This window comes from Nitrospinaceae bacterium (genome assembly GCA_018669005.1).
In the GTDB taxonomy this organism is placed as follows: Bacteria; UBA8248; UBA8248; order UBA8248; family UBA8248; genus UBA8248.
Genome location: JABJAL010000007.1, coordinates 1 through 57,209, shown reverse-complemented (window position 1 = coordinate 57,209; position 57,209 = coordinate 1). Strand labels below are relative to the sequence as shown.

Annotated in this window: 48 protein-coding genes, 2 tRNA genes and 1 other RNA gene; 6 read left to right on the top strand and 45 right to left on the bottom strand. The window is 52.0% G+C overall.

Annotated features, from left to right (window positions below; all coding sequences use genetic code 11):
- Positions 1-184 precede the first annotated feature (184 nt).
- On the top strand, positions 185-799 hold the full coding sequence (locus HOJ95_00660) for an ABC transporter substrate-binding protein (protein MBT6393190.1): 615 nt from the start codon (positions 185-187) through the stop codon (positions 797-799).
- Here HOJ95_00660 and HOJ95_00655 read toward each other — a convergent pair.
- The 4 genes from HOJ95_00655 to HOJ95_00640 all read right to left on the bottom strand — a co-directional run bounded on the left by HOJ95_00655 (position 735) and on the right by HOJ95_00640 (position 6,792).
- Positions 735-1,124, bottom strand: coding sequence for a hypothetical protein (locus HOJ95_00655; protein ID MBT6393189.1), 390 nt, complete (start codon positions 1,122-1,124; stop codon positions 735-737). The genes HOJ95_00660 and HOJ95_00655 overlap by 65 nt on opposite strands.
- Before the next feature lie 38 nt (positions 1,125-1,162).
- The gene (locus tag HOJ95_00650) at positions 1,163-2,347 is read right to left on the bottom strand and encodes an MFS transporter (protein MBT6393188.1); all 1,185 of its coding nucleotides are present in this window, start codon (positions 2,345-2,347) and stop codon (positions 1,163-1,165) included.
- A gap of 78 nt (positions 2,348-2,425) precedes the next feature.
- The gene (gene alaS, locus HOJ95_00645) at positions 2,426-5,083 is read right to left on the bottom strand and encodes an alanine--tRNA ligase (protein ID MBT6393187.1); all 2,658 of its coding nucleotides are present in this window, start codon (positions 5,081-5,083) and stop codon (positions 2,426-2,428) included.
- Positions 5,084-5,208: 125 nt separating this feature from the next.
- Positions 5,209-6,792 carry a methylmalonyl-CoA mutase gene (locus HOJ95_00640; GenBank protein ID MBT6393186.1) on the bottom strand — a complete coding sequence of 528 codons (1,584 nt, stop codon included), beginning with the start codon at positions 6,790-6,792 and terminating at the stop codon, positions 5,209-5,211.
- 149 nt (positions 6,793-6,941) lie between these two features.
- On the opposite strand from HOJ95_00640, the gene HOJ95_00635 reads away from it, so the two are divergent.
- Complete coding sequence (locus tag HOJ95_00635) at positions 6,942-7,574, top strand: LON peptidase substrate-binding domain-containing protein (GenBank protein MBT6393185.1); 633 nt, start codon at positions 6,942-6,944, stop codon at positions 7,572-7,574.
- Positions 7,575-7,580: 6 nt separating this feature from the next.
- On the opposite strand, the gene HOJ95_00630 is transcribed toward HOJ95_00635, so the two are convergent.
- From HOJ95_00630 to HOJ95_00535, 20 genes are all read right to left on the bottom strand, one after another.
- Positions 7,581-8,366: a TIGR00282 family metallophosphoesterase gene (locus HOJ95_00630; protein MBT6393184.1), complete on the bottom strand. Its 786-nt coding sequence runs from the start codon at positions 8,364-8,366 to the stop codon at positions 7,581-7,583.
- 7 nt (positions 8,367-8,373) lie between these two features.
- Positions 8,374-9,948 (bottom strand): ribonuclease Y, encoded by a 1,575-nt coding sequence (gene rny / locus HOJ95_00625; GenBank protein MBT6393183.1) that lies wholly within the window; start codon positions 9,946-9,948, stop codon positions 8,374-8,376.
- Positions 9,948-10,574, bottom strand: coding sequence for a 5-formyltetrahydrofolate cyclo-ligase (locus HOJ95_00620; GenBank protein MBT6393182.1), 627 nt, complete (start codon positions 10,572-10,574; stop codon positions 9,948-9,950). Before HOJ95_00620 ends, rny begins: the two co-directional genes overlap by 1 nt.
- A 90-nt stretch (positions 10,575-10,664) precedes the next feature.
- A non-coding RNA gene (gene ssrS, locus HOJ95_00615) (6S RNA) lies at positions 10,665-10,848 on the bottom strand.
- Between the two features lie 73 nt (positions 10,849-10,921).
- Positions 10,922-11,194, bottom strand: a complete 273-nt coding sequence (locus HOJ95_00610; GenBank protein MBT6393181.1) for a cell division protein ZapA — start codon at positions 11,192-11,194, stop codon at positions 10,922-10,924.
- Between the two features lie 42 nt (positions 11,195-11,236).
- Complete coding sequence (locus HOJ95_00605) at positions 11,237-11,497, bottom strand: hypothetical protein (GenBank protein ID MBT6393180.1); 261 nt, start codon at positions 11,495-11,497, stop codon at positions 11,237-11,239.
- 86 nt (positions 11,498-11,583) lie between these two features.
- Positions 11,584-14,025, bottom strand: a complete 2,442-nt coding sequence (locus HOJ95_00600) for a phenylalanine--tRNA ligase subunit beta (GenBank protein MBT6393179.1) — start codon at positions 14,023-14,025, stop codon at positions 11,584-11,586.
- Between the two features lie 57 nt (positions 14,026-14,082).
- A complete protein-coding gene (pheS, locus tag HOJ95_00595) occupies positions 14,083-15,177 on the bottom strand; it encodes a phenylalanine--tRNA ligase subunit alpha (GenBank protein MBT6393178.1) in 1,095 nt (364 codons plus the stop codon).
- A 90-nt stretch (positions 15,178-15,267) separates the two neighbouring features.
- On the bottom strand, positions 15,268-15,621 hold the full coding sequence (rplT, locus tag HOJ95_00590; GenBank protein ID MBT6393177.1) for a 50S ribosomal protein L20: 354 nt from the start codon (positions 15,619-15,621) through the stop codon (positions 15,268-15,270).
- Between the two features lie 207 nt (positions 15,622-15,828).
- Entirely contained in the window at positions 15,829-16,026 is a 198-nt protein-coding gene (rpmI, locus tag HOJ95_00585) for a 50S ribosomal protein L35 (GenBank protein ID MBT6393176.1), read from the bottom strand.
- The gene (locus tag HOJ95_00580; GenBank protein MBT6393175.1) at positions 16,013-16,765 is read right to left on the bottom strand and encodes a translation initiation factor IF-3; all 753 of its coding nucleotides are present in this window, start codon (positions 16,763-16,765) and stop codon (positions 16,013-16,015) included. Before HOJ95_00580 ends, rpmI begins: the two co-directional genes overlap by 14 nt.
- 1 nt (position 16,766) lies before the next feature.
- A complete protein-coding gene (thrS, locus tag HOJ95_00575) occupies positions 16,767-18,644 on the bottom strand; it encodes a threonine--tRNA ligase (GenBank protein ID MBT6393174.1) in 1,878 nt (625 codons plus the stop codon).
- Between the two features lie 81 nt (positions 18,645-18,725).
- Positions 18,726-18,800: transfer RNA gene (locus HOJ95_00570), tRNA-Val, on the bottom strand.
- A 112-nt stretch (positions 18,801-18,912) separates the two neighbouring features.
- Positions 18,913-21,450, bottom strand: coding sequence for an endopeptidase La (lon, locus tag HOJ95_00565; GenBank protein MBT6393173.1), 2,538 nt, complete (start codon positions 21,448-21,450; stop codon positions 18,913-18,915).
- A gap of 56 nt (positions 21,451-21,506) precedes the next feature.
- The gene (gene clpX, locus HOJ95_00560) at positions 21,507-22,748 is read right to left on the bottom strand and encodes an ATP-dependent Clp protease ATP-binding subunit ClpX (protein MBT6393172.1); all 1,242 of its coding nucleotides are present in this window, start codon (positions 22,746-22,748) and stop codon (positions 21,507-21,509) included.
- A gap of 109 nt (positions 22,749-22,857) precedes the next feature.
- Positions 22,858-23,481 carry an ATP-dependent Clp endopeptidase proteolytic subunit ClpP gene (gene clpP, locus HOJ95_00555; GenBank protein MBT6393171.1) on the bottom strand — a complete coding sequence of 208 codons (624 nt, stop codon included), beginning with the start codon at positions 23,479-23,481 and terminating at the stop codon, positions 22,858-22,860.
- Between the two features lie 33 nt (positions 23,482-23,514).
- A complete protein-coding gene (gene tig, locus HOJ95_00550) occupies positions 23,515-24,849 on the bottom strand; it encodes a trigger factor (GenBank protein ID MBT6393170.1) in 1,335 nt (444 codons plus the stop codon).
- A 97-nt stretch (positions 24,850-24,946) separates the two neighbouring features.
- Positions 24,947-25,031, bottom strand: a tRNA-Leu gene (locus HOJ95_00545).
- A gap of 188 nt (positions 25,032-25,219) precedes the next feature.
- Complete coding sequence (locus tag HOJ95_00540) at positions 25,220-25,990, bottom strand: GTP cyclohydrolase I FolE2 (GenBank protein ID MBT6393169.1); 771 nt, start codon at positions 25,988-25,990, stop codon at positions 25,220-25,222.
- 57 nt (positions 25,991-26,047) lie between these two features.
- Positions 26,048-26,383, bottom strand: a complete 336-nt coding sequence (locus tag HOJ95_00535) for a hypothetical protein (protein ID MBT6393168.1) — start codon at positions 26,381-26,383, stop codon at positions 26,048-26,050.
- A gap of 235 nt (positions 26,384-26,618) precedes the next feature.
- On the opposite strand from HOJ95_00535, the gene HOJ95_00530 reads away from it, so the two are divergent.
- The gene (locus HOJ95_00530; GenBank protein MBT6393167.1) at positions 26,619-27,614 is read left to right on the top strand and encodes an amidohydrolase family protein; all 996 of its coding nucleotides are present in this window, start codon (positions 26,619-26,621) and stop codon (positions 27,612-27,614) included.
- 719 nt (positions 27,615-28,333) lie between these two features.
- Here the strand turns inward: HOJ95_00530 and HOJ95_00525 are convergent.
- The 18 genes from HOJ95_00525 to HOJ95_00440 all read right to left on the bottom strand — a co-directional run bounded on the left by HOJ95_00525 (position 28,334) and on the right by HOJ95_00440 (position 51,551).
- Entirely contained in the window at positions 28,334-29,509 is a 1,176-nt protein-coding gene (locus HOJ95_00525) for a glycosyltransferase (GenBank protein ID MBT6393166.1), read from the bottom strand.
- 23 nt (positions 29,510-29,532) lie between these two features.
- Positions 29,533-31,389 (bottom strand): ATP-dependent zinc metalloprotease FtsH, encoded by a 1,857-nt coding sequence (hflB, locus tag HOJ95_00520; protein ID MBT6393165.1) that lies wholly within the window; start codon positions 31,387-31,389, stop codon positions 29,533-29,535.
- Between the two features lie 286 nt (positions 31,390-31,675).
- Positions 31,676-32,365, bottom strand: a complete 690-nt coding sequence (locus HOJ95_00515; GenBank protein ID MBT6393164.1) for a response regulator transcription factor — start codon at positions 32,363-32,365, stop codon at positions 31,676-31,678.
- 66 nt (positions 32,366-32,431) lie between these two features.
- Positions 32,432-36,844 carry a GAF domain-containing protein gene (locus HOJ95_00510; GenBank protein MBT6393163.1) on the bottom strand — a complete coding sequence of 1,471 codons (4,413 nt, stop codon included), beginning with the start codon at positions 36,842-36,844 and terminating at the stop codon, positions 32,432-32,434.
- Between the two features lie 285 nt (positions 36,845-37,129).
- Positions 37,130-37,408: a hypothetical protein gene (locus tag HOJ95_00505; GenBank protein MBT6393162.1), complete on the bottom strand. Its 279-nt coding sequence runs from the start codon at positions 37,406-37,408 to the stop codon at positions 37,130-37,132.
- Positions 37,409-37,438: 30 nt separating this feature from the next.
- Entirely contained in the window at positions 37,439-37,690 is a 252-nt protein-coding gene (locus HOJ95_00500; protein MBT6393161.1) for a hypothetical protein, read from the bottom strand.
- A gap of 138 nt (positions 37,691-37,828) precedes the next feature.
- On the bottom strand, positions 37,829-38,851 hold the full coding sequence (locus HOJ95_00495) for an alcohol dehydrogenase catalytic domain-containing protein (protein MBT6393160.1): 1,023 nt from the start codon (positions 38,849-38,851) through the stop codon (positions 37,829-37,831).
- 251 nt (positions 38,852-39,102) lie between these two features.
- Entirely contained in the window at positions 39,103-40,242 is a 1,140-nt protein-coding gene (locus HOJ95_00490) for a Gfo/Idh/MocA family oxidoreductase (protein MBT6393159.1), read from the bottom strand.
- A 328-nt stretch (positions 40,243-40,570) separates the two neighbouring features.
- A complete protein-coding gene (locus tag HOJ95_00485) occupies positions 40,571-41,794 on the bottom strand; it encodes an aminopeptidase P family protein (GenBank protein MBT6393158.1) in 1,224 nt (407 codons plus the stop codon).
- Between the two features lie 100 nt (positions 41,795-41,894).
- Positions 41,895-42,284 (bottom strand): VOC family protein, encoded by a 390-nt coding sequence (locus tag HOJ95_00480; protein ID MBT6393157.1) that lies wholly within the window; start codon positions 42,282-42,284, stop codon positions 41,895-41,897.
- A 17-nt stretch (positions 42,285-42,301) separates the two neighbouring features.
- Entirely contained in the window at positions 42,302-43,516 is a 1,215-nt protein-coding gene (locus HOJ95_00475; GenBank protein MBT6393156.1) for an acyl-CoA/acyl-ACP dehydrogenase, read from the bottom strand.
- Between the two features lie 167 nt (positions 43,517-43,683).
- Entirely contained in the window at positions 43,684-44,961 is a 1,278-nt protein-coding gene (locus tag HOJ95_00470) for an acyl-CoA/acyl-ACP dehydrogenase (GenBank protein MBT6393155.1), read from the bottom strand.
- Positions 44,962-45,020: 59 nt separating this feature from the next.
- On the bottom strand, positions 45,021-46,049 hold the full coding sequence (locus tag HOJ95_00465; protein ID MBT6393154.1) for a Gfo/Idh/MocA family oxidoreductase: 1,029 nt from the start codon (positions 46,047-46,049) through the stop codon (positions 45,021-45,023).
- A gap of 36 nt (positions 46,050-46,085) precedes the next feature.
- A complete protein-coding gene (locus HOJ95_00460) occupies positions 46,086-47,009 on the bottom strand; it encodes an ABC transporter permease (protein ID MBT6393153.1) in 924 nt (307 codons plus the stop codon).
- Positions 47,006-47,923 (bottom strand): ABC transporter permease, encoded by a 918-nt coding sequence (locus tag HOJ95_00455; GenBank protein ID MBT6393152.1) that lies wholly within the window; start codon positions 47,921-47,923, stop codon positions 47,006-47,008. The genes HOJ95_00460 and HOJ95_00455 overlap by 4 nt, the downstream gene beginning before the upstream one ends.
- Before the next feature lie 91 nt (positions 47,924-48,014).
- Complete coding sequence (locus HOJ95_00450) at positions 48,015-49,547, bottom strand: hypothetical protein (GenBank protein ID MBT6393151.1); 1,533 nt, start codon at positions 49,545-49,547, stop codon at positions 48,015-48,017.
- Between the two features lie 35 nt (positions 49,548-49,582).
- Entirely contained in the window at positions 49,583-50,725 is a 1,143-nt protein-coding gene (locus HOJ95_00445) for an aminopeptidase P family protein (GenBank protein MBT6393150.1), read from the bottom strand.
- 73 nt (positions 50,726-50,798) lie between these two features.
- Positions 50,799-51,551 (bottom strand): SDR family oxidoreductase, encoded by a 753-nt coding sequence (locus HOJ95_00440; GenBank protein ID MBT6393149.1) that lies wholly within the window; start codon positions 51,549-51,551, stop codon positions 50,799-50,801.
- Positions 51,552-52,010: 459 nt separating this feature from the next.
- Between HOJ95_00440 and HOJ95_00435 the strand changes: the two genes are divergently transcribed.
- Both HOJ95_00435 and HOJ95_00430 read left to right on the top strand, forming a co-directional pair.
- A complete protein-coding gene (locus tag HOJ95_00435; GenBank protein ID MBT6393148.1) occupies positions 52,011-52,763 on the top strand; it encodes a GntR family transcriptional regulator in 753 nt (250 codons plus the stop codon).
- A gap of 127 nt (positions 52,764-52,890) precedes the next feature.
- Complete coding sequence (locus HOJ95_00430) at positions 52,891-53,829, top strand: NAD(P)-dependent oxidoreductase (protein MBT6393147.1); 939 nt, start codon at positions 52,891-52,893, stop codon at positions 53,827-53,829.
- On the opposite strand, the gene HOJ95_00425 is transcribed toward HOJ95_00430, so the two are convergent.
- Complete coding sequence (locus tag HOJ95_00425) at positions 53,819-54,739, bottom strand: aldo/keto reductase (GenBank protein ID MBT6393146.1); 921 nt, start codon at positions 54,737-54,739, stop codon at positions 53,819-53,821. The two genes, HOJ95_00430 and HOJ95_00425, sit on opposite strands and share 11 nt — an antisense overlap.
- A 49-nt stretch (positions 54,740-54,788) precedes the next feature.
- Positions 54,789-55,667, bottom strand: a complete 879-nt coding sequence (locus tag HOJ95_00420; GenBank protein ID MBT6393145.1) for an NAD(P)-dependent oxidoreductase — start codon at positions 55,665-55,667, stop codon at positions 54,789-54,791.
- A gap of 140 nt (positions 55,668-55,807) precedes the next feature.
- On the opposite strand from HOJ95_00420, the gene HOJ95_00415 reads away from it, so the two are divergent.
- Positions 55,808-56,731 carry a TRAP transporter substrate-binding protein gene (locus tag HOJ95_00415; GenBank protein ID MBT6393144.1) on the top strand — a complete coding sequence of 308 codons (924 nt, stop codon included), beginning with the start codon at positions 55,808-55,810 and terminating at the stop codon, positions 56,729-56,731.
- Positions 56,732-56,780: 49 nt separating this feature from the next.
- Here HOJ95_00415 and HOJ95_00410 read toward each other — a convergent pair.
- Positions 56,781-57,209: SDR family oxidoreductase (locus tag HOJ95_00410; protein ID MBT6393143.1), on the bottom strand; the 429-nt coding region annotated here is incomplete at its 5' end.

Sequence of the window (57,209 nt, the reverse complement as noted above, 5' to 3'; positions counted from 1 at the left end):
TTTTCAAATACGGCCCACCGGCCAGATATCCCCGCTAGTGAAGGGAATTAACCCAAAACGGCTATATTCAATTTGCCACAAGAATAATGTTTCACTCCGTTCAACCGTAATGATAAAATAGTCCTGTTGTGGCCGCACAGAGCTTACCCAAGGCTATAGAATCTATTCAGGAGATGTTAAATCGATGAGCCATGCTTATTTTCGTAGATCAGTATTCCTCGTTGCCGTTATCACCATTTTCCTGACCATTAGTACCAGGGCCATGGGCGCTGGCGAGGCAACCAAGCAAGTGAAAATTGGAATTGAAGCCGTCCTCGATATCCTCCGCGATCCCGACCTTAAGGACGAGGAGAGAAAATCCCAGAGGCGGGTCATGCTGCGCGAAGCCATACAAAAACAGTTCGACTTCACGGAAATGTCCAAACGCTCCCTCGCACGCCAGTGGAAAAAACGCTCGGACGAGGAGAAAATTGAATTCATAGACCTATTCAGTGGATTGATGGAAAGAAACTACATCGGAAAAATCGAAGTTTACACCGATGAAAAAATCAAATACACGAAAGAGGAAATCGACGAAGAATTCGCCACGGTAAAAACAATAATTGTCACACGTGACAAGCAGGAAATTCCGATTACTTATAGCCTTCACAACGTAAAGGACAAGTGGCGGGTCTACGACGTCAAGGTCAAGGGCGTCAGCCTGATCAACACCTACCGGCAACAGTTTCGTAGTGTTATTCGGAAGTCTTCCTACGGCGGGCTCGTAAAAATCCTCCGGCGAAAGAAAGCCGAGGGATAGTCGGATCGCCCGCTGCCGGCGGGCGGCCCGCAATCACGGGCATGGGGAACTTCCGGGCCACCTCGGTGTGTTCGCGTAGCCCCATCGCCTCGCGCTGAACAATTAAGTGATACCGGGCCTTCTCGGCCTGGTCCATCGCCCTATGCAGCACTTCCTCAAGGGCCTCCTTGCGGCCCCCCTCGCTCCCAGGGCAGTTTTCCCAAGCCGCCATTGCCGACCAAGCCTCACGAAGACGTATCGGGAATCTACGACCTACGCGCCCAAGCGTGTTGGCCATCTCCTCGGCGATATCGTTTTCTACCCGAAGCTTCTCGAAATTCGGCACGCGCCACCCTTCTCGATGTGCAAGGCAAAATATAACCGCTAATTTTTATCCAGTTTCGGTAGCCAAAATGATATCACTGCCCCCAGCCCACCGAAGACGACAATCGTAATTGGCAAAACGGTGAGAATGCCCCAGATATCCCCCAGCGCCCCCACCCCAATCGCAATCATGCTTCCCACGAACCAGACGACACCGAGCATTAAGGAGGAAACCAGCGCCCTGTTCTCGGGCGCAACCTCCTGGGCATACGCCACCGACACACCCATGGACGAGTAAAGGATCGCCCCTGAGAGCATCAGGAAAATCGTATCCAGCGGCGCGGGCATCAAGAAAGTCACCCCGAGGACCGGCGTTCCGAGTAAAGTTGCCACAATCATGACCGTCCGCCTGCCAATGCGGTCCGAGAGATGGCCCCCGTAAATCCCACCCATGGCCGCCGCAAAAAGAAACAGCGTAATCGAGCGCCCGCCAGCGCCGATGCTCCCCCCAGCCGTCACCACGTAAAGCGGCATATAGGTTCCCACCAGCATCGTCACCGTCGTCCGGCAGACATTTACAAGCCACATGACAATAAGCGGGCGATACAAACCGGCAAGCGAGCCCATCGTGTCCATGAAATTCATCGGGACCCGGGTGGAGGGACTCGTTATCTCTGGCGCAATGAAGAAATATGGCAACCCGAGCGCCAATCCCATAAGTCCGGCTATCGGTATCGACTCGAGCCCCCAGTTCGTGACGAGAAATGTCGAAAAAGCCGCTCCAAGGCCCATGCCAATGCGCCCGCCGGAAACATACAACGACACCCCTAGCCCCTTTCGTTTTCCAGAAATCTGCGCAGCGATAACCGATGCCACCGGATGAAAACAGGCCGACCCCGAACCGGCAAACAGAAATAGCAAAAGTATCGACCAGTAATTGGGCATGTAAATCAACAAGGTCATAAAAGCCCCGCCGATTGGCCCTAGTGCGATGAGCCAACTCTTTCTATAACGATCGGCGAAATAGCCGAACAGCGGCTGCCCAACGGCCCCGGTGAAAGCAAATGCACTGGCAAGCAGACCCGCCATGCTGAGGGTCATGTCCATTTTCACAACAAGCAAAGGAAGAAGAGGAGGCAAAAAACCAAAAAAAGAATCATTTCCGATATGCGCTATGATAAGAGATACAAGATTTCGCTTCTGAACCCTTGTCTCCTCCGGCCCGTCATCTACAGCAGCCGTCAATTCCTTAATTCGCCAAGCATATGTTGGCTCCTTTTAAAAAATAAATAATATATAAATTCGAAATGAGTTTAAAAAAAATCAGGATAGTTTTTCAATAATCCCTGGAACGGCAGCCAGCGCCTCGTCTACCTTCCCTACTTCCTTGCCGCCCGCCTGGGCGAAATCCGGCCTGCCGCCGCCCTTGCCGCCCACTATGACGGCCAGCTCCTTCACGAGATTGCCCGCGTGACATTTGTCGGTGATATCTTTCGTAACACCGACTGCGATAGACACCTTGCCGTCCGACGCCGAGATAATGACGGCCACCCCGCTTTTAAGTTTATTCTTCGCAGCGTCTATCAAGTTCCTTAGGCCGCCGGGCTCGATTCCATCACGCCGGGTAGCGATTACCTTGAGGCCATTGACCTCCTGTGCGTCGCTGGCAAGATCGCCCACATCGGCCTGAGATTGTTTGTCCCGAATTTGCTTTAGTTCCCGCTCCAAAGATCGATTTTGCTCGATAATCCTTCGGACGCGATCAGCCTCCTCAAGCGGCGCAGATTTCGTCATCTCCGTAATTTCGGCCAGCGTATTCTGCTCCAGCCTTGCCTGGGCAAGGGAGTTCGCTCCTGTTGCCGCCTCGATTCGCCGGACACCCGAGGAGATACTTCCCTCGTGGAGAATTCTGAACATTCCAATATCGCCCGCCGCTCCGGTATGCGTTCCGCCGCAAAGCTCCTGGCTGAACTCTCCGACGGACACCACCCGAACCTCCTCGCCATACCGCTCGCCAAAAAGCGCCGTCGCGCCAGATTCGAGCGCCTTGTCGATGGACATCACCTCCGTGGAGACAGGTGCATTCTCCCGAATGCGTGTGTTCACGATGTCCTCGATGCGCTCTTTCTCGCGGGGGGTGATCTGGGTGAAGTGCGTGAAATCGAACCGCAGCCGCTCTTTTGAAAGGTGCGAGCCTGCCTGTTTGACGTGATCGCCAAGAACTTGCCGTAGTGCAAACTGAAGGATATGAGTCGCGGTGTGGTTTAGCTGCAAAGAGGCGCGCCGTTCGGTGTCGATGGCGGCATCTACGGTCTGGCCTGTTTGAAGAGTGCCTTGCTCCACCTGGACATGGTGAACATAAACATCGGGTAGCGGCTTCTGGGTATCGAGAATCACCGCCGCGCCCCCCTCCCAGGTCAGGCGACCATGATCGCCTTCTTGGCCGCCTGATTCAGCATAAAACGGCGTCTTGGGGAGAAAGACCTCGGCCTCCTCTCCTTCGGCGGCGCTGCTGATCTTTACACCCTCGCGTACAATTACGGCAACTTCGGACTCCGATCTGCTTTCTCCGTATCCCAAGAAATTGGTAGGCCCATGAGCCTTCCGGATTTCGTGCCATACCGGAGAAACACCAGCTTCGCCCGAGCCTTTCCAGTGGGCACGGGCGCGCTCTCGCTGCTGTTCCATAGAACTGTCGAAGGCAGTTCGGTCTATTTTAAGACCATGAAAGGTAGCCGTCTCGGCAGCCAAATCCCAAGGGTAGCCGTAAGTGTCATAGAGCTCAAAAACCTCATCACCCGAGACCGTGCCGCCGCTTGAAGCCTTCGCCTTCTCGCAAAGCTCGTCCATCCTCGGCTGGCCTTGGCTCAAAGTGTGGGCAAAGCGTTCTTCCTCGCCAAGGGTTACGCGAGAGATGTAATTGAGGTTTTCCCTGAGCTCTGGGAAAGCGTCCCCCATCATGTCGGCCACAACGCCCGCCGTCTTAAAAAGAAATGGTTCGGTAATCCCGAGCATCCGCCCGTGGCGCAAAGCCCGCCTAGCCACCCGGCGAAGGACATAGCCGCGCCCCTCATTGCTCGGCAATATGCCGTCCGCCACCAGGAAGCTGACCGACCTGACATGGTCGGCAATCACTCGGAACGAAACGTCTGCGGCTGGGTCCGGGCTATTTTTTTGTTTTCCGCCGTAGGTTTTTTCGCACAACTCCTCGACATGATGGATAACGGGCATCAACAAATCTGTGTGGAAGTTGCTGTTTTCCCCTTGAAGAACGGCCGCGAGTCTCTCAAGCCCCATTCCGGTGTCCACCGAGGGTTTGGGCAGGGGATTCATCGTACCCGAAGCGTCCCGATCGAATTGCATGAAAACGAGGTTCCAGAGTTCAAGATACCTGTCGCCGTCTTCATCCTGGCCGCTTCCAGGAAGACCGCCGGAGAGATGATCGCCTTGGTCGTAAATCAGTTCCGAGCATGGACCACAGGGCCCGGTATCACCCATCGACCAAAAATTATCCTTCTCATCGCACCGAATTATCCTTTCCGCCGGAACACCGACGATTCGCTGCCAGAGTTCTCCAGCCTCGTCATCCTCACGGAAAATGGTGATCCACATCCTCTCACCATCAAGCCCAGAGCGGTCCACGAGAAATTCCCACGCAAACTCTATGGCCTTTTCCTTGAAATAATCGCCGAAGGAAAAATTACCCAGCATTTCGAAAAATGTGTGGTGACGGGCCGTCCGGCCCACATTTTCAAGATCGTTGTGCTTGCCGCTGACCCTCAGGCATTTTTGAGAACTCGTTGCGCGTATATAATCGCGGCGCTCAAGACCAGTGAAGGTATCCTTGAACTGGACCATGCCGGCATTCGTAAAAAGAAGGGTCGGGTCGTTTAGGGGCACCAGCGGGGAACTGCGAACGGGACGATGTTCTTTTTCAGCAAAATAATCGATGAACAACTTTCGTATTTCGTTACCAGTCATTACGGGTGGCGCCTCCCTCAAACACGGAAGAACAACGATTCATATTCACTTTTATCCTGGAGCCCTTCGATAAACCTCAGCAATTCAAACAATTCGAAGGGAAAACAACTCTCTCATACGTATGGTCAAATTTCCACTTCTTCCCGGTATTCGCCGAAATTCGCACGCATCACATCGGATATCTCGCCCACCGTCGTATAAACGCGAACAGCATCCAGGATATAGGGAAGAAGGTTGTCTCCCCCCTTTGCCGCATCGCTCAGGGCGCCCAGGCGCTCGGAAACGGCAGAGGCGTCTCGTCTTTCCCTCAGCGCCGCCAGACGCGCACGTTGCTCCTCCTCGACCTCAGGACGTATCTGGAGGGTATGAATCGCAGGTTCGCTCCCGGTGGCGTATTCGTTCACGCCCACGACGGTGCTCCGCCCATCATCTATCGCACGCTGGGCCTGATAGGCGCTTTCCTGAACCTCGCGCTGCACCCACCCCTTTTCGATTGCCCTGAGCATGCCGCCCATCTCATCGATACGGGAGATAATCTTTTCTGCCCGTGCCTCGATTTCGTCCGTCAGGGCCTCGATGGCATATGAACCGGCACAAGGATCTACCGTTTCGGCCAAATTCGTCTCCTCGACGAGTATTTCCTGGGTTCTTAGCGCAATGCGCACCGCTTTTTCGGTGGGTAGGGCGAGGGCCTCATCCATCGAATTCGTGTGGAGCGACTGCGCCCCGCCCAGGACCGCCGCCATCGCCTGGACCGCCACCCGCACGACATTGTTCCGAGGCTGCTGCGCAGTAAGCGCACTTCCCGCCGTCTGGGCATGAAAACGAAGCATGCACGCCTTATCCGATTTAGCGCCGAATCGCTCGCGCATGATCCTCGCCCAAAGCCGACGCGCCGCGCGAAACTTGGCTATCTCCTCGAGAAAATGATTATGCACATTGAAGAAAAAAGAAATTTGGCTCCCTATCTCATCGACATCAAGACCTCTATCCACTGCGGCCTGCACATAGGCGATGCCGTCGCCAAGGGTGAAGCCCACTTCTTGCACAGCCGTCGAGCCCGCCTCGCGAATATGGTAGCCGCTGATGGAAATAGCGTTCCATTTGGGCACGTTTTCCTTACAAAAGGCGATGGTGTCCGTAATCAGCCGCATGCTCGGGCCAGGAGGGTAAATGTAAGTCCCCCGGGCAATATATTCTTTCAGAATATCGTTCTGCACCGTCCCCCTGAGAGCATCAAATGGAATTCCCCGTTTCTCTGCTGCTGCCAAATAAAAACAGAGCAAAACGGATGCGGTGGCGTTAATCGTCATCGAAGTGGAAATCTGCTCGAGAGGCAATCCTTCGAGGAGCACTTCCATGTCCTCGAGCGAGCAAATGGAAACACCAACTTTGCCCACCTCGCCAAAAGCAAGGGAATGATCAGCGTCAAAGCCAATCTGCGTGGGCAGGTCAAAAGCCACAGAGAGGCCCTTCTGGCCATGCTCAAGTAGGTAATGAAAGCGCTGATTTGTTTCTTGGGCAGTGCCGAATCCGGCGTACTGGCGCATCGTCCAAACGCGCCCCCGGTACATATCGGCGTAGATCCCCCGGGTAAAGGGAAATTCGGCTGGAGCACCCCCGTCATCAGGAACAGTTCCCTCCGCACCCTCTCCATGAAACGGCTTGAGCCGAATCCCCGAAGTGGTGATATGTCGATCTTCTTCCATGCCAGCCTCAGATAAATCTAAATTCGTGGGCCCACGCCTTTCGGCAGCCTCTCAAACACCTATCATACCCATTCACTCCTTCTCCGGCACGGCCCAATACCTTTCATCAACACATTTGAAAATAAACAAATTCGAGATAAAATACACGCATGACCAGTGACTCTCTCCCCTTGTTTCCGCTCCGGGTAGTTCTTCTCCCCGATGAAATTCTGCCCCTCCACATATTCGAGGAGCGCTACAAGGAGATGATCAACGAGTGTTTGGATCACGGCGGGCCGTTCGGGGTCGTTTTGGCCGAGAACAACGAGATACGAAACATTGGCTGCGCCGCGCGGGTCACTAACGTCCTCGAGAGATTTCCAGACGGCAAACTCAATATTATGACCCAGGGAAAAGAAAGATTCAGAATCCTCCACCCTTACCAGGAACTTGCCTACATGACCGCCGATGTCGAGTATTTCGACGATCCGCCCGAGAGCGAAGCCTCCCCCGATCTGGCAGAGAAGATAATCGACGCCATTTCAGATGCGGATACCGGCAAATCCCATGTTACGGATGAAATTCGGCGAGACTTTAAAAAACTTTCTTTTCGGGCCGGGGCCATGCTTGGCCTCTCGCTTTCGAGCAAACAGATGCTTCTTGAGTCCGTGTCCCCGGACGAGCGGGCGGAGATTATTTTAGAAATGCTTGAGGAATCGAGAAGAACAAGTGTGAATTTAAAAACTATTCAAGAAAACGACACACACCGAAATGGACACCAAAACGGGCACTTCAAGAAATAAGCGCCCTCATCCGCTATCTTCTTGCTCAGAAATTCTGAGAATCGAGTTTGCCCGGCCACTTTCAGGATTCACCTCAACGAGAACTCCATTAATCTGGCCTCGCCCACCAGACACCTCAAAGCGATTAGGAATGCCCGAGAGAAACTTTCCCACCGCGATGGAAGTCTTTATACCGATCACCGAATCAGCAGGCCCGGTCATTCCCGCGTCAGAGAGAAAAGCTGTTCCCTGTGGCAAAACTCTTTCGTCCGCCGTCTGGATGTGTGTGTGGGTCCCGATAACTGCGCTCACCCGGCCATCGAGATGCCACCCCATGGCAACCTTCTCGCTCGTCGCCTCGGCATGGAAATCGACAAAAATCATACGGACGTTGGAATCAAGATTTTTGAGCAAACGGTTGGCCTCCTGGAACGGACAATCAACCGGAGGCATAAAAACCCGGCCCATTAGATTAATAACGGCGACTGGGCCTTGCAATGTATTAGCGATAAAGAACCCCAACCCCGGTGCACCCGTAGGATAATTCGACGGACGGAGCAAACGCGGCTCATGGAGCATAAACTCTTTAGTCTCTTTTTTGTTCCAGATATGATTTCCCGAGGTGATGACATCCGCACCAGCCCCAAAAATATCCTCGGCGTTTTCATTTGTGATGCCGAACCCACCGGCCGAGTTTTCTCCGTTAACGATACACAGATCGGTTTCGTGCCTCTGAAGCAAACCGGGAAGACGTTCCGCCAACATCCGGCGGCCCACCTTCCCGGCAATATCTCCAATAAAAAGTATTTTCAAAGCTAACTTACCGCGCCGTGGCCGTATGGCGAGTTTCCCGTATTACCGTCACCAGGATTTCACCGGGATAGGTGCGCTCCTCCTCGATTCGCTTGGCGATATCTCGCGCGAGGAAAGAGGCCTGTGCGTCGGTAATCTCATCCGGCGTAACCGCCACCCGTATCTCGCGCCCGGCTTGGATGGCATAACATTTCTCCACGCCCTTGAAAGACTCGGCGATACTCTCAAGCGCCTCAAGACGCTTGATGTAGCTCTGCACCATTTCGCGCCTCGCGCCCGGCCTGGCCGCAGAGAGCGTGTCCGCCGCCTTCACCAGCACCGCCTCGATGCAATTCGCCTCCTCGTCCTCGTGGTGGGAGGCGATGGCGTTAATCACCTCATCAGGCTCGTTATAACGCTTAGCGATATCGATTCCGATCTGCACATGAGAGCCTTCGACCTCATGCGTTGAGGCCTTGCCAATATCGTGAAGCAAGCCGGCCCGCTTCGCCATAGTCGGTTCAAGCCGAAGTTCGGATGCCAACATCCCGGTAAGATGGGCCACTTCAAGCGAATGCTTGAGCGCGTTTTGACGGTAGCTGGTGCGATAGTGCAAACGACCGATGAGCATCACCAGCTCAGGGTGAAATCCCTCGAGGCCCATCTCAAAAATAGCCTGCTCGCCTGCCTCGCGAATTCTACCCTGAATCTCATTTTTCATTTTGCCCACAACATCTTCGATCCGGCCGGGGTGGATCCGTCCGTCCAGAACGAGAGATTCCAGAGAAAGACGCGCCGTCTCTCGCCGAACGTTGTCAAAGCACGAGATCACCACCGCCTCGGGTGTATCATCGATGATCACATCCACACCCGTTGCCATCTCAAGCGCCCGGATGTTTCGGCCCTCGCGTCCGATGATTCGACCCTTCATTTCATCAGAGGGGAGATCAACCACACTCACGACACTCTCGGCGATATGGTCGTTTGAATATCTTTCAACAGCCAGCGCAACGGCCTTCACCGCATCGCGCTCCACATTTTCCTTGGCTTTTTGCTCCATGCGCTGGATCTCGCCAGCAACGTCCTGCTTGGCTTCTTCCATATACCTGTCCATCAATTCTTTTTTGGCCGATTCAACACTCATTCCGGCCACTTCCTCAAGCTTGCGCAACGCCTGATCTTGAAGATCCTTGTAGCGGGCTTCCTCGTCCACCATCCGCCCTTCGCGATCTCCGAGACGCTGCTCTCGCTGCTCTAGAGACCCTTCCTTGGTGTCGAGGGTCTCTCTGCGCTTGTCGAGTGTCTCCTCGCGCTGAGCAACTCGCTGCTCAAGCTTTTGTGTCTCTTCCATTCTAGATTCATTTTGCCGTTCCAACTCTTCGCGCTGCCGGAGAAGCTCGGCCTTCTGCGTAACTTCAACCTCTTTGAGGCGCTGCGTCAGCTTTTTGTCCGAGTTCGATTCAACCTCGCGTATTTTCTCATCCAGGCTCGACTGGGTGCGCCCGATTGCCTCTTCTGTTTTCTTCTTTGAAATGAAAAGCACCGCAGAACCAGCCAACCCGGCCCCCACGACGACTCCCACTATTAATGACATGACATCCATTATGAACTCCTAGGCTTATGAACACGGGAGAGCGAACGTACACACTCCCGATTAGTAGAGATCCAGTCCATCGAAACATCATATGGTCCTGAAGGGAGACTACCCTCCCAAACCATTTGAGATAAAAAGCCCGCACCAACGAGGCAGGGACGAATATGCAGCGACCCGAGCAGACGGTCATAAAAACCTGCACCCGAGCCAATACGGTTCCCGAACCGATCAAATGCAAGCCCGGGTAAAATCATGACATCAAACGTTGAAGGGGATTCGGAAGCGAGAGAATCCAAAGGGGTGGGAATCCCGAAAGCTCCTGGACGGAGTTCTTTCCTTGGCTCCCTGACCTGATGAAATGTCAGACTACCATCAGATACACGTGGAAAATAAAAAACCCTGGAACACGTATTACCCATGCTCCAAAGCCAGGCGAGGTCTACCTCACCTCTTACGGCTGAATAAACACCTACAGACCTCGCTCCCAACACATCGAGTAAGCCACTCAAACGCCTACAAGTCAGTTGACTCCACTTCTGATGGTTCTCTTTCGTGATCGCGCGCCGCATACCACTCATCTGTTTTCGGCAACGCTCTTTTTCCGTCTGACAATACGCTTTGGATAAACGCTCCAATTCCTTCTCCAACGGCCCACACAACCAGTGCGGACATCCCCACCCCGCGCCCCACAGGTATCGATGTGGGACGTCGGAGGGAGACATACTAAATGCCCCGCTAAAATGCCGTGTGCTGGAAGCGTTCGATCCCCAGCATAGGCTAGGTGGGCACCCAATCCACGGCTTTAGGCTGACTCAAACATCGAGTAGCTCACCACTGAGGAAACGGGCTCCCGGATCAAAAAATACTGGGTCAAAATGCTATTCAACATCACGCACACCGCAGGGCAAACTGTACTCCTAAATATAGTATGCCACCAAACCTGGGGGTTGGATACTGAATACGGGGAAGGGAATCTAGGTTTTTATGCTGATTTTTCAAGCATTTCGATGAGGGAATCGGCCCTCTGGGCAATTTCGTCCACCGATTCTTGCTGGACTCTGCGCTCCTCGAAGAGCTCGTTAGCGATATTCATAGACGCCAAAAGAGCCACTTTTAGGGGATCGTTGCTCTGATTAGCTACTTTGCGAATCTGCTCATCCACAAAACTAGCCAAATCTTCAGCATATTGCGGGTTCGCCGAACTCTTCAAATTTAACTGTTGCCCGAATATTTCCACCATAATTTTTTCGCTCATCACCCCTCCCTCATCGGGTTGAATCCGCGTCCTCGTGCGTTATTAAGCGGAAGGCAAATTATTAAGAATACGCTCCACACGCTCGCGCACCTCGTCTCGTTCCCCCTGGAGCCGGGTAATTTCCTCGCGAAGCTTGTTAACTTCCTCATCGCGTCCCGTCGACGCAACCGCCACCCTGCTTGCCTCCAAGCGTGCCTGCTCAACCTGCGATTCGAGCTCCGCCCGGCCGCTCCGGAGAGCCTCAAGCTCCTCCAACATATTTTTCAGTGATGCCTCTAGGGTTTCGAGTTTGTCGATAACCATTCGAGATATTTCCTACCAGGCGAAATGGGAAAATAATAGTATAGGGCATTCTAAGATTGTAAACAGGACAGCGTCAAGAAAAACCCTTAGCCTCTAATCTTCGCCCCGAATCGGGTTTCAAGATCTTTCACGATATCCCAGAACAATTTATCGACTTCCTCGTCGTTCAATGTCCGCTCGAGGTCCCTAAAAACAAGGGAATAGGCCAGACTTTTCTTTTTTTCGGCTACCAGGGCGGCATCTTGATAGATATCAAAAAGGGTGGCCGATTTGAGCAATTCGCCCCCCGAGGTTTTGAGGCGCTCGCTGACCGAGCCATGTGACACATCCTCGCCGACCACAATCGCCAGATCTCGTAGGCTCGCCGGAAAGCGTGGAACCGCCTGAAGACGCCGAGGAACTTGCTCAATAGCGGCAATTTCCTCCAAATTTAACTCAAATACATAGATGCTCTGGCGAATTCCCCATGAACCTAGAATGTTTTTTTCCAAGCTGCCAATAACGCCAACCTGGGCACTCCTCAACAAAATTGCCGCGGACGAGTCCAAATTATACGGCGAGCCTTCGTCCAGTAGTGGCGAAAACTCAAACTCTGGCACCCGAAGTTGAAGGCGAAGCCGCTCAAGCGCTCCCTTCAAATCGAAAAGGCGACCAGGAAGCTCCGCCTCTCCTCCCGGGGATTTACCATCGGGCCAAAGGGCCTCAGGCGAAGGATCTGATATCAGGGCGCAGACGCGGCGCACCTCGGTGGGAAGCTTCTCGCCAGCCTTTCGGTGATAGGTTTTTCCGATTTCAAATAAGCGAACCTCTTCCACCCCCCGATTCAAATTCATTTCGGTATTGCCGATGAGACCGTTGAGCAGTGTCGTCCGCATGACATTCATCTCGGCGCTGAGCGGATTCTGGAGAGGAATCATATCCTCGCCAGCATTTCCTAGTTTTTCGAGGGCTGACTGGCTCACGAAGCTGTAATTGAGCGCCTCGCAATAACCGGCTGCTATCATCGATTCGCGAACTTCTTTCTCAAACCGATTAAGAGCGGGGGGCCGCTCGGGCGGCACTGAAGTCGCTGGCAGGCGGGAAGGTATTTTTTCATACCCGATACGCCGGGCCAGCTCTTCAATCAGATCGATTTCTCGCTCGATATCGTGCCGGAAAAGCGGAACTTCGACATCAAGAGCGCTGCCCTCAGCCTCCTTGACGGTCATTCCAAGCGCCTCAAGCCCTTGGCGCACTTCCGAGGGGCCAACCTTAATCCCCAAAAGCTCCGAGGCACGCTCCGTCCTCAGGCGAACGCTAATCGGCGCCACCGGGGCCGGATGAACGTCCACCGCCCCCCCGGCAATTTGGCCGCCACCAGTCTGTCGGATGAGCTCAATGGCCCAATCGGCCGCCCGCCGAGTACCCTCAGGGTCCACCCCTCTCTCAAAGCGATAGGACGCCTCGGTGCTGATGCTCAGCCTTCGCCTTGTGGCCCGAATTGTCGAGGGCGTGAAATACGCGCTTTCGAGGAGAATGTCCTCTGTGCCGTCGTTAATCTCTGAGTTCTGACCTCCCATGACGCCCCCGATGGCCACCGGTCGCTCGGCGTCACAAATCATCAGATCCTCCTCGCTCATCCGCCTCTCCTGGCCGTCCAGGGTGGTGAAAGGGCCGTCTTCCTTATTCCAGCGGCGCACTACGATTTTTTGCTCGGCAAGGTTTGTGATGTCGAAGGCATGAAGCGGTTGGCCCAGGGAGAGCATGACGTAGTTCGTCACATCCACCACATTGCTGATTGGGCGCATACCAGCCGCCCGGAGGCGCCGCTGCATCCACGCTGGCGAGGGACCGATACGAGCGCCCTTGATGACTCGGGCGACATAACGCGGACATTTATCTGTGTCAAGAATTTCCACCCCGCAGAGGGCATCCGCACTCTCTCCGAGCGCTTCCTCAACTTCAACGGAGGGCCATTTCAGGGGCTGCCCCAGGATAGCCGAAACCTCGCGCGCCACACCCATGATCGAGAGACAATCCCCGCGGTTCGGCGTGACACTGATTTCGAGGATCACATCATCCAACCCAAGGACCGGTGCCGCACTCGTACCCACCGCGGAAGAAGGCTCAAGAACAATGATTCCAGAATGATCGTCGCCAATTTCGAGTTCACGCTCAGAGCAGAGCATCCCCTCGCTCTGCTCGCCACGAATGCGGGCGGGTTTAATTTCCATGCCGCCCGGGAGCGTGATGCCAGGCGGTGCAAGGACCACTTTTTGCCCCGCCGCAACATTTGGCGCCCCACACACTATCTGGCGCTCACCTTCGCCATCATAAACCCGGCACAGCTTGAGCTTATCGGCGTTCGGGTGCTTTTCCGCAGACAAAACCTCGGCCACGAGCAGGCGATCAAGGTTATTACCCGGTCGTTCGATTACCTCGGCCTCAAGCCCGTTCATTAGCAAATCATGAGCGAGTTGCCCGGGCAAAGCGGGATCGGAAAGATCCAAATCGATATATTCAGAGAGCCATTCAAGACTAAGGAGCATTTTTTTTCTTCTTACCGTTTATAAAAATTAAAGTGTCATCGTAATTCCGAGGCGCACCTAAAACTGCTGAAGCATTCGAACATCATTCTCGAAGAACATGCGGATATCGCTAATGCCGTAGCGGAGCATGGCCACCCGCTCGACACCAATTCCCCACGCGAAACCACTCCACTCCTCGGGGTCGTATCCCACCGCCTTGAACACAGCGGGATCGACCATTCCAGCCCCCAGCACTTCAAGCCACCGTCCACCTGCGAGGTGGTCGCACGCAATATCAACTTCCGCGCTGGGCTCGGTGAATGGGAAAAAGCTGGGCCGCAGCCGAATGCGGAACTCCGGGCCAAATATCTCATGCACAAACGTCTCAAGCGTTCCCTTTAGATCGGCAAAAGAAAGACCCTTGTCCACATACAGGCCCTCAATTTGATGAAACATCGGCGAATGAGTGACATCGGCATCGCACCGGAACACCTTACCGGGCGCTATGATTTTCACAGGAGGCTTCACATTTTCCATCACCCGTATTTGCACGGGCGAGGTATGGGTCCGCAAAAGAACATCATCAGATATATAGAAGGTGTCCTGCATGTCTCGGGCAGGGTGGTCCCGCGGAATGTTCAAAGCCTCGAAATTATAGCTATCAAGCTCAATCTCGGGCCCCTCGACCACCGTATATCCCAACCGGGAGAGAACCTCGACGATATCCTCCATCGTCTGAATAAGCGGGTGCTTGTGGCCCAAGGGTTGAGAGCGCCCCGGCACCGTGAGATCAACTCTGGGCCCGCTCGCCGCGCCAGTCTCCTCGAAGTCGATGGAACCCTCCGAGATTTCCACCTGACCGAATAATAGAACCTTGCCACCCTCGTTCTGGATCTCAGATTGAATGGCCTCCTGAAAGGCAGCCATATCTCCCTTCTTGTGAGCAGTGAGGCTTTTCTCGATCAACCCCTTGAGGCGATTAGCCAAGGGTCCGATAACCCGTTTTTGCTCCGGCGGCAAATCCTTGAGACCCTTGGTCACTTCATTCAGAATTCCGCCTTTTCGCCCTAGATAGCGAATCCGGATTTCCTCGGCCTGGGCCTCGCTCACAACTTCAGCAATTGAGCGAAGCGCCTCACGCGCAAGATCGTGAAGTTCAAGTTCCGTGGTCATGACACTCCCAGATTTCCTACACAGAGTTCATACAAAAAAAGCTCCGCCCTTGCGGACGGAGCCTGGAATATCTTTGGGGCCAATTGACTCCTAAGCGGCTGTCCGAGCAATCTCCACTAGCTTAGAAAACGCAGGTGGATCGGAAATTGCCAGTTCGGCGAGAATCTTGCGGTTCACTTCCACCCCCGCCTTGCCCAGACCGTAAATGAAGCGGCTATAGTTCATGCCCTCCAGACGAACGGCGGCATTGATGCGCACATTCCAGAGCCGACGAAATTCGCGTTTCCTGACCCGACGATCCCGGTAGGCGTATGACATGGCCCGGAGAACGGTTTCTTTTGCAGAGCGATACCGTTTGGAGCGCGCACCGCGATATCCCTTTGCCTGCTTGAGAAGTCTTTTGTGGCGTGCGCGACTAGCTGCATGTCCTGTCGAACGGGGCATATCCTCAATACCTCAAACAAAGTAAAAAAGCGGGGCCAAATCTTCATACCCCGGCAAATTAGCCTAAAATCACCTTCTTTTTTCAACGCGCCGGAATATACCCGTTGACCCGGCCTTCTGCAAGCCTTCAACGCCCAAGCCAGCAACCTGAAAGGAAAGAGCGGCAAAAAAACCATAACACATTGAATTAACTGTCAATATTCGAATCTAAAGATAGGGGAGCAACTTCTTAACAAGACCCCGATCCGCATCCGACACGAGCCCCGCACGACGCATTTCACGCTTCCGCTTGGTGGTCTTCTTCGTAAGAATATGGCGCCGGTGTGAGTTATTCCGCTTGATTTTACCGGTTCCCGTAACTTTGAAGCGCTTCGCCGCACCCCGGTTGGTTTTAAGCTTCGGCATCAGTTTTCCCTTCCTCGATATTTTGCTCCTCCACCGGCTCAGGCGAGCTTTCGGCAGATTCAGCACTCTTATTTTCGACTGCTTCATTGAGGCTATCGGTCAGGGGTGCCGTCAGGGCACCCTCTTCCTCATTCAAACGCGCTTTTTTGCCAGATTTACCCTTCGCTCCGCCACTCTCCTTGATCTTCGCGGCGGCCTTGTTCGGCGCCAACACCATCGTCATGTTCCGTCCCTCAAGAAGAGGATTTTGCTCGATGGTGCAGATTTCCATCAGATCATTCGACACCCGATCAAGAAGCTTCCGGCCAAGATGAGGGTGTGTCACTTCCCGCCCGCGAAACATGATCGTCACCTTAGCCTTGTTGCCATCGAGCAAAAACCGCTCAGCATGGTTTTTCTTGAATTCATAGTCGTGCTCATCGATTTTGATCCGCATCTTAACTTCCTTGAGCTCGACGATCTTCTGGCGCTTCTTGGCTTCCTTGCCTTTTTTCTGCATCGAGTATTTATAGCGCCCGTAATCCATGATCTTGCACACAGGCGGGTCGGAATTGGGCGCCACCTCGACCAGATCGAGGAATCGATCCTCTGCGGCCTTAACGGCATCGTCAATCGAAAGTATCCCCAATTGTTCGCTTTCTTCGTCGATAACTCGCACCTCGGGAACACGGATATCATGATTAACACGTGGACCTGTAACAGTCGGGCTGATGTCCCTGCGGCGCGATCGAAGAACCATATTAATTCTCCCCTGGGGATTGGGAACGTGCGTTTACATTCGATTGAATTTGCTTCATCGCTTCCTCCAAAGAGATAGATCCGATATCGCCCTGGCCGCGAATCCTCATCGCGACTTCTCCCGACTCGGCTTCCCTCGCACCAATAACAAGCATGTAGGGAACCTTTTCGATTTGCGCTTCTCTAATTTTCTTTCCAATTTTCTCGTTACGAAAATCCGGCTCGACACGCAGGTAGGCGCCTCGAAGCTTTTCGACGACCTGATTTGCATAAGGAATCTGATCGTCCGTAATTGTCATGACTTTCGCCTGCACGGGCGCTAACCATGACGGGAAAGCACCAGCATAGTGCTCAATCAAACCACCTACAAACCGCTCCATCGAACCAAGAACGGTGCGGTGAATCATCACGACCAGGTGGCGATCGCCATCAGCCCCGACATACCGGAGGTCAAACCGTTTGGGCAGATTGAAGTCGAACTGGATAGTGGGTCCCTGCCACCCACGCCCAAGCGCATCGAGCATCTTGATATCGATTTTGGGCCCGTAGAACGCCGCCTCGCCCTCGATACGCTTATAAGGGATGTGGCGAGTCTCAAGAGCTTTTTTCAAGGCCTCCTCGGCGGCGGCCCAGTCATCTTTGCTTCCCGCATATTTTTCAAAATTAGCCGGGTCGTGAACCGAGAGTTCTATCTCGAAATTCTCGTAGCCGAAGCTCTCCAGCATGAACTGAGCCAGATCGATAACATTGATTACCTCATCCTGCGCCTGCTCCGGGGTGCAAAAGATATGCGCATCGTCCTGGGTGAAACCCCGGACACGAAGCATTCCATGGAGCACGCCACTTCTCTCATATCTGTAAACCGTGCCCATCTCTGCCAACCGGTAAGGAAGATCCCGATAGCTTCGAGTATCTGCTTGATAAATAAGAATATGACCCGGACAGTTCATGGGCTTAAGCACATATTCCTGCTCGTCAATATTCAGGACATACATGTTTTCCCGGTAATAGTCGTAGTGTCCTGATATCTTAAAAAGCTCGTCCCGTGCGATGTGCGGAATCGTGACCAACTGATAGCCGCGCTTGGTGTGCTCATCTTCCCAAAAACGCTCTACTGATTTACGGACAAGATTTCCCTTCGGCTGCCAATAGATCAAGCCCGGCCCCGCATTTTCGTCCACGAGGAACAAGCCAAGCTGCTTGCCCAGTACGCGGTGATCTCTTTCTTTGGCTTCCTTAAGCCTCTTCAGGTGGGCTTCGATCTCCTCGCGCGCAGGATAGGCAGTGCCATAGATCCGCTGAAGCATTTTATTCTTTTCATCACCCCGCCAATAAGCGCCGGCAACACTGAGCAACTTGAAGTGCTTGAGCTTCGCTGTCGAGGACATATGCGGCCCTCGGCACAGATCGACAAAATCTCCCTGCTGGTAAGTCGAGATGATCTCCCCCTCGGGAAGCTCGTTGATCATTTCAATTTTATAGGGCTCGCTCCGTTCCTCGAACAGTTTGAGGGCGTCGGCACGCTCGAGTTCCTCGCGCTTGATGGGAAAACCGCGCTTGGCGAGTTTCGACATCCGCTTTTCGATTTCAGCGAGATCGTCTGGCGTAAAAGTACGCTCAGTATCGATGTCGTAATAAAAGCCACTGTCGATGGGGGGACCAATGGTCAACTGGACGCCGGGGAAAAGCTCCAACACCGCCTGCGCCATGAGGTGGGCCGTGCTGTGGCGCAGAACTTCCAATCCCTCTACGGTATCAAGCGTTACATACTCGACCGAAGTGTCGGGTGGAACGGCGCTGTTCAGATCGACAACCTTGCCATCGATCTTGAGGGCAACTGCGTCTTTGGGCGGATTTTTCAAATCTGATCTAACTGCCATATTTTAGAGGCTACGCCAAAAGTTCCTTTGCTAGAGAAAAAGAAAACTGGCTCAAAAACATTCAACCAATCAGCTATATAATGGTAGGCGCGGGCGGTTTCGAACCGCCGACCTCTTGCGTGTCGAGCAAGCGCTCTACCCCTGAGCTACGCGCCTTTGTCCTTCATCTATTTAAATCATAAGAAAGCGCCACATCAATTGTCAATGGCGATGACATCGTATACCACGGAACTGCTTCCTATGTATGGGAATTCCACCACAAAAACAACTATCTGGTTCTGCGAGCAGCCGCTCCGCCCCCCTTTTTCGAGCTTGTGGCAGGAGACTTCGGAACGGAGGGCCCCCGGCGCTTCGCTCCCACCCCGATCATTGAACCTACTCGTTTGCTCTTGATATCAGTTTTAGACGAGGAGGAATCGCGTTTTCTGACAGGTTGTGGGAGAAGACATTTTTCCACGACCTGCTCGACATTATCCACAAAATGAATATTGAGGCCGAGGGGCGTTTCCGCCTCCAGTTCCACAACGTCTTTTCGGTTCTCCTCGGGCAGAATTACCTCTGGGATGCCGCCGCGCCTCGCAGCGAGCAGCTTCTCCTTAACGCCTCCGATGGGAAGCACACGCCCCCTGAGGGTGATTTCACCACTCATCGCAATGTCGTGGCGGACTTTTCTGCCGCTCAGGGCGCTGACCAACGCCACCGCCATCGTAATGCCCGCAGAGGGCCCATCCTTGGGAATCGCCCCTTCGGGAAAATGAATATGCATATCTTTTTTTTCATAAAAATTGCTCTGAACTCCGTATTCCTTCGGATGCGAGCGAAGCCAGGAAATTGCGGCACGGGCGCTTTCCTTCATCACATCACCTAGTTTTCCAGTCAGTATGAGCCCACCTTTCCCAGGGAACACACTTACCTCCAACGGAAGAAGCACCCCTCCCATGGAAGTCCAGGCCAAGCCGGTGGCCACCCCCACCCCGGCCCGGGTTTCGGGACGATCAGGGGTATAGCGGCGAGCACCGAGATATTTTTCTAGGGCCTCAGGCTTCACCGCCACCAGTTTACCCTGACCAGGTCTCTTGGAGTTGCCTCCTTTTTGGCTTTTTGACCTCTTGACCTTCCCAGTAGAACTTTCAACTAGATTACGTGCAACTTTCCGGCAAATATTTCCAAGAGTCCTCTCCAGATTACGCACACCGGACTCGCGGGTATATTCGTGAATGACACGAAGAGTGGCGTCATCAGAAATCTGAATCTTACTTTCCTCAAGACCGTGTTCCTCACGCTGCTTGGGAATGAGAAAACGCTTGGATATCTCCAGTTTTTCTTCCTCTGTATATCCGGCGAGGCGTATAACCTCCATCCGATCGAGGAGGGCAGGTGGTATAACGTCGGTCGAATTCGCCGTTGTGATGAAAAAAACCTGACTAAGGTCATAATCCACTTCAAGATAGTGGTCGTTGAAGTTCTTATTTTGTTCGGGATCGAGCGCTTCAAGCAAGGCTGAAGCGGGGTCACCTCTGAAGTCCGCCCCCATTTTGTCGATCTCATCCAGAAGAAAAACGGGGTTCTTGGTACCCGCTTTTTTCATCGACTGAATAATTCTCCCCGGCAGGGCACCAATATAGGTTCGCCGATGCCCCCTGATCTCGGCCTCGTCACGAACACCCCCCAGAGAAACGCGGATAAACTTTCTGCCCAAGGCATTAGCAACACTTTTGCCCAGCGATGTCTTACCGACGCCCGGAGGTCCGACAAAACACAAAATCGGTCCGCGGATTTTATTGTTCAAAATCTTGACGGCCAAATGCTCAAGGATTCTTTCTTTGACCTTCTTCAAACCAAAATGCTCATTTTCAAGAATATTTGATGCTTCTTTCAGATTATTCCGATCCCGGGTCTTATTCGCCCAGGGAATTTCAAGCAACCACTCGACATACGTTCTGACCACAGAGGCTTCCGGCGAAAGCGGGGTCATCATCTCGAGTCGAGTTATTTCTTTTTCGACCTTCTCGGAAACCTCTTTGGGCAATCGAACCTTCTGGGCAATTTGTCGAAGCTCCTCACCGTCTCCAGCCACTCCATCGGAGTTTCCAAGTTCTCTTTGAATCGCCTTGAGCTGTTCCGTCAAATAAAATTCTTTTTGATTTCGATTCATCTGACGCCGAGCACGCGAGCGCACCTTGCGCTCCACCTTGAGAAGTTCAATTTCCTTATCGATCAATGTGGTGAGTGCCTTTATTCTGTCTGCTGGGTCAAAAGTTTCCAACAAATGCTGCCTTTCGGCGTTGTTGATGGGAAGGTTCGCAGCCACGGCATCAGTTATGGCCGAGACACTTCCAAGACCTTCAATTGCCGCATACACTTCATGGGGAATTCGTTGATTAACTCGGAGATAGTCCTCAAACAGAGCCATCAATCCCCTGCACCGCGCCAAAAGATCAATAGACTCAACTTCTGAATCATCAATTGGCCGAACATCGGCCCACAACGAATCGCCCTCGAAGTAAAACTCATTTACATGACAACGCGAGACGCCCTCAAGCAACAACTTGATAGTCCCATCGCTCAGCCGCATCACCTGGAGTATTTCGGCTTCGGTGCCTACTTCATAAAGACCTTCGGGCTCCGGATCTTCATCGCGTGCATCACGCTGCGCAACCAGCAACAATTTAGTCGCAGAGGGGGGCAAAGATTCTACGGTGATCAGCGCTCGGCCTTTTGCCACAAAAATCGGAGTAGAAACGTGAGGGAAAAGGACAACATCTCTTAACGGGACACATGGAAGGGTATACGAATCGGTACTCACAAATTCCTCACTGCCAGCATACAAACATACCCGTGGAAAAAAGAGCTAATCAAAATTTAGCTAGCCTTTTCATAAACCAGGATGGGTTTTTCCTTGCGGTGAACAACATTTTCGTCGATGACAATTTCTTTCACATCCGCCGTCGAAGGCAAATCGAACATCGTCTCCAACATAATATCTTCAATGATAGATCGAAGCCCTCGAGCGCCCGTTTTATGCTCAAGCGCAAGCGCGGCAATTTCTTTGAGTGCACCATCGGTAAAACGAAGCGTGGCATCCTCGAATTCCACCAGTTTACAGAACTGCTTCACCAGGGCATTGCGTGGCTCGGTGAGGATTTTGACCAAGGCTTCCTCGTCTAACTCGTTCAGCGTGGACAGAACAGGCAAGCGACCGACAAATTCAGGAATCAAGCCATACTTAAGCAAGTCCTCGGGAGACGCCTGTGAGAGCGTTTCGCTAATTGTCTCATCGTTCTGCGATTTCAACTCAGCCCCGAAACCCAGACCACGTCGACCTACACGGTTGCGGATAATCGTATCCAAACCAACAAAGGCCCCGCCGCAAATAAACAGAATATTGACCGTATCCACCCGGAGAAACTCTTGATGGGGGTGTTTCCGGCCACCCTGGGGCGGTACGTTTGCGATGGTGCCTTCGATGATTTTCAAAAGCGCCTGCTGAACGCCCTCTCCCGATACATCGCGGGTAATCGAGGGATTCTCGCTTTTGCGGCTAATCTTATCGATCTCATCTATATAGATAATACCTCTCTCGGCGCGGGGAACATCGTAGTCGGCCGCTTGGAGGAGTTTGAGAATTATGTTCTCAACATCCTCTCCAACATAGCCCGCCTCTGTGAGCGTAGTCGCATCCACAATGGCAAAGGGAACATCGAGAATCCGCGCCAAGGTCTGCGCCATGAGAGTTTTGCCTGAGCCTGTCGGCCCAACCAAAAGAATGTTGCTCTTTTGTAATTCCACCTCATCGAGATCACCGCGCGAATCTATACGCTTGTAGTGATTGTAAACCGCCACAGACAGTATTTTTTTTGCTCGCTCCTGTCCGATGATGTGATCGTCGAGAATAGACTTTATTTCCACGGGCTTGAGGAGTTTTTTAGCCTCGCGTTTGCGCTCCTCGTTCCATTCCTCCATCATGATTTCGTTGCATAGCTCTACGCACTCATCGCAGACATAAACCTGGGGTCCGGCGATAAGCTTTCTCACCTCCTCCTGGCTTTTTCCGCAAAACGAACAGCGAAGGGTGTCGCCTTTATCTGATTCTTTTTTAACCATTTTCTCCTACCCCAAATCTGGGAACGATATCAAACTTGCTCGTAGGTAATTCTACATCAACCGGAGGCAAATAAAGATCGAAAATCCTTCGATCTTTATCAATCCTTCGTTACTTATCGTCCTCTTTGTCCGTTTTCTCAACACCTGAACCATTTTGATTCATATCTGCCCTAGAAACAATGACATCGTCTATAAGACCGTAGTCCTTGGCCTCCTCGGCACTCATGAAATTGTCCCGGTCAGTATCTTTGATAATCCGCTCCATATTCTGACCCGTATGCTTCACGAGGATGCCGTTTAACTCATCACGCATGCGGAGAATTTCCCTTGCATGGATATCGATGTCCGAGGCTTGCCCCTGGACGCCCGCAAGTGGCTGATGAATGAGAATGCGCGAATTAGGGAGGGCAAGTCTCTTGCCAGTAGCACCCGCTGTCAAAAGCAGGGCACCCATACTAGCCGCCTGGCCAATGCAAATTGTCGAAACACTCGGCTTAATGTATTGGATCGTGTCGTAAATACCGAGACCTGCGGTAACTGAACCACCAGGGCTATTGATGTACATCGAAATGTCTCGATCAGGCTCATCGGCCTCCAGGAAAAGAAGCTGGGCTGTCACAACATTGGCGATATGGTCGTCAATCGCTGTTCCCAGAAATATGATTCGATCCTTGAGGAGACGGCTATAAATATCGTACGCCCTCTCGCCTCGGCTAGTTTGCTCCACTACCATTGGGATAAGTCCCACAACGAGCCCCTTTCGTTACTACTCCGGATTATTGGATTCTTCTTGAGCGCCGCCCTCCGGGGCGGCCTCGGCAACTGTTATCTCTACTTCAGCCTGTTCGTACAACCAATCAACCGCCTTATTATAGTTGATATTTTTGATTAGCGAAGCCATGCCGCCCATCTCTTCCATCCGCTCTCTGAGCTGATCGGGCTCCATCTGGTAGCGGGCCGCCATCCCGGCGATATGAGCATCTATTTCCTCGGGACCCGCATCAATATTCTCCTGCTCACGAATCCGGTCAATCAGAATCATCTGGCGGACACGCTCCTCGGCCTGGGGCAAAATGCTTTCCCGCATCTGCTCGCGCTGGCCTGACGTAATCTCCAGGTTCGGATTCTCCTGCCGCGCCTGCTGCTCGTATTCCTTGATACGCTCGTCGGCCTCGGAGTTAATGAGGCTGGCGGGCAAGTCGAACTTATGCATATCCACCAATTTTGAGAGCAGCAAAGTAGTTCCCTGCTGGCGCGACATCGAATCCGCCTGCGCCTCAATCTCTTTTTTGACTTGCTCGCGAAGCTCATCCACCGTAGAGAGACCGCCACCGAGCGTTTTGACATATTCATCATTCAACTCAGGTGGATGCGGCTCTTTGATACCCTTGAGCTTCACATGAAAGCGCAGACTCTTTCCCGCAAGATTAGGCGGCCCGCTCTCGGGAACATCGACCTCAAAATCCTGCTCCTCTCCCGCCTTCATCCCGAGGATCGTGTCCTCAAGCTCTTTCTCATTTCGACCACCGCCTAGGAGTAGCGTCTCGTTCTCCCTCTTGGTGTCCGGCACCAACGTTTCTCCATCGAAACCCTCGATATCGAATGTAACGTAATCATCCTCCTGCGCACCCCGCTCAACATCCTCATAGGTGGCTGCCTGCATGAGAAAACGATCAACCTGTTCTTGAATCATATCCTCGGTAACAGCTGTTTTGGGGACCTCAATTTCTATACCCTTGTATTCGCCCAACTCGTAAGGCGGGATGACCTCGACGATCGCCTTGTACGTCAGGTCAGATGACTCGTCTTCGTTGTTAATGTCGGTGACATTCGGCTCGCCGACCGGACTCATCCCCTTTTCCTCGAGTAACTCTACACACGAGGAGGAAATAACACGGTTAACGACCTCGGCCTGCACTTCCTCGCCGTAGTACTGCTCAAGTATCCGGCGGGGCACCTTCCCCTTTCGGAACCCTTTAATTTTCACCTGCCCCGCCAAACGGGAGTATGTGCGGTTCACTTCTTTCACCACCTCATCGCGCGGAATGGCGACTTCGAGGCGCTTGGTGCATGCGTCAATATCGGTAATGGTCGATGTCATGTCTTTTTTATGAAAATCCCTTGTGAGAAGATCGGAAACGAACCCTGTAGAGGAAAACATGCCCCGCAGAGTAGAAAATGAAACGACTTAAAATCGATGGTGCGAAGGGGGGGACTCGAACCCCCATGCCCTAAGGCACTGGATCCTAAATCCAGCGCGTCTACCAGTTCCGCCACCCTCGCCCAATTTCCCTTGGCGGCGAAAAGCGGCTCCTAGCCGCCAAGGGAGTTTACTTTATTTTCACAGTGGGTGGGCGTCAAATCCCCCCGGCCCTCAACGTGCCCAACTTTTTTGTTAACACAAAAATGCCCGGCTAATGCCAGGCGGGGTGTCATCGCGGCCGGGAACTCGCCCCTGCCCAGCATGTGTTTTACTCGCATGCTTCCTCAATAAATGCATATGCATTGTGGGCATGGATGGACTCGAAATTCTCCACTTCCACATACATCCATTTGATTCTATTGTCCTTACGTAGCCTAAGCGCCACCTCTCGAACCATGTCCTCGACAAATCTAGGATTGTCGAAAGCCTTTTCAGTCACGAATTTCTCATCCTCGCGCTTGAGAACCGGATATAAATCGCAACTCGCAGCCTCCTCAACTAGTTCAACCAGCTCCTCGATCCATAACTCGCCATCGAAGCGGACCTTCACATTTACATTGCCCCGCTGGTTATGCGCGCCTCTCTCCGAAATTTCCTTCGAGCAGGGGCAGAGCGTCGCTATCGGCACGCCCACGCTGAGCACTAAATCGCTCGATTCTCCAAGCGAGGCCTCAAAACCACACTCGTAGGCCATCATGCCGGGCGCGCCCGTGATAGGAGCCTTTTTTTCCATGAAATAGGAAAACGTCACCATGAAATGTGCGGTTTCTGCCTCAAGACGTTCACGAATTTTTCTCAAAATACCGGGTACGCCCTCAACACTTATCCCCCCCCGGTAGTCATTAAGCACCTCCAGGAACCGGCTCATATGGGTTCCCTTGAAGTGGTGGGGTAAATCGACGTACATGTTGATCGTGCCAACCGTTTGTTGGGCCTCGTTTGAGCGATCTTTCACGGTGATCGGGTAGCGGATATCTTTCACCCCGACTTTATCGATACGAATATTTCTTTCATCCGAACTCGCCTGAACGTCGGCCAGCCCTTCGGAAATGTCTACCATTTCGGGCAATTCTCCAATGTAATAACCAAAGCGCTTTCAGCGCCCCGGGTTTTGTAGTCGACGGCGGTCAATCTCAGTCATTTTCTCCGAAACCGCCTGGGCAAGGTCTATACCCCGCTCGTTGGCATAATTCAAGATCGCTATCAGTACATCCGCCGCCTCATCAGCATAATCGGCCTCATCGGCAGCAGTGCCTTTCCATTCTTTTTTTTCGAGATTGGCAAGCTCCCCTGCCTCCCCGCATAGTTCTAGCGCGAAAAACCGAGGCTCCCTATCCGGGAAAACCGCCCGTTGATATGCTAAAAACTCTTTCTGGAGCACCTCAAGCCCCGTATAGGAATCCGGAAGGAGGGTTGAACCGTCGTCAGCCACTTATCCGCCCTTCCCTCAGACAAAAACATCTCAATCTATCCACCCACCTGGGGCGGAAACGGGTATTTTCCCACCACCCTCCTTTCCCGTCAATGGAGAGGCGGATAGCTCAATTCAAGACACTTGGAGGCCCTTTGGCAATTGACGGCTTCATGTGCTGGGGCCTAATCTGCGCCCCTCTTTGAGGATAACCCTGGGCCAGTCGGCCATGCTCACTTTTTGAAGGAGAACTATGATGCCGAACATCGACATGCATCACCACATTTTTATTCCCGAAACCGAGACCATCGCCTCCAAGGAGCGCGAACGCCGGCCTCAACACGCCGATAGCTTCGAGGGATTTTTCCCGACGGTTTCGTCTCAATTCAACCAAAAACAATTCCAAGAGAACTGGCGCGAACAACTTGCCGACGCAGACAGAAAACGCAAGGACATGGCCGACGACCGCCTCGACATGGCGCTTGTCTCGGCCTCGCCCCCTCATTTTTATTATTGGATCGGCGGCTCCGCTGGCACCGACATCTGCCATATTTCGAACGATGGTATCTCGGATTTCTGCAAGGCCGATTCCGACCACTTCCGGGGGATAGCGAACCTGCCCTTCCAAAACGGAGGAGAAGCCGCTGCCGCCGAGCTTGAGCGGGCGATGGGCCTCGGCCTCTTGGGCTGCGTCGTAGGCGACCGCGTAGGCACACAGGCGCTTGATGAGCCCCAGTTCGAGCCCTTCTGGGCGGCGGCCGAGCGCCTCGACGCACTTGTTTTCATCCATCCGGATTTCGCCGACTTCAAACCGATTTTCCCCTACTACATGGCTAACCACATCGGAAACCCGCTCTCAACAACGGTTGCAGCGACACGCCTCATACTCTCAGGGCACTTCGAGCGCTACCCCAATCTCAAAGTCATCCTCTCTCACGCTGGCGGCAATCTACCCTGGGCCATCGGTCGAATCGAGCATGCATGGAACGTGCGCCCAGAGACAAAAGTCCACACGCCGCATCCGCCAAGTTACTATTTTAAAAATCTTTATTTCGACGTAATTACCTTCAGCCAATCTGCTGTCAAATGGATGGTGCAGGAAGTGGGCGCCGATCATGTCGTTTGTGGCACGGATTATCCCTACGACATGATGCAGCTTCGCGTTGTGGACTACGTTGAGGGTGCGGGCCTAACCGCCGAGGATGAGGAAAAAGTTCTTCGAGGCAACACGGCAAGGCTTATAGGGCTTTAATCTAAAGTAAATTTTCGACACCGTGATACTTTGAAAGGGTAATCATGACGAAAATTTTTGTGCCATAGCCGATTCTGGAGGGCGCCGCCGCCGCGCTCGACAAACCAGGCAACGTGACGACATTTCCTCATATTGATCGTCAGATCCCCGAATCCAAGTTATTAGAGGCCGTGCGCGATAGACAAATACTTTTTGGCATAGGGAAGATACCCTTCAACGAGTGTGTAATCGAAGCGGCAAAAGAGTTGAAATTTATTTCCGTCATGCATGGAACGGCTAGCTTTATTGATTTTCGGCGGCCACGCGCCGAAACATCCCGGTAGCGGGACAAAAAAATGACGCACAAAACGGCGACTGAATTCACATTCATCCTTTTAATGGCGACAGCATGACGATTGCCAGAAGCCGATACGTTCCTGCGTGAAGGTCGCTGGCAACAAAACCAATCAATGGTTTTCATGGGCTCGCGCCTCCATGGCAAGGCGCTCGTAATCGTTGGTATGGGGCCAAATCGGACAGCTGGTCGCCCGCAAAGCCGCCGCTTGAGAGGAGATGGCTATGCGCACGGTTAAAAATATAGAGCGCTTTCTCGTCGGCGAGCGTCCTTATGACGTCTTTAACCCCGAAATTTATGGCGAGGCCGCCATCAAGAACGAGCGCATAGGATAAAAGGTTAGTTCTACTGGAAAGGACAAGGAAAAAGGTATCGACCTGAAAAGTTAAGGTCGCTTTCCGGCTAGGAGTGCCTCAAGAAAATCTCGGGTGCGCAACGCAATATCTGACCAAGAAAATACTCCCGACAAAACTTCCGACCCCTCTCGAAGAAGGTTGCGCCGTTCTGGATCATCCATGAGCGAGGCAACCTCGTCCGCGAGGGCCACGGCATCGCCAAAAGGCACCTGCGCAAAATTCTCTCCCGCCCTGAAGTAGCGTGTTGCGATCTTTGGCGGCGTGCTTACAACGGGCAAGCCATGGGCAATCGCGGCCATGAGCGAGCCGCGTCTTGAGGAGATCCCCCCATCGAAGGGTGCTAGAAACAGATCCGCCGCAAGGAGGATTTCAGTCACCTCCTCGGGCGTGACATAGCCGGTCCAAATCACATCGTCGTTGAGCCCAAGCTTGCGGCCACGATCTTGAAGCTCAGGATAAAAACCACCGTCATCACTTCGTCGACCACCTATCATGAAGAGGCGAAATTCGCGCCCTGCGTCTTTCCACCTGGCCGCCGCCTCCAACATCTGCTCGGCCCCTTTGCCGGGATAATAAAATCCAAAGTGCGCGAGTATCATTCCCTCATCGGATAATTTTCGCTCTTCACAAACTTTGCGACGTGCCGCTTCCTCCCGCGCACCATCCTGTCCGCCAAAGGGCTCGATATTGGCTCCTATGGGCACCTCCCAGAGCCTCTTTAGCCGCCATGGCATATACTTCCCGATTAAATACGTAACCTCCTCGTTTGTACTGAGTATGGCCGAAGATGCGGCAAGCATTATTCCCGCCCCCGCCTTGGAGGCGAATGTAGGCCCTCCAATCGTGTGCATGGAGAGCGCGAGAGGTACTCCCGGCGCAAGCAACTTCATAGCCATCGGAAGAAAATGGATCCATCGAGAAAAAGAGGAATACAAATCTGGGGCATACTGAACAAGCAGTGCGTCGATTTTTTCATCGCGCACCACTCGCGAAATTTTACGTAAGGAAGAAAAATTCCAATCTTGAGCGACACAAATGACCCTTGCATCATCCGAATGTTCAGGACCGGAATAACCCTCACTCGTAAGCACCAGAACTTCGACCCCGGCACGCACTAGCTCGGGCACGAGCATCTTCGTGAAATCGCCTATACCGCAGGGCTCGCGATTAGGCGGATAGTTGGGTGAAAGAATACCGATGCGCAAATGAATAATTCCCGGCTTGTGGTTCAGACTTTATTGGAAAAATTGGCGGCGACCCGCGAGTCTCCCAGATCGATACCGAGCGCTGAGCGAAGATCGTCGCCGCTGATTGTCTCCTTCTCCAAGAGTCGCTCGGCCAGTAATTCTAAATCAGCGCGCCGCCGCCGAAGTAGCTCCAAAACACGCGCTCCCTCAGCGTCGAGAATTTTCCCCACTTCCTCGTCCACCTCACGCTGAGTTGCCTCGCTGATAGGTTCCATCCCGGGAGGTGTCTGTGCGCCACCACTCAAGAAAAGAGGCCTCGTCGCAGTACGCAACGCTCGCGGGCCAAAGCGCTCCGTCATTCCATATTCGGTCACCATGGCCTGAGCCATGTCTGTGACCCGCTGGAGATCATTTTGCGCACCGGTTGAAACCTCATCGAAAATCAGAACCTCGGCTGCTCGACCGCCCAACAGAACGGCTATTCGATCTTCGAGCTCGCTCTTTGAGAGCAAAAAACGATCCTCGGTTGGGCGCTGAAGTGTATAGCCGAGCGCTCCGATACCCCGGGGGATAATGGAAACCTTTTGAACGGGATCGGAGCCATCCACCAACTCTGCGGCGATGGCATGCCCAAGTTCATGGAAGGCCACTCTACGGCGCTCCTCTGGCGTCATCACCCGGGATTTTTTCTCAAGCCCAGCGGCCACACGCTCAAAAGACTCCTCAAAATCGGCCATCGTAACGGCTTCCCGCTCATGCCTCGCTGCGAGAAGCGCCGCCTCGTTCGCCAGATTTGCCAGATCCGCGCCCGAGAGACCGGGCGTCATCTCTCCGATGCGATCAAGGTTTACGTCGGGCGCAAGAACGAGGTCCTTGGCATGGACCTTGAGGATATGTTTTCGCCCAATGAGATCGGGACGATCAACGAGAACCTGCCTATCGAAGCGACCGGGACGCATAAGGGCAGCATCCAAAATTTCAGGCCGATTGGTCGCCGCCATGATAATCACGCCCTTTCGAGTGTCGAAACCATCCATCTCAACAAGCAATTGGTTGAGTGTCTGTTCGCGCTCATCATGACCACCCATCATCCCGCCTGCGCTACGGGATTTACCGAGCGCATCGAGCTCATCGATAAAGACGATGCAGGGCGCCTTTTCCACCGCCTGCTCGAACAAATCACGCACACGCGCCGCCCCCAGGCCGACGAACATTTCGACAAATTCCGAACCGGAAATGCTGAAAAAATTTACCTCGGCCTCTCCTGCAACTGCCTTGGCCATCAAGGTTTTTCCACAACCAGGCGGGCCGACAAGAAGTACGCCGCGAGGAATTTTTCCGCCCAAACGCTGATAGCGACCAGGGTTCCGCAAGTAGTCCACGACTTCGACGAGTTCTTCTTTGGCCTCGTCAACACCGGCGACATCCTCGAAACGTACTTTCACTTCCTGCTCGGCATAGATTTTGGCCTTGCTCTTGGTGAAGGCCATAACCCCTTGGCCGGGCCCCATGCGTTTTAAAACAAAAGCATAGATGGCAAAGAGAATACCCAGGGGAAGGATCCAGGAGGTGATGAATTCCACTATCCAGGGCGGGGCAAAAGTTCCCGCATATCGCACCCCCGCTTTATCGAGCATGGGAATAAGAGCGGCATCTTTGATTTTGGCGGTTTCAACGTATTTCTTGCGGCCTTTGAGAGATAGGAGTTTCATCTCCCCGCGCAGGCGATCGCTCAATATATCTACACGCTCAACCTGTCCTTGCATCACAAGCTGGCGAAACTCGCTGTAGGGTATTCGCTTGAACTGAGAGCCCTGGAAGAAAAGCGAATGAATCACAGACATAAACAGGAGAATGAAAATAAAATACCCTATCGAAAAGCGTGTTTTTTGATCCATGCTTCACCCCCCTCGATAAGCAGCGTTTTCCATACTCTAGTTCTTATTATAAACATAGATTCTGACTCAGACACAGGCACCCAATATTCTCCATTTCACTGAAATAGGAGAGGGTTTTTTTATCAAAACCGCTCTATAAGCTATTTCGAGCTATAAAAAGGGGGTCCTTCCCTTCATTGGGATCCTTTAAATCCTAGGTATTTCCCAAATACATGGGTTTAAATTTCAATATTCGGCTATGGTGAAAATTTATCGGAAAGAACTCTTTCGGGAGGAGAAAACCTTACTAATCTGGCAAAAATTTATATCCTACCCCTCGAATCGTCATGAAATTTTTGGGATCGTCGGGATCATCGCCAAACTTTTTCCTCAATTGATAAACGTGATAATCAACCGTCCGTGTGACGGCCGAGCTATCCTGCTCCCACACGTGGACCAGTAGCTGCGCCCTGGTAAAGACTTCACCTGGATGCCGCACGAAAAAATGCGCCAGATCAAATTCCAGAGTGGTCAAATCCACCTGAACGCCATCCTTGGTCACTTCGCGGCTTATGGGATGAATCTCGATGGCACCAAAACGATACGATTGCAGCTTTACGGCCCCTTCCACATCCCTCAGAACAGTCTTTACGCGTGCCAGCAATTCTATAGAGCTGAACGGTTTACCGATATAATCATCCCCGCCGAGCATCAGGCCCTTGGCCTTATCAACATCCTTTTGCATCGTGCTAAGAAATATGATGCGAATCGAAGGGATTTTTTTGCGGAGTTTTCTGCACAACTCAAAACCATCTATCCCCGGCATGCGGATATCGAGGATGGCCAGATTGGGAGGCGATACCTCCGAGGCGCTCAAAGCTGCCTCGCCGCTCAGGGCCGTAGAGACCTCATACCCCTCTCCGGAGAGAAAATATTCGAGGCTGGTCAAAATTTCGGACTCATCATCCACCAGAAGGATTTTGAGTTTACTCATCATTTCACTCATTTCTCATCAAGAACATCATAACGCCCTAGATTCATCTGGCTAAAGTTCTAGCGGGCCCTACAAACCAACCTGGTCTTTCACTATGGGAAGGCGCACGATAAATGTCGCCCCTTTTCCTTCTTCACTTTCCACAAAAACTTCCCCACCATGATTTTCAACTATTCCGTGTAGTACAGAAAGTCCCAGCCCTGTGCCTTCGTCCGGAGATTTGGTAGTGAAAAACGGATCAAAAATCTGGGTTATATCCTCTTTGGATATACCCACACCCGTATCGGCCACCTTGACCTCCCAATACAACTCGTTATTTTCTTCCACCTCGGAGGATGAAATTGACATCTTTCCCCCGTCGGGCATCGCGTCAATCGCATTGCTAATCAAGTTCAACAACACCTGCTGAATTTGGTTTGGATCACCAATAACAATGGGTTGAGAACTGCCCAGATTCATATTCAGCTCGATATTGGCAGGCGAAAGGCGATATTCAATCAAACTAATACTCGACGCCAGGGCGTCGAGAGGATCAAAAGGCTCTCTTGTCGTCACCTCATTGCGGGAAAACCGCCGCAAATCGTCACATATACCCTTTATGCGGCCAACACTCTGAACGATCACATCTGCGGACTGATTAACCAGTTCGCCCTCTGGCGACTCTTGAGCGATTATCTCGGCGCGAAGTTGTATCACCCCCGCCGGATTGAGAATTTCGTGGGCCGCTCCCGCCGCCAGTGTCCCCAAGGATGAAAGCTTCTCGGCGCGGACAATCATCTCCTGGCTTTTTCGCAACTCTTCGAGCGTGTTCTTTAAATTAGAGTGATTCTCGGCATTCTGAATAGCAATAGCCGCCATGTTGGCGAACGAGTCGATTAATTCAAATTCGCCCGCCGAATATCTTCTCGCCTCCCGCGTGAGACAAGTCAAAACACCGATAACCACCCCATCGACATTCTTCAAGGGAACGCAAAGACAAGTTATAATGTTGAACATTCGGGCGTCATCCTTGTATCTCCAGCCCGGATAGTCGAGAACATTTTCGATAAATACCATGGAGCCCCTCTGCGCGGCCTCACCCACCCCCCCTTCTCCAAGTTCATACCTGCGAGCATTCCTGCTGGTAAAATAATCTCCCATCCTGGCCTTCGACACAAAACATTCGCCGTCTCTCGAGGTAATGGAGACATCCGAAACATTCAACAAAGACTTTGTGGAATCGAGAATTAAATCCAGTACCTCTTCAAGGTCCAGGCTCGTGTTCATCTTTTGGGTAAGCTCATTTAGGTTCAGTAGAATATCAATATATTCACTCCGCTCTTTTTCGGCTTGCTTTCTTTCCGACAAGTCACGGATGATCCCGGTGAAAACACGCTTTCCTCTTGCCCAAATTTCAGTAACTGTGAGGTCCATGGGAAATTCCGAACCATCTTTTCTTCTCCCCGAAACCTCGCTCGTACTTCCGATGATGTTCGTAACCCCGGTTTTGAGGTAATCCCTCAAAGATTTATCGTGGGCCTCTTTATAGGGGGCTGGCATCAAGAGCAAAATATTTTTGCCCTCAATCTCCTCTGGCATGTAGCCGAAAATCTCCTGCGCAGACGGGTTGATGGACTCGACAATCCCCATCTCGTCAATGGTTATAATTCCATCACCCGCCGCATTGTTAACGATGGTCCTGAGACGATTCTCCTGCTCTATGAGCTCGGTCTCGGTTCGCTTTTGCTCTGTGAGGTCCTTGAATACAACGCTGACGGCGATCACCTGGCCCTGGTGATTCTTGACGGGAGAGGCCGCAGCAATCACCGGCACGGATGAGCCGTCCTTCCTTATCCTGACAGCTTCCCGCTGGTGATTTTCCCCACGGTTTGTTCTTTCGCGGTACGACGAATCCTCCCACTCTCCTTCCGGGTAGAGCATTTTTGCGCTTTTCCCCAAAGCTTCTTCTTGTGTGTAGCCGAATATTTTTTCGGCGCCCCGGTTCCAATGAATAATTTTGTAATCCAGATCCCGGACGACAATGGCATCAGAATTGTCGTCCACAACGCTCCTGAAAAATTGCAGGCTCTTCATGGCCTCTTCGTGAAGGCGGGCGTTCTCGATGGCGATCGAAGCTTGATCCGCAAGGCTCATGGCTAATTCAACTTCATCATCCGCGAAGACATACCCCTTCTCCTGACATATCGCGAAAAAGCCCATCAATTCCTCGCCATGTATCAGCGGAATCTGCATGATCGTCCCAAGGCCCCACTCTTCCATCACTTTTTTGTGCTCGGCGATCATGTTTTCATCGGATGCGATATCCGGAATAATCCGGGGCGCTCTCCCCTCTACAGTCAACCCGCCGGCCGATTCACCAACAGAATAACTTTGTTTAAGCGGCATATCCTTGATGCCCTCGCTCCTCGCGGAGATTACCAGTTCATCTCCTATCTTCAGCCGGAATAGTGCCTCACCCCCGAAAATTCTGGCGCCCTCACCGACGATTGAATTGAGGACATCATCAAGATTCAATTCACGCGTCAGGCTTTTAGCAACTTCTAATAGCGCAGCCAGGCGCTTCGTCTGCCTCTCGGATTCGCTATACAGCGAAGCGTTCTCGATGGCGATGGCCGTCTGATCCGCCAGGCTATAGGCTAGCTGAAGATCGTCTTCGCTGAACTGGCGGTCCTTCGACCGCCATATATGCAGCGTTCCCAGCACATCGGATTCACGTTTTATCGGAACACACATCATCGTTCCCGTCACAGCAGAATCTATCGCCTCGCGGAATACAGGCGTAGCCCGCTCATCGGCGGCGCTATCGGCGAGGAGAATGGCCTCTCCGCTCTCCGCGACGCGGCCGCTGATACCCTCCCCCATTAGTATCCGCTCCACGGGCATCGCATTCCGGGCGAGAGGCGTCGTGCCCATTCGCACCAGATAGTCGCCTTCCCGGATTCGAAAACCAGCCTCCCCGCCAAACACTTCGGCCGCAGCACCCGAAATCGAATTGAGCACGTTCTCACGATCCAACCCCTGAGTCAGACTCCTCGCCACATCCACGAGCGCGGCCAGGCGCCTTCCGCGTTCCTCGGACTCCTGGTAGAGCGTGGCGTTTCGTACTACTGGGCCCAGATGATCGGCTACAGAAACCAGCAGTTCGATTTGCTCTTCGGTAAAACCGTCGACGCGGGTACTGGCAAGCCCGATGTGGGCTTGGTATTCGCCCTCGTTAATAATGGGCACCCGAAGAACGGAGCGGAAACCCACTTTAGCCATCTCCCGGGTGCGCGGACTGGAGCTGCCACTGATGATATCGGGGTGATAAACCACTTGGGGGGTTTTGGACAAATCATGGCCCCAAATTTTCGCCGCCTCGCCTCTCTCCACCGGCCGCTTCACTTCAATATCGGATTCGATATGCCAAACATTTGTGATTCCCGATTTGCTCGAAGTGATGCCAAACAGACACCGTTCACATGGAACGACTCTTCTAATTTCCTCGACAACCGTTTTAAAAAGCGCCTTGGGCTCTAGCGCCGAGCCTGCCGCTTTGGCGATTGTGGAGGAGATCTCCAGCCGCCTCGCCCGCTCCTCGGACTCCTTGTGCAGCATGGCGTTTTGAATCGGCGTGGACAGGAGAAGAGCAATTGAGGCGAGCAAATCCTTGTGTTCTTCTGTGAAAGCAGCCACCTTTGTACTCATCAGACCCAGATAGGCGACAAATTGCCCTTCATGAAGTATGGGAACAACTAGGTGACTCCGAAATCCGGCCTTTGCCATTACCTGCGCGCGGGGGAAGGAAAGCTCGCGAAGATCATCAACAACTAAAACCTGATTCTCATTAGATAGCCTGCTAAACCACCAATTGGTCTCACCGGAGACTCTTGCCCCCTTCGCCAAATCGATATCCGATTCCAGATACACAATGGGCCGCCAGCCTGTCTCAGTGTCCACCGTTGCGATTACATACCGCTCACAGGGAATTATCCGCCGAATTTCACTGACGACGGCTTTAAAAATTTTCAGGGGCTCTAGTGCCGAGCCCGCCGCTTTGGCAATGCTTCCCAGTAATTCTAGACGCTTGGTCTTCTTCTCGGTTTCGGCCAACCTGGAGCGCTGCTCCAATTGCCCGAAGGCGTGCGCCACAACCTGGGGCAACAGCTCAAGGATGGAAGAGCCTTTGATGAGGTAATCAAGCGCACCGCGCTTCATCAAATCAACCGCAACCCGCTCGGTGCCCCTGCCCGTAACGACAACAAACGGAATTAGAAGGCCCTTATCCGAGAGCGCATCAACAAGTTTTTCACCAGTCATATCCGGCAGAAGATAATCGAGCAACATTAAGTCGGCTTGATTCTCATTCAGCCAATCAATCGCCTCCTTGCTGCTTTTGACGCTCGCCGTGAGATAACCCGCACTTTCTAAAGACTGCTCGATAAGCGGGCGCAAATCCCCATCGTCGTCAACAACAAGAACTTTGTATTTTTGGTTATTCAAGGTCACGCAACTCCACCTTTATCAATAATTAAAAAAAACCGCCAAAATTCCCAACCCACTCTTAAGGGGGTACAAACGAGAGGATAATATTATTAAATTCAAGAAATGGACAGGCATAAAACCCATAAAACCATTAAATTCAGATAAATATATATTCTAATATAGATTATTTCATGGCCACAAACACCACGAGATAAAAAAAAAGACACCCCCTAAGGGATGCCTTTTTATATTAATCATATTTAAACCAGGTGCGGTGGAAGTCTTCGGCCAGCACCCATCACCTTAATCTGCTGTGACGCCCTCTATGCTGAAAGACTCGCCGTTCACCTCAACGGTACTCGTGAGCGGAACTGACTGAACAATTAAGCCTTCCGCGAAACATCCGTTTTTGGCATTGCGAATGAGATGGGCCAATTTTTCGGCAGGCGCATCAGAGTCCAGCGTTAGGTGCGTATCCACGCCATCCCATCGATTGTGAACGGTTCCCTTGAGCACCGATCCCCCAAGGAACTTTCTGAAACGGACCTTGACCTTCGCGTTTTTCACCTCAATCTTCATCATGTGCGCGTACCGCGCAACCTGTGTGAGTAATCAGAAGCCGGTCCCCATCGCCATATAGGACATCGGGCTTGGATACTTACCCTCTCCACCAATACGAGGAGATTCATCACAAAAAACCTCGTAATCCTCGACAGTGCCACGTTTGAGTTGTGTAGATCCCAACACAACTTCGGTAAACACCTCGGAATCCGTGGCTACACCCTGAGCGGGAAGCTCGGGCTTATCGATAATACGCTCTCCTGGAACATGACTCGTTGAACGGCCCTCTATCGGACTTTCCACACCTATCCTCCTAAAGAAAAAAATTACAAATTCTTCTGTCTCCTAAAATCAAATTTTCTGGATTTTTATATATCAAAAATCCTGCTACCCCCTTAAATCCATAATACTAAAATCAAGCAACCGGCAGGGAATCTCTCCCTATGATGGCTGACACAAAACCTTCATCATCGGCCCGCCCGAGCTTAAGGAATCGAAAGCGGCGGGCACTTCATCAAGACCAATCTTGTTAGAGATAAGCGGTCGGACATCGAGCTGCCGGCTGGCGATGAGGTTCAGCGATGCACGGAAATCATCGAAATTGTGCGCACGCGTTGTGAGCATATCCACCTCACGCTTTCGTGCGGTCATGATACCCAGCTCCGGCTCCCCATGATAGGTCGCAACCATCATCACCTGCCCCCCAACCCGGGCCATTTCCGTGGCCTGCCGAAGCGAATTTGTGCTTCCTGCGGCATCAAAAACAATATCAAAACCCTCGTCCATCTCGCCAAGATGCGAAAGAGCAGCCTCCACCGCGTCCTCGGCCAATGGGTCAATCGCCGTGATTCCCATGCCTTCCATTACGCTTCGGCGGAAGGGATTGGGCTCTGAGACAACCACCGTTGTACCGCCCGAGGCCCGGGCCAGCATGGCCAAAAGCGCCCCTATCGGACCAGCTCCCAGAACCGCCGCCGTGCCCCCCCCCTGAAACGCCGTGCGCCGAAAAGCGTGGACCACGACCGCCACCGGTTGAACCAGCGCCGCCTCCTTAGAGGGCACCTCGTCGGGAATTTTCAAAAGATTTGCAATAGGCACCGGGACATATTTAGCGAATACACCGTTCGTCTCAACGCCCAGGATCACCCGCTCATGACAAACATTACATTGACCGCTACGACAGCTACGGCAGATTCCGCAACCAGTAGTGGGCTCTGCCACCACACGATCGCCTGGTTTGAACGGATAGCTGGTATCCCCATTAATTTCTCGAAGCGTTCCGGCGAATTCATGCCCCAGGACTCGCGGCAACTCCTTGGGGCGACCGCTCGCGAGCGTAACCAGATCGGACCCACAGATACCTCCGAAATCTACCTCAACCAGCGCCTCCCCGGCGCGGGGACGTGGCTCCGGAATTTCTCCCACCTCAAGCCGCCCTTTATCCATCATCAAAGCTGCACGCATATCGCCTCCTGTCGAATCCCACTAAATTTCAATGCAGGCACTCAAAATAAAGACTTCCTTGGCCTCATCCCTTAACGAAACTCCAACATTATTTTACTATTCGTTGGAAGAATCTCTTTTGTCATCTATCAGAAACGAATAAAGAACCTATAAAACCGCCTTTTACTTGGAGAATCTTCAATTCCAACCTAGATTCCGGCTTCCCATCCAGAGTGCTGGTCACCTGAATTTAATGATCCAGGACCAGGGACTCACTTTTCCAACAATTCCAAATCAACGGGAAGAGATACTGGTTTGCCGATTTTGGAGGAGTAATCCATCGCCATCGTTAGAACTAGATTCCGGTGTCCCTCGGCGGCGGTGGCGTGAGGCGTCTCAAGACCAGTATACAAATGCGCGAGCCACGAATTCGTCTCCTCTCGAAGAGGGCCCCAGAGCTGCCCCATCATTTCCTCTCCAGGAGGATAGCTGCCCAAGAAGCTGACATTCGGGCCCTCTTTCACCAAATCAGGTCGGTCCTGGGTGCGAAAATTCGCATGAGGCTCATCGGTCGCCAGCACAATATCGCGATGCGTATCGTCTATTAAAATAGCACCTTTCGTACCGACCAATCCAATATCCATCGAGTAGGCCGAAGTTGGCCACGCCAACGGCAGCGCCCAGCTCATGTTCATGCTGAGCATGGCCCTGTCCTCGAAGGTGAAGATGCCAAACGTCGCATCCTGCGTTCCCAAACCGGCAAGCGCCGTATCCACCGAGCGAGAATAAATTTCTACCGGTTTTTTATCGCCCATGAGCCACATGCTCATATCGAGACAATGGGTCCCAGAAACAACCATTGGCGTCAGAAGAGAGCGGTTTTCTGTTCTCGACAAGTTATGCTGGGGCGAAATTCCATTCATGAAAACCTTTGCAACGCCGGAGGTCGGGTCGCCTATATGCCCATTCAATATCTGTCCTTTGACCGCTATATATTTTCGGCGAAATCTTTGCGTGTAGCCGATGAAAGCCTCGATGCCTTCGCCTTCGATATCCTTGAGAAGACTTGCCGATTCCACCGCGCTTGTGGCGAGCGGTTTTTCAATCAACATTCTAGGCTTATTGCCAGCCTCAAGTGCCGCCCGAATAGGTCCGACATGATCGTTGTTCGTGGTGCAAACCATAACCGCATTGACTTCGGAGCGCGCGAGAAGCTCAGTGTAATCCGTCGTGAAAAAGTCAGCGCCGAGCTCGCTCGCCAGGTTTTTCCCTTTTTCCTTATCAACATCACAAAACCCGAGCCATTCCACCCCAGGATATGCACGAGCCAGACCAGCCCGTAGGCGGCCGACACTTCCGCAACCAATTACGGCCAAACCAATCGGATTTTTCGTGAATTCAGGAGCGCTCATCAACAGTATCCTTTTAAATAAGAGGAATAGTTGCGCGGTCATGCTTTTATAATGAGGATGCGCGATGAGGTAACTATACCAATTTTTCTGCCTAGCGGGGAATTGCTCTAGCGCGGATTATATCTATACAGACAAAGCTTCCAGCATTGATACTCTCGGATAAGCGTCGAGAGGACGGCAACTACCACCATCCCCTCGACGCCAATCACCTCGGGTTTATCACTGTTTTTATGCATTTCAGATTTGGCCAGTTTGTCCGCCTTTTGAATAAACAGACGCTTGCCCTCATCCTCAACCCAGACTCTTACTTCGATGTACGACCCTGCCGCTAGTCCAAAAGCAGACTATCGTCCATCGAGCAACGGGTCAGGATATTGTTACCGTCCTCTGTGATCAGGACCGTCTCCTCGATCCGAACTCCTGCGCCACCGACAACATCCGGCACCCAGATCAAAGGCTCGACCGCGAACACCATTCCGGGCTCAAGGGGCACAACCTCGGAATCAGGATCCGGCTCGCCGATATAGGGCGGCTCATTCGGCGATGTTCCCAGGGCATGTCCAATGCTCAGGCTAAACCAGTTGTCATGGAGGCCGTATTTTTTCGCCGTACCCCAGATTTCCTCCGCCACTTCCTTATTCGTATATCCCGGGCGCATGCGCTCAAGCCCTTTTCCCAGCGCTTCAGCGACAGCTGTATAAACTTTTTTCTGAAAATCCGAGGGCTTACCACAGATCATCGTCCGGGCGACGTCCCCGAAATATCCGTTCCACTGCGCGCCGATGTCGATGAATACGATATCGCCATTCCGCATGATCTTGTCGGTAGCATATCGCGCCGGCGGAGACATGTGCTCTCCCGAGGCGACGAACGGAGAAACCAGATGCGCCATTTCGGCACCGTAGTGGTGAAGCACCTTCATGGCATCGGCCGCGACATCACACTCGCGGACACCCGGCTTCACCCTCTCCATCGCTTCCTCACACACGGCATCCGCAATGGCACTCGCCTCGCGGATCATATAAATCTCTTCGTCGAGCTTAATGCGCCGCACCTTGTGCATCAGGGTATCGCCGTCCACCAATTCCATATCCGGCAAAATCCGCTGAAGCGAACTCATCAGGTGAAAGCCCATGAGATCGACCCCGAGCTTGCCGCTCTTGATGCCAAGATCCTCAAGAGCGGGCTTCAGGACCTCGCGGACCATCTTGTCCATGAGCTGCTGCTCTTCGAGTTTGGGCATGCTGTGGAAATGATCGATCCACGGCATGTCGCGCGTGATACGAGGAATCTCTCCCCCGTTCGTGAACAGATGAGGCTTTTCACTCTGCGTAACGAGTGTCATCGCCCGCACGCCTTCCCGGTGCGCCAGAAATGAGGCACGTAGGCTGGTAAGATAGCGGACGTTTTCCACCTTCGTCATGAAAAGCGCATCGACACCGGCCTCTTTCATGAACAGCTGCGTCTTATCAACACGCTTTGAGCGCAATGCATTCAAATCAACCCGTTGCTCGTAATCAACCATAAACTGACCGCGTGCGAAATTAACCATTTCAATTACGCCCCCATAAAAAATTACACTTAAAAGAAAATGTCCCTGCCTTTCGAACAAGGCAGGGACAAAAAATCGCTAGTCAAAACAAATCAAAATCTTACGGCTCCTGTACCAGTTCAATCAAGACGTTGTCGGGCGCCTTGATGAAGGAGGTCGTAGAACCGAGCACACCCGGCCCCGGTTTCTTGGTAAATTCGACACCAGCTTTCTCCAATTTTTCGGCAAAGGACTTCAGATCATCCACTTCGATGCCAAAATGGTGCAGACCGCGCCCTACATTCAACATTTCCTCGTCATCGCCGGGACGGAGCCCGCGGATTCGAATTTCCACCCCATCAAGCATGACACTCATGTAAGGGGAGCCAACATATTCGATTTCATCCGTATGAAGTGTGCCGCCAAAGTGCTCGATATAAAAATTAGCCGCCACATGCGGATCTTTTGCCACATGATGAATGTGATGCACTCGAATTGCCATATCGCCCATGTTCTCCTTGCTTGAGTTTAAAGACCTTTAATCGCCTTAAGGCGTTTCATAATATTTCCGCCATCACTGTGCATCATGTTGTGTGCGTCACGGAAATACATCTCGATCGGAATTTCCTTCATTACACCCATTCCACCATGAATTTCCATGGCAGCGCGCGTAACGTCGCAGGCAACTTCGTGGGCGAAATAACTGGCCGATGCGGACATCTTCGGATCGCCCGGAATTTTCTTGCCTTCAACGCCGTTCCACGCGGCGTCGACACGCCATGCGCCATACAAAACATATGCTCGAGCGGCTTCGATGCCCGTGTACATGTCGATAATCTTTGAGGCAATCGCCTGATGCTCGATGATGGGCTTGCCGCTGGCAACACGGGTTTTCGCATACTCAAGCGTATCCTCGTAGGCAGCACGGGCCAGCCCCACCATCGCCGCTGCATTAATCAGCGCATCTCCTCGCATATGATTGCGAATATATCCAACTCCGCAATTCTCCGGTCCCATCCGGTATTCCACCGGGATGCGGACGTTGTCCATCATCAACTCTCGGTTCAGGTTCAAGCGGTAGCCCATCTTGTCATGCACTCTGCCGTGAGAGATTCCGGGCGTATCCCGCGGGATCATCATCAGGGATGCGCCTTCATTCACTCCTTTCGTCTGATCGGTGCGTACATAGACGAAATACAATTTCGCCCAGCCGATATTCGAGACGAAATGCTTCATCCCGTTGATCACATATTCATCGCCCTCACGGACAGCCGAAGTTCTGTATCCCGCATCGGGCGCGCTGTAGGGCAGGAGGTTCTCAGAGCCCGAGTTGGGCTCGGTCGTGGCCGTCGAAATGAGAAAATTCGGGTCATCGCAATAGGCGCGAAGCCATTTTGCGCGAAGCTCCTCGGAGGGACAGAGTTCACTGCACATGATATGAGCAATTTTCGTCGCAGAAAGAAGCATCCCGCAAATTCCGCGATTTCCCCAGGAGAGCTCTTCGGCCACGATACAATGCGAGAATAGATCGTCAATTCCGCCTCCGCCGTATTTCTCGGGGATACCCATAGTCCGAAGACCCACTTTGTCAGCCTTCTCCAAGAGGGGTTCCATATATGCTGATTTGGCGGGATCCGGATTGTGGTCCAACTCCAATCCGATGGGACGCACCTCTTTTTCAGCAAACTCATGGGCCAGTTGTTGCAGCGCCAGTTGCTCATCCGTCAGACGATAGTCAAACATATTAACTCTCCCCTAATAATAAAGAATTCAGCCGACAACTTTATCCATCCGCTTCAGCCACATAAATAAAATCAACATCAAGGACACAAAGTCTACAGGTATTGTCTTATAGACCTATTATCGCAGAATACGAGGGACAGCGATACCGCGCTGGTAACTAATTGTTTTTAGAGGCCGTCCCCTACAGCCACATACGCCCCGCCTTTGATGGGATTCTCGTCATCGCTCCTGGCACCCCACTCGCCGGTCAGGGCATACATCGCCCGAACTTTTTTCATGTTGTTACCGCCATCGCTCGAGAAAAGCATGTTGTGGCAATCGCGGAACCATTTTTCGAGAAAGTTTTCACGCTGAACACCAACGCCTGCGTGAATTTCCATCGCCATTTTCGTCACGTCGCAAGAAATTTCGTGAGCAAAAGCACTGGCCGCCAATGTCATCGGTGGATCGATAGGAATTTCGTGACGCATGTCTTGCTGCCAGGCACCCTTCCAAACCAACGCACGAGCCGCCTCGAGCTTGGTGTACATATCAACAAGCTTGATGCCAATGGACTGATGGTGCGCGATGGGCCGACCGCTGGCGATGCGGCTCTTTGCGTACTCAAGGGAAGCCTCGTAGGCCGCGCGTGCGGTGCCTATCTGGCCCGCCGCGTTGATCAGGGCATCACCCCGAAGATGACGGCGTATGTATGAGACACCAGCATTATGCGGGCCGACACGGTACTTAACAGGAATCTTTGCATTCTCAAAAATAATTTCCGCATTCTGGTTCAGGCGGTATCCCAGTTTGTTGTGAACCTTCCCCATCGATACCCCAGGCGTATCCATTGGAACCATCAACAACGTAGCGCCCTGCTCGACACCCACGCTCGGATCGGTCCGAACGAAAACAAACATCAATTTCGCCCAACCAACGTTCGAAATAAAATGTTTTTTACCGTTGACGATGTAATTGTCGCCCTCTAGGACAGCCGTGGTCCGGTATCCGCCATCCACACCGTTGTAGGGAAGCTGATTCTCCGCTCCTGCCAGCGGCTCGGTTGTCGCGGTTCCGATCAAGAAGGTGGGGTCTTTGACATATTCACGGAGCCAATGCATCGCCATTTCTTTATCTTCGATTAGCTCGCTGGTAAGTATGTGAGCGATTTTTGTGGTAGAGAGAAGAAAGCCCGTAGCTCCTCGATCGCCCCAGGAAATTTCCTCGCCCACCAGGCAATGGGTCAACAAATCATCAACCCCACCGCCGCCATACTCCTCGGGAATGCTCATGGTCCTCAGACCAACGGCATTCAGCTTTTCAAGAAGATGAGGCATATACGCCGCTTTCATGGGATCTTCTTGATGATCAAGTTCAAGACTTATCGGACGAATTTCGTCCCGGGCAAAATCATGTGCAATTTTCTGGTACTCAAGCTGTTTTTCAGTTAATCGAAAATCAATCATATACACCTCTTTTCTTCCGCACCCAGATTTCCCAGGTAGTTAATGAATTAAAAAGTCTCCTATCTTGCAATAATTTCTGCTATTTCCACCGGCTGTCCACGCTCGAACGATTCCATCGCAGCAAGCACGATACCCAACACATGTAGGCCTTCAGGCCCACCTACCTCGGGTGAGCGGTTCTCCCGTACCGCCCCGGCAAAATCATCAAACTCCTCAACCAGATAAGCGTGGCCCTTGTATTCCTCGTAATCGATACGCTCTCGACCTACTCCATCTTTTTTCAGTGTGAAAATCCCATCCCAACGGTCATGATAAAGATTCGCCTCATCACCATAAGCGTTGAGAAAATAATTAAACCGTCCGTTCGGTGTCCGCGGGCTAATGAAGCTCGTGCCGAGTGTACCCAAGAGACCCGACTCGAATTCAAGCCAGAGGACACAAACATCAGGAATCTCAGATTTGGTTTTAATTTTACTAAATGCAGCAGAGACCTTCTTAACCTTCCCGAACAAGTACATAAGATTATCAACCTGGTGTATCGCAACTTGCATTAACGGGCCGCCCGGAGATCCCGAGGCATACCACTGCCAGTTCTCTGGCGTGTAGTGAAGCCCACGGTCGTTAGAATAATTGGTTTCGGCCAACGCGATAGTGCCCAGCGCCCCTTCATCGAGAATCTTTTTAAACAATCGGTGGCCCTTGAGGCGGCGCGAGCTTGCGCCCACGGCTAGCGTCACACCAGCGTCATCACACGCCTTGATCATTTCCTTGGCGTCCGTAAGATTGGCCGCAATAGGTTTGTCCACGAATACGTGTTTTCCCGCTCTGGCCGCAGCGACAGCCAGCTCAGAATGCTTATTGTTTGGCGCTGAGATGACAACGGCGTCAACGTCAGGATTTTCAAGTACCGCTTCGTAAGTTTCTTGCTCGGCACAATCAAATTTTTCGGTGAACGCTTTTCTTTTTTCAGGCGTCCGAGTGAAGCAATCCACGACCTTCACATTCTCCGTATCCTGTATTGCGGAGGCCAATGTATTCCCCCAACGCCCAAGACCTACGACTGCTACCTTTAATGGCTCAGCACACATGAATTATTCTCCTGTATACGCTCTATGAAAAAATACCTACAAGGATTGAAGACGCGGATCTAATACATTCCTAAGCCAATCGCCCACCAGATTGGAACCCAACACAGTAATCGTAATGGCAAGGCCGGGAAAAGTAACCACCCACCAGGCGGTGTACAGATGAACTTTCCCATCGCTCAACAAACCGCCCCATGTGGGCGTTGGTGGCGGAACGCCCAGCCCCAGAAAACTAAGGCCCGCCTCGATAATAATCATCCTGCCCAAATAGAGAGAAGCGATGATAATAACGGGCGCGAGGACATTTGGAAGTATGTGTCTAAAAATAATACGGACATGGCTGCTACCGATGCTTCGGGCCCCCTGAACAAACTCCTGCTCACGCAAGGAGAGGACCTCGCCCCGCACCACCCGGGCGTAGATCACCCATATACGCATCGACATGACGAGAATCAGGACCGTCAAACTCGGTCCGACAATGGCGATGGTAGCAAGAGCCAATAGAATAAATGGAAAAGATAGGATTAGATCGACCAAACGCATAAAGACAAAGTCTACTTTCCCCCCAAAGTACCCCGACAACAAACCCACTAGTAGTCCGACACTTCCTGTAAGAAATACTGCGAAAAAACCAACCATAAGAGATATTCGCGTGCCGTAAATGAGACGACTAAGAAAATCTCTTCCAAGATGATCTGTTCCCAAAATAAAAATCCGCTGCCCGTCAGACCACAGAAGAGGCTTCAGGGCACGGCTTAGGAGCTGCTCGTGTGGATTAGCCGGCGAGATAACAGGAGCCAGAATGGCACAAAGAACAACCGCCAGCAGAATTAAGACACCAAACAGGGCGGATTTATCCTTACGAAGCGACGACATGGCCTTCTGCCATCGACTACTCTCGCGGAGCAGTCCATCATCATCGAAGTGTAGAGGAGACTCGCTCTCCTGCGTAATCGAGCTCATGAGTAGGATATCCTAGGATCGAGATAAGCGTAGAGCAGATCAACTGTCAAATTAATCAAAACAAACCCCGAGGCCATCAGAAAAACGGCTGACTGCACGATTGGGAAATCTCTATTCGAAATCGCTTCAATAACAAGCCGTCCAACACCCGGCCATGCGAAAACAACTTCAATAATCACCGTGCCCCCGAGTAAGATTCCTAAATCGAGGCCCAAGACCGTTACAATAGGTATAGCGGAGTTCTTGAGCGCATGAACCATGAGAATAACTTTCTCGTTCAACCCCTTTGATCTTGCGGTCTTGATGTAATCCTGGCGCATGACCTCAAGCATCTGCGAGCGCATGAGCCGCGCCAGACGCGCCAGATGGTAAGTCGACGCAGCAAAGGCTGGCATGATGAAATGCTGCCAACCACCTCTGCCGAACGAGGGCAAAATACCAAGAAAAACCGAGAAAAACATGATGAACATGATAGCGAGCCAGAAATCAGGTATTGCCTGAATCAGAACGGTAATCCCCACACAACTCTTGTCGTATAGCGACCCTTCCTTGAACGCAGCTAAACAACCGAATGGAATTCCAATAACTGCCGCGAACAAGAACGCACCCAAAGCCATCTCCAGGGTCGCTGGAAAATGCTCCAGCACAAGGCCCATTGCGGACTCCCCGTGCTCTATTGATTCACCGAAATCTCCCCGAAGCGCACCTTTAAAAAAACGACCATACTGGACCCACAGCGGCTGATCGAAGCCCATCACTTTTCTCATCTCCGCGATATCTTCTCGAGTCGCGTCGGTGTCCATCATTACTAAAACAGGGTCGCCCGTCATGTGCAGCAGCAGAAAAACTAATATCATAACTAATTTTAGTAGAAAAACTGCTTGGATTACTCGCTTAATAAAATAACTACCCATCTATATTTCCACAGAGAAAAATTGGGGGGAGGTTGCAGCGCCCCGGCGAATCTTAATCTCAACTCGCCGGGACGCTGCGCAACAATTAAATCTAATTCGAGCCAGCCAGTCCTACTTCAGAAGCAATCAATTTTCCGTCAGCTCGTGGAGTCCAATCAATTTTCTTGCCCACACCATATATCCGATATTCCTGATACAGGGAAACAATAGGTACTTTCACATCTCGTAATACACGACCAATTTCCTGGTATTTTTTTTCTCTCTGCGCATTATCCAATGTCTGTCTGGCTTCTGCGATCATTTTATCCACTTCCTTGTCACGGAACCCGCCGTAAATGGAGCGGCTACTAATCGCGCCAGAAAACATATGCTGTGTGCTGAAAGCAGTATTCATGCGTGCCAAGTAGTAAAGGAAAGGCTTCACATCGTCATCAAATTTATTTCTGTTGGTGACGATCTTTTTCATCGCCCCCCATTCCATAACCTTGACATTTGCCTTTATTCCGACCCTAGCCCACTGGCCTGCGATTCCAGCGAGTGCTTCCTTACCCATCATAAAGCGGCCACGAGGAATATAAACGTCAAACGAAAAACCTTTGCCGAATCCAGCTTCGACAAGCAGTTTCTTCGCTTTGGTCGGGTTGTACGGATAAGGCTTCAGTTTCGGGTTGTGTCCAAAGCTGGTGGGACCATCCAAAATTGCCACAGGTTTAGCGAATCCCATCATAATATTCTTCGTGATGGATGCTGTATCTATGGCAAGGTTCATAGCCAATCGCACACGAACATCATTCCAAGGCGCATTTTTCTTGATGACCATAAGGATATAGTGAGTCCTTGGAGACTGCTTGGCGATAACCTTAGCACTGCTTGACCTAACACGGCTCTGGAGACCAGGAGGCAAGTTATCAATCATATCCACATCGCCCGAGATGAGTGCTGATACTCTCGTGGTCGACTCGGGAATGAATTTAATGACAGCTGTCTTGACCTTAGGTTTTCTCCAAGCGTTCGGATTTTCTTCGTAAATCACTTCCTCTCCCTTACGCCATTTCTTCAAGACGTAGGGACCGCTACCAATAGGATTGCGAGCCAAGAATTTCTTGTTGTGTTTTTTATAATACTTGGGAGGAACTATAAATCCGTAGATAGCCAGAGTTGGAGGAAGCATCGGGTCCGCTTTTTTCGTGTGAATTCGAACCGTGTACTTATCAACTGCTTCTACCTTTTCGATAGTTTTGAAGTAACTATACTGCTTAGACTTCAACTTACGGTCTAAAATCCGCTCAAAGCTGAACTTCACGGCCTCTGAATTCACCGGTGCACCATTACTAAAATTGATCCCCTCACGAAGCTTGAACTCCCAGACATTCGGGCTCGCCATCTTGTAGCTTTTCGCTAGATGGGGAACCAAGCTGCCGTCCGCCTTACGTGCAAGCAAAGTATCGAAAATGTTCGGGTGATGCATTGAAATCGGAAGAGAGCTGAATCTGTGCGGGTCAAAGGTTGTGAGCTTCCCCGCCATACCCAGAACAATCTTCCCCTTGGATGCTGCATTTACCGTTCCAGAGGTCCACATGAAGGACACTGCCAAAACAAGTGCTAAAACCAACTTTTTCTTCATTGTCTTTTCTCTCCTATTCTCGGACTCAACGTCCATTAGAGACATGCCAACTCATCGGAACAACGATTCAGTTGCTCAAAACCACTATCAGTTACAACATAAGACTCGCCCCAAAATATCTGGCGATCTGGGCTCAATTGATACATGGGATGCACGGTGATCACCATTCCGGGCTCTATCGTTCCGGTGGATTTCGGCGTAATCATGTAATCGGTCAGATCGAGCCCCGTGATATGAACCAGTCCGAAGGGCCACACCTCAAACCCTTTGATCTTAAATACCTCGTCCATGGCGTTCACCATCCCGACCATCGGCTCGCCCGGTTTGAGGCACCCAAGCGCAGCGTCCCGCGCAACGCGCACAACATCATAGGCATCGATCAGCCATTGCTCCGCCGGCCCCAGGCAGAGGACGCGCACCAGCTGGTTCCAATAACCCTCGACCCGAGGCGAAATTTCAAGCAATAGGGCATCGCCCATTTTCATGGCTCTTTTCGTCTGGGGAATGACGTAGCCCCAAGGCGCCTCGCCGCCATTGGCCATGCTGGCGAGACCCATCATGTTGAAGTTCTCTGTCCCGCCGTCGGGGAGGATCACGTTGTCCATCTCCGCGCGGATATCGAGCTCGGTGACGCCTTCCTTGGCGAACTCGCAAATCCGCTCCCAGATGCGATCGCCCAAATGCGCGGCGTGGCGCGACATCTCGATTTCCTCGCTGCTCTGAATGAGCCTTGGCTCCCATACCATCGCACCAGAATCAACCCACTCTTTCGCCGGCACTTGGTCCTGAAACTCCTGATACCAAGTGTACGGGATGATGGAGAGGGTCGAGATTCCAATTCTTTTTCCAGAGTCAGAAATTTCCTTAAGATAGTCACATGCTTGTGTAGGCACCGGCGTCATCGCCTCGCAGCGTACGTCTTCGATCCACCCCGCCCGATTCGCCTCGATTCGTTGGTTCTCTACCCCGACGAACAAAACCGGCTCGCCCTTGAGCGGAAACACAAGCACCTGCTGGCCCGAAAACGACCGGAAATTACTCACATAGGCCAGATTACCGGTGCGCGGCCCCTGGCGCCCGCTGTTTCCATAGACAACGAGAATGTCCAGATTTTCTCGCTCCATGTCGGCGCGTAGCCTTGTATGGCGGCGGTCCCGCTCTTTTGTGGAAAGATTCACGGTCTCGATCCCCTTATTGAATAAAGGCATTATCAAAAAAAATAACTACAAAACTTCAATCAAATTTCTAAAATTAAAAGAATGCCTTCCCCCCGGAGACGGCCATATTGACTCCGCTGATGAAGGAGGCCTCATCTCCGGCAAAAAACGCCACGGCCTCTGCGACATCCTGTGTTGTCCCCATTCGGCCCGCAGGTATTTGCTCAATATAGTCTTTTTGGTAATCACCCGAATGAAGAATGGGGCGCTCCGTTACGGTCAGGCCAGGGGATACCATGTTGACCGTGATCCCGTGCTGCCCCATTTCCGTGGCCAGATTTTGAGAAAAATAAAGAAGACCAGATTTGATGGAACCGTAGGAGTTGGTTCTTGGATTTCGTTCCGCAATGACAGTGCTCAGGATATTAATGATTCTACCCGAGCCCTTTTTGATCATCGCGGGCAAAGCAACCTGACAGCAGTTAAAAGTACCCTTCAGCATGACCTCAATGTGGGGAACGTAGTGCTCCTCCCAGTTGAGTTCCATAAACTCCCTACCCTTGACGAGCTGCCGCGCGTTGTTCACAAGGATATCCACCGACCCCAGCTCAGCCTGGCAAGCCTCGACCATCGCCTCAACTTCATCACGTTGACTAACGTCGACTTGGAATGCAGCCGCCTTGCCACCACAGGATTTAATCTCCTCGACAACCTCTTTCGCTGGATCTGCATTTGCGTGAAATTGAACGGCCACCGCCGCACCCCTCTTGGCAAGTTCAAGAGAAATCGATTTTCCAATACTACGATTTCCGCCCGTTACTAGTGCAACTTTACCCTCAAGACTCACGCACAAACCTCCTCAATCCAATGGTCCTAAATACAGGGGCAACTTTGCCCTGCCCAAAATGGCATTGACTCATTAACACTAGAAATTAGGGCCTCAGCTTAAAAAATCAACTCGGCACAAACTCAGATTGACTCCTCGCCAGGTATTACTTTCAATACCATGCTTTGACGAGCAATGGCAAGCTCATGTGGAGTCTTATATGGTCAAAATTGTCTAATTTCCTGTCTTATCAGGTTCCACCTAATTTATCAGGGGATTTGGGACAGTGCCTCCAAAATTTTCATTTTGTTGCACTAGACCAATCAATTTCGTCATGATTATGCTAAATTTAGATAGTCGAGATTTCAGTCAACACCGCCCCCTAGAGATTGCTTCAAACAATCATCCTTGATTCATGGATGTCGAATCTAAGGGTTTTTCTCGATCATAAAGAATTTTTATTTACACTACGGGAAAACAATGAACGAAATTCAACTCGAACATCCTATTAAAGACCATTCCATACCCTTCTACTATCAGATCATGAAAATGCTGCGCCGAAGAATCGAGCAAGGAGAGCTTGCGCCAGGCGACAAGCTCCCCAAGGAAATGGACCTGGCCAAATCTTTTGGCGTCAGCCGCGTAACCCTTCGGCAGGCTTTATCTATTCTTGAATCGGATGGGCTACTAGACCGCGAACGTGGTCACGGAACTTTTATTTCGAAAACGCTGCCGAAACATCAAAAGACCAAATTAACTGGAATCATCGGGCAAGACGTCCCTGGAGATGGAGAGCGCCTTCTGCTCTCCATCGATGAGATGATGCCCCCTCCCGACATCGAGGCGTTCTTCAGCCCCTTGAATCAAAGCCGCATCACGCGAATACGGCGTATCCGAATGGAAGAGGGCTCTCCCTATTTCTACACGATGAATTTTCTTCCTTCGCACCTTGCCGAAAAAGTAACCCAGGACGACATCGTTAACCGAACCATGTTCGACATCATCAAACACCGACTTCACCTCACAGTCGGAAAGGTCAACCAGACATTTGAGGCCAGAGCGGCGGACAACGAGGTTGCCGGGCAACTCAACATCGGCCTTCTGGACCCCGTCTTGTATGTGGAAACTTTCGTTTACGATACAGATGGTGAGCCCGTCGAATTTTCCCAAATCTACTATCGGGGAAATCAACACAAATACAGTATCGAACTCCTTAGCAATGAAGAATATTAGTCTAGCCAACTCCAAATAAATCACGAAAAAGTACTAACCCTTGACAAGCCTATCCTGACGTTGCATCTAAGTTTCTCTTTAAATAATCATTAAACTGTGCATTCATCCTATTCTTTGGAGAAACGAAATGACCACTAAACTGAAAAACAAGACTATCGGCTTTATCGGACTCGGATTAATGGGCCAGGCTTTTTCAAAAAATCTAATTCAAGACGGATATGCCATGGTCGGCACGGATATCTCGCTGGCGGCCCGCCGGAAATTCAAAAAAATTGGGGGGATTCCGCTCAACACTCCCCGGGCGGTTGCCGAGGAGGCCGATATCGTTTTCATTTCGGTGCCCAACTCAAAAATTTCACTAAAAACAACGCAAGGCAAAGACGGGTATCTAGCCTTTTCCCCAGGCCTCGCTCCCGAAGTGGTCATCGACACAACAACATCAGACCCTAACGATTCGAGAAAACACGCGCTGCTGTGCAAGAAGAAAAAGGTTACCTACCTGGACGGCTCTGTAAGCGGCAACAGCGGATTTGTCGCCCAGCGTGAAGGTCTCTTCTTGGTGGGCGGCAGCAAGAGAGCCTACAACAAGGTGGCTCCCCTGCTGGGCCAAATGCTCTCCGATTATATTTATTGCGGCAAATCAGGCTCGGGGGCCGAGCTCAAAGTGACAGTCAACTATCTGACAACGATGGGTCGCTGCGTGATATCCGAAATTTTAAGAGTGGGCCTTGGTTGCGGGTTTTCGAAAAACTTCCTGCTCGATGCTTTGGGGCGGAGCCGTGTGGGGGGCTGGGCCCAGTTTCAAACCCAAGCGCCTTTGATGGTTCACGAAAAATTCTCCAAACCCATGAGCACCCTCGATGTTCAGATGAAGGACATCCAACTTGGCGTAAATCTCGCGAACCAAGTAGGTGCGATATCCCCCGTGGGAGACGCCTGCATCCCACTATACAAAGAAGGAATCGATGCGGGCTACGGCGAGCTCGACGGCATCTCTGTTTACAAAACATACGTTGACCGTGAAAACAAAAAAACAAAGAGAAGGAGCAAAAAAACTAGTCGGTGAGCTGTCTCACCGCCTCGGGCGGCAGTGGCGTTCCACACCTTGCGTTCTGTGCCGCCTGCTCTTCGGTACGAATGCCGGGAATAATGGTAGAGATATTAGAATTTGATACACAGAAGCGAAGAGCCGCCTCGACGGGAGAAATATTCAATTGCCCGGCCACGTCCCGAAGGCGATTTAACTTGCCTTGAAACTTCCGAATGTTATCGGCAGTCAAGATACGACGGCGCATGTCATCTTCGCCAAACTCGACCGTTTCATCGATCTTGCCGGAGAGGAAACCCCGCTTGAGCGGGACGCGGCAAATAACACCGGCACCCTTGTCTTTTGCTCTGGCGAATGAATCTGCCGCGCTTTGGTTTAAAACATTGTATTCCATTTGAAAGAGCGCTGCTTTTTTCGACTCAACGGCATAGTCGCATTCCTCGGGTGTATTGATCGACACACCCCAGGCCTTGAGCTTACCTTCATCCTTGCACTTCTCAAGAAGGGCGTAGCAATCCTCCGCCTTCATGTCGTCAAGCTTGGGATTGTGGAGCAAATAAAGGTCAACGGCTTCCAATCCCAAGCGCTGAAGACTCCCCTCTAGGCTCCTCCCGATAAAATCGGAGGTGAAATCGCGTCCCCAGCCACCGCCCGAGAGCGTCTCAAAGCTATTGCCCCCCTTTGTGCAAATGACTATGTCGTCGCGATCAGAGCGCTCTTTCAAAAAACGTCCAATGAGATTTTCACTGTGTCCCTCGCCGTAGGCATTAGACGTGTCAATAAAATTCATTCCACCATCAATGGCCGTGTGGAGCGCCCGGTTACTTTCATTATCGTCTACGGGGCCGAAGCGACCTCCAATCGTCATTGCACCAAATCCCATAACTGTAATTTCCACCCCGGTGTTTCCTAGCATGCGTTTTTCCATGACCGACCCCATCCTCTCGCTGATTCCCCATACCACAAGGGCACTTTGATTATTCGATAGAGGGTATCCCTGCCAAACGACGAAAAACTTCGATTGCCGCCGCGTTGTCAGCATCCTCAAGACCACCATTCTCGGCCGCCTGAAGCACCTGTTTATGAATGTTACTAAGTAACATCGGTGAATTGAGTCTCTGGCCTTGCTCCAGAATCAGGCGAACATCCTTATGGTGTTGTCGGATACGCGAGCTGGGATTTTCATAATCGGCATCGATCATTCTCTTGCCCCTGCTGGCCATGGCCTTACTGTAGGCAGCCGTATCCATAAGCACCTCCAAGAGCGATTCCATGTCCATACCTGCCTTCATCCCAAATACAAGCCCCTCGGCCATGACCAGACGGTTAAGCCCTGAAATAAGGTTAACAATAAGCTTAGTTCTCGCCCCCTTACCGCTCTCCCCCATGTAATGGCAAGAGCGAGCAAATGTGTCGATAACGGGCCGAGCCTTATCGAGAGCTCCCTCATCACCACCAGCCAGGGCTACGATATTGTCCCGGCTTCCGCTCAAGCTCGTATCGAGAAAAGAAACACCAAGCTCTCGAAGTTTTTCCGCCGTTTCGATCGAATCCTCTGGCCGCGCGGTTGTTGTGTCGATAACGATGAGCCCCTCCCGAGCGCTTTGGACGATTCCGTCTTGCCCGAAACACACCTCCTTCACGATATCGCTGTTCAACAGGGACAGAACAACGAACGAGGCTTCTTTGGCAGCCTCTGACGGAGTGCTCGCTGGAATCCCGCCACCGGCTTTAAGCGCCTCCACCCTGGCATCATCGATATCGCATCCATGTACCTCGTAGCCAGCGGCGATGAGCTTTGACGCCAAAACCGACCCCATCAACCCGAGCCCTACAACACCCACTTTTTCAGGCATAAGTCCTCCCCTCCATAATTAATATTTTATTATTGGCACACCCAGAACAGGAACGCCTTGATATATTCATCCGCAGTAGGCGAGAATCCATCACATCATTCAGCACCGCCGAAAAATTTACCACCCCTGGAGGCGTTCACATGAGCAATGACATCCATATTCGCTTCGCTGGTTATTCCCCGCCGCACACCACACACAGCCGCGCGATCGTGCGCTTTCGGGATGCTCTCATCTCCAGACTCGGAGATTCCGCGCGAGTGGATATTTTCTGGAATGTTCTCGATTTCGGCTATAAGGGGTTGGAAATGACAAAAATGGTCGAAAATGGCCAACTCACAATGTGTTATTCATCGACCGCCTACGGCCTTTCCGACATTATTCCCGAGCTCCAGATTATCGATCTGCCCTTCATTTTTGATAATGAAGAACATGCCCACCGGGCGCTTGATGGCGAGCTGGGAAAATTTTTGACACAAAAAATTGAAGAGAAAAAAAACTTCCGTATGCTCGGATATTGGGACAACGGTTTCAGACACATATCGAACAGCAGGGGCCCAATCCGCGCACCCGAAGACTGCGCCGGGCTTCGCATCCGTCTAATGCCCAATGAGATCCATAAAAAAACTTTTGAGCTTTTAGGGGCGCTTCCTCGTGCGACAAATCTTCATGAGGGGCTTGCCATGATGGAGTCGGGAGAACTCGACGCCCAGGAGAATCCACTGGCGAATACGGCGGCCTATGGAATGCACCGGTTCCATGACCACATCACCATGACCGGGCATTTTTATGCAGCTAGGGGCATATTCGCCAACCGGGATGCTGTCGATTCATGGCCGAGTGAGGTGCGAGCTGCCGTCAATGAAAGCATCAGAGAGGCCATTATTTTTCAAAGAGAGGCGGCCAGAGAAGAAGAGATTAAAATGCGCGGGGAGCTTGAAAGCGAAGGCATCAGCTTCATCGAACTATCCTCCGAGGAGCGGGCTCGCTTCAAGGAGGCCGTTTCACCTGTGGTTGATCAAGCGCGAAAAGAGATTCCCGGGACGTTATTTCAAATGCTCGGCTGAAAAGATCGGTTGATAATTTCAGTGCCGAATAGACCGGTGCACAGCCTCGTTAAACTATCGTTATTCCGCCGTCGATCACGATGGTCTGCCCTGTCATGTAGGAAGACCTTGGCGTCACAAGGAAAAGAATGGCCTCGATCACCTCATCCACCTCGCCGAACCGGGCCATCGGCATCTTACGATAGCGCTCCTCAAGATTTCCCGCCTGCCCGTGGCCTTGGGACCTACGCCGTTCAGTTAGGATGGGGCCCGGCGCCACCGCATTTACCCGTATGCCGAATTCAGCGAGTTCGACGGCAAGCGATCGGGTTAAACCCTCGATGGCCCCCTTTACAGCGACGTAAATAACACGCTCCTTGACGGGGGTATGCGCATAGAAACTCGACATATTTATAATGGCACCACCACCCCGCTTGTTCATCTCCACTGCCGCGCGCTGGGCGGTGAAGATACAACCCTTAATGCCCACGGCCAGCGC

Bases quoted from the DNA above. Each gene is read 5' to 3' on its own strand.
- HOJ95_00515 (MBT6393164.1), bottom strand. From the start codon at position 32,365: ATGATGAGTAAACTCAAAATCCTTCTGGTGGATGATGAGTCCGAAATT.
- HOJ95_00605 (MBT6393180.1), bottom strand. From the start codon at position 11,497: ATGGTTATCGACAAACTCGAAACCCTAGAGGCATCACTGAAAAATATG.
- rpmI (MBT6393176.1), bottom strand. From the start codon at position 16,026: ATGCCGAAGCTTAAAACCAACCGGGGTGCGGCGAAGCGCTTCAAAGTT.
- HOJ95_00480 (MBT6393157.1), bottom strand. From the start codon at position 42,284: ATGGGCGATATGGCAATTCGAGTGCATCACATTCATCATGTGGCAAAA.
- HOJ95_00505 (MBT6393162.1), bottom strand. From the start codon at position 37,408: ATGATGAAGATTGAGGTGAAAAACGCGAAGGTCAAGGTCCGTTTCAGA.
- HOJ95_00530 (MBT6393167.1), top strand. From the start codon at position 26,619: ATGCCGAACATCGACATGCATCACCACATTTTTATTCCCGAAACCGAG.
- HOJ95_00415 (MBT6393144.1), top strand. From the start codon at position 55,808: ATGAGCAATGACATCCATATTCGCTTCGCTGGTTATTCCCCGCCGCAC.
- HOJ95_00610 (MBT6393181.1), bottom strand. From the start codon at position 11,194: ATGAGCGAAAAAATTATGGTGGAAATATTCGGGCAACAGTTAAATTTG.
- clpX (MBT6393172.1), bottom strand. From the start codon at position 22,748: ATGGTTAAAAAAGAATCAGATAAAGGCGACACCCTTCGCTGTTCGTTT.
- HOJ95_00635 (MBT6393185.1), top strand. From the start codon at position 6,942: ATGACCAGTGACTCTCTCCCCTTGTTTCCGCTCCGGGTAGTTCTTCTC.
- HOJ95_00430 (MBT6393147.1), top strand. From the start codon at position 52,891: ATGACCACTAAACTGAAAAACAAGACTATCGGCTTTATCGGACTCGGA.
- HOJ95_00580 (MBT6393175.1), bottom strand. From the start codon at position 16,765: ATGGTTCTTCGATCGCGCCGCAGGGACATCAGCCCGACTGTTACAGGT.
- HOJ95_00420 (MBT6393145.1), bottom strand. From the start codon at position 55,667: ATGCCTGAAAAAGTGGGTGTTGTAGGGCTCGGGTTGATGGGGTCGGTT.
- HOJ95_00660 (MBT6393190.1), top strand. From the start codon at position 185: ATGAGCCATGCTTATTTTCGTAGATCAGTATTCCTCGTTGCCGTTATC.
- HOJ95_00485 (MBT6393158.1), bottom strand. From the start codon at position 41,794: ATGGTTAATTTCGCACGCGGTCAGTTTATGGTTGATTACGAGCAACGG.
- HOJ95_00495 (MBT6393160.1), bottom strand. From the start codon at position 38,851: ATGCGTGCAGCTTTGATGATGGATAAAGGGCGGCTTGAGGTGGGAGAA.
- HOJ95_00600 (MBT6393179.1), bottom strand. From the start codon at position 14,025: ATGCTCCTTAGTCTTGAATGGCTCTCTGAATATATCGATTTGGATCTT.
- HOJ95_00490 (MBT6393159.1), bottom strand. From the start codon at position 40,242: ATGAGCGCTCCTGAATTCACGAAAAATCCGATTGGTTTGGCCGTAATT.
- rny (MBT6393183.1), bottom strand. From the start codon at position 9,948: ATGGATGTCATGTCATTAATAGTGGGAGTCGTCGTGGGGGCCGGGTTG.
- HOJ95_00640 (MBT6393186.1), bottom strand. From the start codon at position 6,792: ATGGAAGAAGATCGACATATCACCACTTCGGGGATTCGGCTCAAGCCG.
- thrS (MBT6393174.1), bottom strand. From the start codon at position 18,644: ATGGCAGTTAGATCAGATTTGAAAAATCCGCCCAAAGACGCAGTTGCC.
- HOJ95_00450 (MBT6393151.1), bottom strand. From the start codon at position 49,547: ATGAAGAAAAAGTTGGTTTTAGCACTTGTTTTGGCAGTGTCCTTCATG.
- hflB (MBT6393165.1), bottom strand. From the start codon at position 31,389: ATGGATCAAAAAACACGCTTTTCGATAGGGTATTTTATTTTCATTCTC.
- pheS (MBT6393178.1), bottom strand. From the start codon at position 15,177: ATGACCACGGAACTTGAACTTCACGATCTTGCGCGTGAGGCGCTTCGC.
- HOJ95_00425 (MBT6393146.1), bottom strand. From the start codon at position 54,739: ATGGAAAAACGCATGCTAGGAAACACCGGGGTGGAAATTACAGTTATG.
- HOJ95_00455 (MBT6393152.1), bottom strand. From the start codon at position 47,923: ATGGGTAGTTATTTTATTAAGCGAGTAATCCAAGCAGTTTTTCTACTA.
- alaS (MBT6393187.1), bottom strand. From the start codon at position 5,083: ATGACTGGTAACGAAATACGAAAGTTGTTCATCGATTATTTTGCTGAA.
- HOJ95_00435 (MBT6393148.1), top strand. From the start codon at position 52,011: ATGAACGAAATTCAACTCGAACATCCTATTAAAGACCATTCCATACCC.
- clpP (MBT6393171.1), bottom strand. From the start codon at position 23,481: ATGGTAGTGGAGCAAACTAGCCGAGGCGAGAGGGCGTACGATATTTAT.
- HOJ95_00460 (MBT6393153.1), bottom strand. From the start codon at position 47,009: ATGAGCTCGATTACGCAGGAGAGCGAGTCTCCTCTACACTTCGATGAT.
- HOJ95_00470 (MBT6393155.1), bottom strand. From the start codon at position 44,961: ATGATTGATTTTCGATTAACTGAAAAACAGCTTGAGTACCAGAAAATT.
- tig (MBT6393170.1), bottom strand. From the start codon at position 24,849: ATGACATCGACCATTACCGATATTGACGCATGCACCAAGCGCCTCGAA.
- rplT (MBT6393177.1), bottom strand. From the start codon at position 15,621: ATGCCCCGTTCGACAGGACATGCAGCTAGTCGCGCACGCCACAAAAGA.
- HOJ95_00465 (MBT6393154.1), bottom strand. From the start codon at position 46,049: ATGTGTGCTGAGCCATTAAAGGTAGCAGTCGTAGGTCTTGGGCGTTGG.
- HOJ95_00475 (MBT6393156.1), bottom strand. From the start codon at position 43,516: ATGTTTGACTATCGTCTGACGGATGAGCAACTGGCGCTGCAACAACTG.